Genomic DNA, 57671 nt, shown 5'->3' on the forward strand with positions numbered 1-57671 from the left:
ACGGTTGATGGTCGTGCCGGCAACGCTGTGCGGATAATCCGCCAGCAGGGTCGCCATATGCGCCACGTTGCGGTTATCCTCGCCCGCCTGGTTGGCGCAACCGAAGATCACATCGTCAATAGCGCTGGGATCCAGGCGTGGGTTGCGGTTGAGTAATTCACGCAACGGGATGGCCGCCAGATCGTCGGCACGCACGCCTGCCAGCGCCCCGCCGTAGCGACCAATCGGGGTACGAATACCGTCACAAATAAATGCGTCACGCATTAGACTTCTCCTGTAATCGTGCCACCGATGCGGTGAGATTTGCCGCGAAACAGAGCCACGGTTTTGTGTTGCTGATTGACAATTTCAATGTCGTAAACGCCAGTGAGTTTGCCTTGCTGCTTAACCCGCGCGGTGGCGGTCAGTTTGTCACCTGCAAAGGCCGGACGCAGAAAGTCGATACTGGCTGCTGAGGCTACTGCTGCCAGTCCCTGACTGTTGCAGGCGTAAGCAAAGGCAGTATCCGCCAGCGAAAACAGTTGCCCGCCGTGACAGGTCTGATGGCCATTCAGCTGCGACGGCGACACGGTCATGGTCATCTGCGAATAACCGTCGTCCATCTCAATAATTTCAATCCCCAGCGCCTGCGCGCAGGTGTCTTTCACATACATGGCGCGGGCGTTGCGCCAGGCTTCATTACTCATGACGCATCTCCATCAGCGCTTTCTGGCGCAGCAGCGCACTCGGGCGATAGCGTTCTTCGCCGTAGTGCTGTTGTAGATTTTCCAGCAGACGCAGCACACGTCCCCAGCCGAGCGATTCGCCCCAGGCCAGCGGCCCGTGCGGGTAGTTGACCCCCAAGCGCATGGCGGTATCGATATCCTCGGCGCTGGCGACTCCTTTTTGCAGCGCATCCAGCGCTTCGTTCGCCAGCATCGCTACCGTGCGCCATACCAGCAGCCCTGGGTAGTCGGCAATACGCAGCACTTTTTTGCCCTGCTGCTGGAAGTAGTACACCGCTTTGTCGGTGGCTGAATCCGGGTTGGTTGGTGCGCTTGCCAGCACGACGGTGTCGCCCGCAGCATGGTCATACACCACCACCGGGCGCTGGTGCTGCACGCTTAAGGCCAGCGCGGTTTCACCAGTAGTTTCAAGGAGCAGCACATCATCCAGTTCAGTGACAACGTCACGCTTGATATTTTTTGCTGCATTTTCAGGCGCTACCGCTGCAACAGCCAGTTCAGGCGATACCTCAGCAGGCCAGCAATAGACGCCGTGGCCGCTCTTCTTGCCCAGACGCCCCGCCAGAGCGAGCTCCTGTTGCAGCAAAGACGGTAGAAAACGGCGGTCCTGCCAGAAGGCGTTAAACACCGAACAGGTCACGGCAAAATTGACGTCCTGACCAATCAAGTCGGTCAGCGCCAGCGGTCCCATCGGGAAGCCGCCGCCGTCACGCAGCGCCGCATCAATCACTTCCGCTGACGCAACCTGTTCTTCCAGCGCGCGCCAGGCTTCAGCGTAGTACGGACGCGCCACGCGGTTGACGATAAAACCCGGCGTTGAGCGGCAGCGCACCGGCTGCTTGCCCCAGGCGATTACGCACTGGCAAAGCAGCTCGACTACCTCAGTTGAGGTGGCAAGGCCGCTCACCACTTCCACCAGTTTCATCACCGGTGCCGGGTTAAAGAAGTGCAGCCCCGCCACACGTTCCGGATGCTTCACTCCCGCCGCAATTGCGGTAATTGAGATCGACGAGGTATTACTGGTCAGCAGCGTTGACGGCAAACAGATCTCCGCCAACTGACTGAACAGCGCTTTTTTAATTTCCAGCCGCTCGGAAGCGGCTTCAATCACCAGTTGTGCATCGGCAAGCTGATTCAGTTCAGTCGCGGGTACGATTCGTGCCAGCAGCTCACTGGCCTGTTCCGCACTAATTTTTCCACGACCAACACGAACGTCGAGTCGCTGGCGAATACCCTCAATGGCGCGAGTAATCGCCTCAGCGGAAATGTCATACAGCAGGACCGAATGCCCGGCGCTGGCAGCCACCTCGGCAATGCCTGCACCCATTGTTCCGCCGCCGATCACGGCAACGCGGTGAAGTGTTTTCATCATGGCTTATTTCCCGCTGAACTGTGGTGGGCGTTTGCCGAGAAAGGCGCTGACCCCTTCGCGATAGTCGTCGCTGCGACCGGCCATGCGCTGGTAGTCGCGCTCAAGCTCAAGCTGCTGATCCAGCGTGTTGGTTTCGGAAAGCTGCAAGGCTTTCTTAATCAGCCCCAGGCCATAGGTCGGCTGCGTCGCGAAACGGCGTGCCATGGTCAACGCGGTATCTTTCAACTCGGCATCGTCGACCACTTGCCAGATCATGCCCCACTGCGCGGCCTGTTCGGCGCTGAGGTTATCGCCAAGCATCAGTAAGCCGACGGCGCGAGCGCGACCGGCTACGCGCGGCAGCACCCAGCTTCCGCCGCAGTCCGGCACCAGGCCGAGCTTGCTGAAGGCCATGACAAACTTCGCCGAGCGCGCGGCGAGGACGATGTCGCAGCCCATGGCCAGCGTGGCACCGGCACCAGCGGCAACGCCGTTGACGGCACAGATAACCGGCTTCGGCAGCGCGGCTAAGCGGCGCACCAGCGGGTTGTAGAAGCGTTCCACCGACATGCCCAGATCCGGCGCGAGGCCGCTCGGGTCAACGTTACGGTCGTTCAGATCCTGTCCGGCGCAAAACCCGCGTCCGGCACCGGTGATCAGCAGGCAACGAATGGCGTCGTCGCGCTCGGCCTGTTTCAGGCAGTCGGCGAGTTGCTGGTGCATCACGTCGTTAAAGCTGTTGAGTCGGTCCGGGCGGTTCAGGGTGATAGTCATCACGCCCTGCTCCACTTCGCTGAGAATAAATGCGTCCACGATTAGCGTCCTTTAAATTCCGGTGTGCGTTTGTCTAAAAAGGCGCTGACGCCTTCACGACGATCTTCGGTGCCGCTCAGCAGCGTAAACAGCTGACGTTCCTGCACCAGACCGGCCTGGAGACCCACTTCTTGCGCAGCGCGTAGAGACTGTTTTGCCGCCCGCAGCGCCAGCGGTGAGTGACGGGCGATGGTCGCCGCCAGCTTGAGCGCGTATTCATCGGAGAGGTTCGCCGGGTGAATGTCACTCACCAGCCCGGCCCGTTGTGCTCGTTCGGCATCAATGCTTTCACCGCTCAGCACCATTCGGCTGGCCAGCGCTTTGCCAACACAACGGATAAGCCGCTGCGTACCGCCCGCCCCTGGCATGGTGCCGAGAGTAATCTCCGGCAGACCAAAGCGCGCGTTATCCCCGGCAATCACCAGGTCGCACAGCAGCGCCAGCTCGCAGCCCGCGCCCAGTGCGTAACCGTTAACCACCGCGATCAACGGCTTGTTGAAGGCATCAATACGTGCCCACAGGTGTGGGCGAATATCGTCGAAAGTGGCGGGCAGATCTTTTTCCGCCATTTCATTGAGATCGGCCCCGGCGGCGAAATAGCGCGTGTTGCCGCTAATCACGCAAACGCTGATGCTGGCGTCCGCCGCCGCGCTTTCCAGCGCGTCAGCAATCTGCGTTAGCAGCGCATTGTTCAGGGCGTTACGCGCCTGCGGACGGTTCAGAGTCAGTTGCAGTACACGGTCGTGACGGGAAATCAGCAGTTCGCTCATGCCATCCCCCGCGCATCGAAGTCGACCACTACGTCACCGCTGGTTGGCAGCGCCTGGCAGCTCAGCACATAGCCCGCCGCCAGTTCATCGGCTTCAAGGCTGTAGTTGGCGGCCATCGCCACCTCGCCACTGACCACCTTGCATTTGCAGGTGGCGCACACGCCGCCTTTACAGGCGAACGGCAGGTCAGCGCCCTGGCGCAGCGCGGCGTCGAGAATGCTGTCATCTTCCGCATTCAGTGAAATCAGGCGATCGCGCCCATCCTGACGAAGGGTGACCGTGCGGCCTTCCGCCTGGATGCCGGTGGCGCGTTTCACGCTGGTCCCCGGCGTATTAAAACGCTCAAGGTGAATGGATTTTTCCGCTATACCCAGTTCACGCAGTGCCACTTCGGCTTCATCCATCATCGCCGATGGGCCACAGATAAAGGCGTCATCAAAGCGGCTGAAATCGAGCAAGTTTTTGCCCAGCGCACGCAGTTTGTCGCCGTCAATACGACCCTGTAGCAGATCGCTGTCCATCGACTCCTGACTGAACAGGTGCACCACCTGTAAACGCTGCGGATAGCGGTCTTTCAGATCGGCCAGCGCCTGACGGAACATCATGCTGTGGCTGCTGCGGTTGCCGTAGATCAGCGTGAACTGGCTGGCCGGTTCGGTCGTCAGCGTCGCTTCAATAATCGCCATCATCGGCGTAATGCCGGACCCGGCGGCTATCGCCAGATATTCAGCTTCGCGCTCGGCCTGCGGCTGGTAGCCAAAATGGCCTTGCGGCACCATCACTTCCAGCGTCATACCCTGCTGGATATCCTGCTGGGCATAGCGGGAGAAACGCCCACCGTCGATAGCTTTAACCGCGACGCTAATTTCCGACGGCGAGCGGCTGCGACAAATGGAGTAACAACGACGCAGCTCTTCTCCACCGAGGTGAGCTTTCAGCGTCAAATGCTGGCCCGGTCGAAAGGCGTAGTCATTACGCAGCGCGTCAGGAATGGTGAAAGTGATGGTCACCGCATCGCGCGTTTCCGCTTCGACGTTGGCCACGGTAAGCGAATGAAATGTTGTCATCGCAACCTCAAATACATTTAAAGTAATCAAAGGGTTCACGGCAGCTGTCGCAGCGATATAACGCTTTACAGGCCGTGGAACCGAATTCGCTAATCAGCGAGGTATGGGTGCTGGCGCAGCGCGGGCACTGTACGTCAGTTGGCATTTCGGCATGACAGGCGTGGGCCTGCGGCGGGCTGATACCATACTGGCGCAGGCGTTCGCGGGCGTCCGGGCTCATCCAGTCAGTGGTCCACGGTGGGTCAAGCTGCAGGACGATATGTACTGGCGTATAGCCGTGCTCCGCCATCACCGCGCGAATTTCACCCAGTAGATGCTCGGTGGCCGGGCAGCCGGAGTACGTCGGCGTAAAGCCGATTACCCAGCCGTCGCCGCAGCGCTCAACGCTGCGTACCATGCCGAGATCGGTGATGGTCAGCACCGGCACTTCCGGATCGGAAATCGCACTTAACAGCCCCCAAACGGTGTGCACCTCTGGCGGTGCGATCGCGGTAAGACGTTGCATAGCCCCCCCTGCTACCACTGCTGACCAGGATACGCACGCTGCAAGTACTGCATCTCCGCCAACATCGGCCCGAGATGTTCGCTGTGTAGCCCCTGCTTGCCGCCGTTGCGAAACGCCGCCTCTTGCGGAACGTGTAAACCAGAATCAATCAGCGCAGTGTGTACCGTCGTCTGCCATTCGGTTTGCAGTTCGCGTGGATCGACGGCAATGCCCTGCCTGGCCAGACCAATTTCCAGTTCGTCGGCGAGGAACAATTCGCCGGTGTAACGCCACAGATTGTCCACCGCCTTCTGCATCAGTTGCGCGGAGTAGTCAGTACCATTCCCCAGTCGCTCCAGCCAGCCGCGGCTGAAGCGCTGGTGATAACGCACCTCTTTCAGTCCTTTGGCGGCGATAGCCGCAATCTGCTTATCGCGGCTGTTAACCAAACGAGTGAACAGCGCCACGTGCCAGACGTCGATAAAGAACTGGCGAGCGATCGTGTCGGCAAAGTTGCCGTTAGGCTGTTCCACCAGCAACAGATTGCGGAACTGACGCTCATCACGACCAAAAGCCAGCGTGTCTTCGTCGCCGCTACCCGCCAGTTCGGCTGCGTAGCTGAGGAAGTTGCGCGCCTGCCCCAGCAGGTCGAGGCCGATATTAGCCAGCGCCAGATCAATCTCCAGCTCCGGCGCATGGCCGCACCAGGCACCCAGACGCTGAGCCAGCACCAGGCCGTTATCGCCCAGACGCAGGGCATAGGTTGCAACGGGATTCAGGTTATTCATCGTTGCCTCACATATGTTCCATGCCGTCCGGCACGGTGTAGAACGTGGGATGGCGATAGACTTTGCTCTCCGCCGGGTCGAAAAATTCACCGCGTTCTTCCGGCTGCGACGCAACAATTTCGCTGGCTTTCACCACCCAGAGGGAGCAGCCTTCGCTGCGGCGAGTGTAGGCGTCGCGGGCATTTTCCAGCGCCATCTGGTCATCGGCGGCATGCAGACTGCCAACGTGACGGTGCGATAACCCCTGTTTGCTGCGGACAAAAACTTCGTATAACGGCCAGTATGTTTTGCTCATGACTCTCTCCTTACGCCGCGTCGCGGGCCTGTTGCTTTTCGGCGTGCGCCAGTGCGGCCTCGCGCACCCATGCCCCTTCTTCCCAGGCCTTACGCTTTGCGCCCAGACGTTCGTGGTTGCAGACACCACGACCGTTGATGACCTCATTAAATTCCTGCCAGTCGATCTCACCGAATCGATATTTCCCCGTCGCTTCATCAAGCTTTAGGTCGGCGTCCGGCACGGTCATACCGAGGATTTCTACCTGCGGGACCGTGTTATCAACAAAGCGCTGACGCAGTTCGTCGTTGGAGTGCAGTTTGATTTTCCACGCCATGCTGCGGGCGCTGTTCGGTGAGTTGTCGTCGTTCGGGCCAAACATCATCAGCGCAGGCCACCAGAAACGGTTGATGGCGTCCTGCAGCATCTGACGCTGTTCCTCGCTACCGGTAGCCAGCGCCATACACGCTTCGAAGCCCTGACGCTGATGGAAGCTCTCTTCTTTGCAGATTTTGACCATCGCCCTGGCATACGGGCCGTAGGAGGTACGACACAGCGCCACCTGGTTAACAATCGCCGCGCCATCGACAAGCCAGCCGATCACACCGATATCCGCCCAGCTCAGAGTTGGGTAGTTGAAGATGGAGGAGTATTTCATCTGGCCGTCGAGCATCTTCTGGTACAGATCTTCACGCGCGCAGCCCAGTGTTTCCGCCGCGCTGTAGAGGTACAGACCGTGTCCGGCCTCGTCCTGTACTTTTGCCAGCAGAATGGCCTTACGCCGCAGCGTGGGTGCGCGGGTTATCCAGTTGCCTTCCGGTAACATGCCGACAATTTCCGAGTGCGCATGCTGGCCAATCTGGCGGATCAGCGTCTTACGGTATGCGTCCGGCATCCAGTCCTGCGGCTCGATGGCCGTTTCCTGCGCGATGCGCTGGTCAAAGCGTTGTTCTTCTGTCACGTCATCACCTTATGATTCCGATAATTTCAACAAATCAATATTTGTGAATCACTTTGTTTTATAAAAGTTACATCTTGGTTAAATAAAACCACAAATTTTGTTTGCTGGTTTTGCGATGCTTGTCGCAAATGGTTTTTGTTTATCCATTAATAACAGATAGATAACCAATGAAGGTAAGGTGTTCGCGATCTCATTGTTAATAAATTATTAAAATCTCGCTTGCATTTTGTGATTCATAAAAGAACTATTTAAAGAGATATTACGGAACACATCTGGAGATTAACGATGCAGCAGTTAGCCAGTTATTTATCCGGTGCCTGGCAGACAGGCCGGGGCCGCACCCGCACCATCCACCACGCCCTTACCGGTGAAGCGCTTTGGGAAGTGACAAGCGTTGGACTGGATATGGCGCAGGCGCGCCGCTTTGCTATTGAGCACGGCGGCAAAGCGTTACAGGCAATGAGTTTTATTGAGCGCAGCGCGATGCTAAAAGCGGTGGCGAAGCATTTAATGGAACTGAAAGCCGATTTCTATGCCATATCTGCGCAAACCGGAGCAACGCGCGGTGACAGCTGGGTCGATATCGAAGGCGGCATTGGCACGCTTTTCACTTATGCCAGTCTCGGTGGCCGCGAGCTGCCGGACGATACACTGTGGCCGGAAGACGAACTGATCCCGCTGTCCAAACAGGGCGGTTTTGCCGCACGCCACGTGCTGACCTCCAAATCCGGTGTTGCGGTGCATATCAACGCCTTTAACTTCCCCTGCTGGGGTATGCTGGAGAAGCTGGCGCCAACCTGGCTTGCCGGGATGCCAGCCATTATCAAACCTGCAACCGCCACCGCGCAGCTCACTCAGGCAATGGTGAAAGCGATTATCGACAGTGGCCTGGTACCGAACGGCGCAATTAGCCTTATCTGTGGCGGCGCGGGTGACCTGCTCGATCACCTCGACAGCCAGGATGTGGTGACCTTTACCGGTTCTGCTCATACCGGGCAGCAGTTGCGCGTGCACCCCAACCTGGTGGCTAAATCGGTTCCATTCACCATGGAAGCGGATTCACTCAACTGCTGTGTGCTTGGTGATGACGTCACCCCAGAACAGCCTGAGTTTGCATTGTTTGTACGTGAAGTCGTGCGCGAGATGACGACCAAAGCCGGGCAGAAATGTACCGCTATCCGCCGCATTATCGTGCCACAGGCGCAGGTGAAAGCAGTCAGCGAGGCGCTGATTACCCGTCTGCAAAAAGTGGTAGTGGGCGATCCGGCGCAGGAAGGCGTGAAGATGGGGTCGCTGGTGAATAACGATCAGCGTCAGGACGTGCAGGATAATGTGAATCGTCTGGTTGAAGCCGGGTGTGAGGTGCTGCTGGGCGGAAAAGCAGATCTGAGCACGGCTGGGGCTTTCTTCCCGCCAACGCTGCTGTTTTGTCCGCAGCCGGATGAAATTGCCGCGGTACATGCAATTGAAGCCTTTGGTCCGGTCGCCACGCTGATGCCGTATCAAAATACCGGGCATGCCATGACGCTGGCGCGCGCCGGTGAAGGCAGTCTGGCAGGAACGCTGGTGACGGCGAGCGGCGAACTGGCGCGAGAGTTTATCCTCGGTGCGGCCCGCGCCCACGGGCGTATTCAGGTGCTGAACGAAGAGTCCTCGGCGGAATCGACCGGTCACGGCTCTCCGCTGCCACAGCTGGTCCACGGCGGGCCTGGACGTGCAGGCGGCGGTGAAGAGCTGGGCGGTCTGCGTGCGGTGAAACACTACATGCAACGCACCGCCATTCAGGGCAGCCCAACCATGCTCGCGGCGGTAAGCCAACAGTGGGTGCGTGGCGCTCGGGTAGAGGAAGATCGTATTCACCCGTTTCGTAAATACTTCGAAGAGATCCAGCCGGGCGACAGCCTGCTGACGCCACGTCGTACACTGACCGAAGCGGATATCGTTAACTTTGCCTGCCTCAGCGGTGACCACTTCTACGCCCATATGGACAAGATTGCAGCAGCCGATTCCATTTTCGGCGAGCGCGTGGTGCACGGTTACTTCCTGATTTCCGCCGCAGCCGGTCTGTTTGTTGACGCGGGCGTCGGTCCGGTGATTGCCAACTATGGCATGGAAAACCTGCGCTTTATCGAGCCGGTTAAGCCGGGCGACACTATCCAGGTGCGTTTAACCTGCAAACGCAAAACGGTGAAACGTCAGCGCAATGCCGAAGAAAAAGCGACCGGCGTGGTGGAGTGGTCGGTGGAGATCTTTAATCAGCACCAGCAGGCGGTGGCGCTGTATTCCATTCTGACGTTGGTTGCACGTCAGCATGGGGATTTCCCGGCGTAAGATTCCGGTGTAGCTTCACTCGACCAGACTTGAAACAAAAAGCAAAAAAAACCTGCTCAGTTTCCTGAGCAGGCTTCTTAAATATGGCTCCTCTGACTGGACTCGAACCAGTGACATACGGATTAACAGTCCGCCGTTCTACCGACTGAACTACAGAGGAATCGTTGTGGAGGCTTATCTTAGCGGCGAAAAAAATTTTGTCAAACCCCATTTCCTCGAATGCGAATCAATTGATGCTTCTCTCGACAGTTTGTTGCATTTACAGACATTTTAAATAGAAAAAACTTTGCAGCTTTTTTGATTCTCCCTCATCATTTGAAATGAGGTTTCAACTTTCTTCGTTAAGGTCCACTTTGAACGTCTCCGCTGCCTTACGCCAGGTCGCTTCCCGCACGCCCTGGTATGCCAAACGCAAGAGTTATAAGGTTCTCTTTTGGCGCGAAATCACTCCGCTGGCTGTCCCCATTTTTCTGGAAAACACCTGTGTGCTATTGATGGGTGTTCTCAGTACCTTCCTGGTCAGCTGGTTGGGAAAAGAAGCGATGGCCGGTGTCGGACTCGCCGACAGCTTTAATATGGTCATCATGGCATTTTTCGCCGCCATCGATCTGGGCACCACCGTGGTTGTAGCATTTAGCCTCGGAAAACGAGATCGTCGACGGGCCAGAGCCGCGGCCAGACAATCACTGGTGATCATGACAATTTTTGCTACCGTTCTGGCAGCTGTCATTCACTATTTTGGTCAACAGATTATTGACGTTGTGGCAGGTGAAGCAACGCCAGACGTTAAAGCTTTGGCACTCACCTATCTGGAGCTGACGGTGCTCAGCTACCCGGCGGCAGCCATTGCGCTGATCGGTAGTGGCGCACTACGTGGAGCCGGAAATACAAAAATACCGTTGTTGATTAACGGCGGCATGAACATCCTGAATATCATCATCAGTAGCATCCTGATTTACGGGATCTTTTCCTGGCAAGGTCTGGGATTTGTGGGAGCAGGCCTGGGACTGACCATTTCGCGCTACATCGGGGCGATTGCCATCATCTGGGTACTGATGATTGGTTTTAACCCCGCGCTGCGAATTCCCTTCAAAAGCTATTTTAAGCCACTCAATCTCGCCATTATCTGGGAGGTGATGGGGATCGGCATTCCGGCAAGTATCGAGTCAGTGCTGTTCAATGGCGGTAAACTTTTGACGCAGATGTTTGTTTCAGGCATGGGAACCAGCGTTATCGCCGGGAATTTTATTGCATTTTCTATCGCCGCGCTTATCAACTTACCGGGGAATGCTTTAGGTTCCGCGTCGACAATCATTACCGGCAGGCGTCTGGGAAATGGTCAGATTGCCCAGGCTGAAATCCAGCTGCGGCATGTATTCTGGCTGTCGACGATCGGCCTGACGGCAATTGCCTGGCTAACCGCTCCTTTCGCCGGAGTGATGGCCTCATTTTATACCCACGATCAGGATGTAAAAGAGGTCATAGTCATCCTGATTTGGCTCAACGCAGCATTTATGCCGATATGGGCTGCATCCTGGGTGTTACCAGCAGGCTTTAAAGGTGCGCGAGATGCACGTTTTGCTATGTGGGTATCGATGCTGGGCATGTGGGGCTGCCGTGTAGTCGCGGGTTACACCCTGGGTATCGTATTAGGATGGGGCGTTGTCGGCGTTTGGTTAGGTATGTTCTTCGACTGGGCCGTACGCGCCGCGTTATTTTACTGGCGTATGGTTACCGGCCGCTGGTTGTGGAAATACCCGCGCCCCGAACGCGAAAAGTGCATAAAACAACCGGTTGCGTCTGAATAAGCGGCGAAATGGGGAATATTTCAGCAAACGATCGCATTTATCCATTCAGGCTTTGACAACGCTGAGCGGCATCGCTAATATTCGCCTCGTTCAAACGATTCCTCTGTAGTTCAGTCGGTAGAACGGCGGACTGTTAATCCGTATGTCACTGGTTCGAGTCCAGTCAGAGGAGCCATATTTAAGAAGCCTGCTCAGGAAACTAAGCAGGCTTTTTGCTTTTCTGCGATCCCATTTGCCGGGTAAAGCACTTCACTCCACATCCAGGCTTTTCCATACTGACGACGGGAGAATGTCCGTCTGCTTATGCAAAATGTCTCTATGATCCAATTCGTTAACGTCATGGTTAAGTATCTTATCGTGCAACGACATCAAAATGAGCCCCATACTTGCCCATGCCGATACTGCTGAAAGCAGCGCTAACCGCTTTATTAGTAATTCCACTTAGTACAATAGCCGGTGAGAAAGTCACGCTACGTTGCCCGGACAGAGGCTGGGCGGAGGTGACATTTCATCTGTTCCAACACGTTAGCGAGCTGTGGGAAAACAATAGTTTTTATGTTTCCGATGCCCGGCGTAGTCAGAGTAATAAATTCTATATGTTTACCAATCGAGATGTTCTTTCGGTGAAGAATGGATTTCAGTTTATTTATGCGGATTCGGGACGAGCGGTGTCTTGTTCGATATTGTCGCGGGTACCGACGCAGGATCTGAGGCTGGAGACTTTGAGGTAACGCAGCTTTCTACCCGCCATTCAGCGACGTCAGGGAAGCCCGTTTACTCACGGGCTTTTGTAGTTAAATCTGATAATCAATCACCGCCTCATCTGGCTCCATCGCCTGGCGCTTAATTTCATCGACGGATAACCCTGCATTGCATAGCTCGATGAATCGCCAGACGTAGTTGCGCTGCAACTGTCCGCGTTTAAGCCCTAGCCAAACGGTATTTGCATCAAACAAATGCCGGGTATCAAGACGGGTTAAGGTCCCCTCTTCCTGCTCGCCGCTGGATTGCTCTGCCACCAGCCCAATCCCCAACCCCAGCGACACGTAAGTTTTAATCACATCCGAGTCCTGGGCGCTGAGAACAATATCCGGTATCAGCCCTTTGCGAGCAAATGCTTCATCGATGCGGGAACGCCCTGTAATCCCCTGACGATAGGTAATTAACGGCCAGTGAGCGATAGACTCCAGCGTGAGTGGAGAAGCTTTCACTAATGGATGGTCGTGAGGAACAAGCAGGCTGTGGTGCCAACGAAACCAGGGAAAAGCCACCAACAATGGATCGCTGCTCAGCCGCTCACTGGCAATTCCGATATCTGCCCCGCCATTTTGTAGCAGGACATCAATCTCCTGTGGCGTACCCTGAATAAGTTCCAGACGCACCTCAGGGAACAGCTCACGAAAGGCTTTTATCACCGCAGGCAAGCTATAGCGTGCCTGGGTATGCGTGGTGGCAATCGTCAGAACGCCGGACGTGTCATTGGTAAACAGATCCGCCAGTCGACGAACATTACTGGCCTCATTCAGAATACGCTCGGCAATAATCAGCAAGGCTTTACCCGGTTCGGTCATGCCCAACAGGCGTTTACCGCGACGGATAAAAATCTCGATGCCAAGTTCATCTTCAAGTTCACGAATGTGTCGGCTGACACCCGACTGCGAGGTGTACAGTATATTCGCGACCTCTGTCAGGTTGTAATCCTGACGGGCCGCCTCGCGGATTATTTTAAGTTGCTGGAAATTCACGTTTCGCTCCGGGCACATCAGACATTACGCTATTGTTAAAGTCTGATGCCCGGCATAACAAATAATAAAAACCTGCATCTTATTCCTTGTGGGAATAAGGTTTAGCTGACCAGCTGCAGCTCGCGATTTTCCAGCGCCGGACGGCTGACCAGCGACAACAGGATCTCCTTCACGGCCTGCGCCTGGGGCGATAAGCTCCCTCTGGCTGATACGTTCAACGATAATGGCAGATTCATCGATGGTGTTGTGATGCGTGCCATCCAGCCGTTAGCCGCATTGCATAATGAACGGGCGGCCGACTCAGGCAACACTGTGACACCCATACCACTGGCAATGGCGGCCGTTAGGGTGGAGATAGACTCAATTTCGCCAATCACTTTAGCCGTTAAGCGACGTAGCGAAAAAGCTTCATCCACGCGCAGGCGAACCGCGCTGTAATCCCGTGGCAGGAACAAATTCATCTGCGCCACTGCGGCTAAATCGACGCTTTGGCCAGGACACTCACGCGTGCCGACCAGGTAGAGATCCTCTTTAAGCAACGGTTGACTGCTGATGCCCGCCACAGGTGAACGCTCATAGAGCACTGCCATATCTAATTGCCCGCTGAGCAGCTTGTCATTCAGCACTGCCCCACTGTCTTCATGCAAATAGACCAGCACATCAGGCAGTTCGGCACGTAGCGTCTGTAATAACGGCATGGTAATGGATGACGCGACTGTCCCCGGCGCAAGGCCGATAGAGACCTGTCCACTCAAGGTCTGGCCCACGTTATTAACCGCAAGTTGCGCCTGTTCGCACTGACGTAAAATCGTCCGGGCGTGGGTATATAGCACTTTTCCTGCTTCCGTCGGCGTGACGCCACGCTTGGTACGAATCAGCAATTGCTGATCGAGCTCACCTTCCAGCGTAGCGACCTGCTGGCTCAGCGCGGGTTGCGCAATGTGCAACACTTCCGCTGCCTGGGTCAGGCTACCAATATCGACGATTTTCACGAAATATTTCAGTCGTCTGAAGTTCATTTTGCCTCCTGTCGGAATACCAGAACCCGTGCTGGCAGTCATTAAATTCAGGACTGCAAGATGCTTGCCACTTTCGTCTAAAACGGTGTTTTACGGTTAAAGCCGCGTAAAGTCAGGAGTAAAAGCGGAGAAAGATCATTCTGCACACCTAAGTATCTCATTCAGTCTGCCCTGGAAGAGGTAGACACGCACCAGAATGGGGCAAAAGCATAAAAAGACGGAAAGATCGCCGCTTTGCTGATTTTGTCAGCAAACGAACACACAAATGTATTTACCCCTTTGACAAGCCTCACCACCCTCGCTAATATGCGCCTCGTTCAAACGATTCCTCTGTAGTTCAGTCGGTAGAACGGCGGACTGTTAATCCGTATGTCACTGGTTCGAGTCCAGTCAGAGGAGCCATATTTAAGAAGCCTGCTCAGGAAACTAAGCAGGCTTTTTGCTTTTATGCCATTGCTCATTGCGCATATCAAAGCCTCAACTTAGTCTGGCCAACACTTCATTCATAATAGCCGCAGGTATTTGTTCCAGACGCTTGCCGTTCCGGGCTTTCATATCAATAGACAGGAACACCAATGAGTTGAGATGTCCGCTCTTCGCTCACTGCAGACTTTAAACTCACCCAGTACCTCCGCTCTGTGCCAGCAGAGGGCTTTTCTATCGCCGCTGATATATTAATCCATGGAGAGCAGGCCATATTTATAATATAAATTGACGGGTACGCTGAATTTTACAGGAACATCTCCAATGAATATTGCCGCCTCAATTGCCCTTTTGGGCGCTTGCCCATTTGTGAGTCTGGCGGCAGTACCGGTGACCTTTTCCGAAACTGTCCTGGATGCCGCAGGGCCAAAAGGCCCTTTGAAAGGCACGTTACTCACCCCGAATTCAAAACCAACAGCCGTTGTTCTTATCATTCCTGGCTCCGGGCCAACCGATCGGGATGGAAACAACCCGCTTGGTGTGAATGCATCGCCTTACCGACTTCTTGCTGAAGGCCTTGCTGCCAAAGGCTTTGCGACGCTTCGTATCGACAAACGTGGAATGTTCGCTAGCGCAATGGCCGTAGAGGATGCCAATGCGGTGACGATTGCTGACTATGTTGACGACGTTCGATCCTGGGTAGACGTGCTTAGACGTCACATGCACACCCCCTGTATTTGGGTTTTAGGGCACAGTGAAGGGGGCGTAGTCGCACTTGCCTCGGCTCAAGAAGAGAATGTGTGCGGTGTGATTCTTATCGCAACGCCCGGGAGGCCGATGGGCGAGGTGTTGAGGGGGCAACTTAACGCTAATCCGGAAAATGAAATTCTATTAAAGCAGGCACTGCCGATAATTGATGCTCTGGAGCATCGGCGGCGAGTCGATATTACGAATATTCACCCAGCACTGCAAAGTATCTTTAATCCTGCTGTTCAGGGGTTTTTGATCAATGCATTTTCATATAATCCGGGTCATCTCATTTCGAGTATTTCCAAACCCGTGTTAGTGCTACAAGGGCAACGCGATCTCCAGGTGGAAGAAACGGATGCAAGACTGCTTAAGGCCGCGAATCCTCAAGCGTCCCTGGTTATACTGCCCAATATGAACCATGTTATGAAAGAGGTGACTTCGGACGATCGCAAAGCGAATATCGCGACATACGCTGAACCCGCGCTCCCCTTAGCTCCCGGTTTAATCGACTCGATTGAGCATTTCCTGATCCGCAACTCACCTTTTCCCGAAAAGTAACAGCTGCTCTGCTCTCGGTGTCCTCCCAAAAACGGTTTACTTTTAAAGAGTTCAGCATGCTTTAAAGCATTCGTCTGCTCCATGCTCACAGCAGACATGGTCAGATGTCATTCCAACCGTCACATGCCAAAAGCAGACTCCCCCTTCCCCATCCGATATCCACCTCATAACATTTTTATAAATAACAAAGCATTAAGAAGTTCAACGTAATACAATTATATTTCCAATTGTAATGATAACCATTCTCATATTACTATAATCGTGTGATTATTAACTTTTGATACACTTCGCATGTCTGACCACGCCACTACCACTGCCTCCTTTACGCTCGAGTCGCTTTATGGCGCACATCACGGCTGGCTGAAAAGCTGGCTGACGCGCAAACTCCAGTCCGCCTTTGATGCAGATGACATTGCCCAGGACACTTTTCTACGGGTAATGGGCAGCGACTCGCTCTCGACGATCCGCGATCCGCGCTCCTTTCTGTGCACTCTCGCCAAACGGGTGATGGTCGACCTGTTTCGCCGAAACGCGCTGGAAAAAGCCTATCTGGAGATGTTGGCGCTTATGCCGGAGGCGCTCGCGCCTTCCCCCGAGGAACGCGAGAGCCAGCTCGAAACCCTGCAACTCATCGACAGCATGCTTGACGGGCTGAACGGAAAAGCACGAGAAGCGTTTCTGCTTTCGCAACTGGATGGTCTGACATACAGCGAGATCGCGCTAAAGCTCGGTATCTCCGTCAGCTCGGTGAAAAAGTATATGGCAAAGGCTATCGAACATTGTCTGCTGTTTCGTCTGGAGCACGGCCTGTGAACGCTTCTATCACTGATTCTCGCCGCCAGGCATTGCGCTCGGCATCGCACTGGTATGCTGTATTGAGCGGCGAGCGTGTCAGCCCACAGCAAGAAGCGCGCTGGCAACAATGGTACGAAGAGGACAAAGATCATCAGTGGGCCTGGCAACAGGTTGAAAACCTGCGCAGCCAGCTCAGCCGCGTACCGGGCGATGTCGCCAGCCGGGCGCTGCACGATACGCGCCTTACCCGTCGTCATGTCATGAAAGGGCTACTGCTGCTACTTGGCGTAGGCGGCGGCTGGCAGCTCTGGCAATCTGAAGCCGGTGAAGGTCTGCGCGCGGATTACCGCACCGCCAAAGGCGCGGTCAGCCATCAGCGGCTGGAAGATGGCTCGCTGCTGACGCTCAACACACAAAGCGCCGCGGACGTTCGTTTTGATACGCGTCAACGCGCTGTCCATCTCTGGTACGGCGAAATTGCTATTACTACTGCAAAAGACGCGCAGCAGAGACCTTTCCGCGTTGTGACCCGCCAGGGCCAGCTCACCGCATTAGGCACAGAATTTACCGTCTACCAGCAGGACAACGTCACACGCGTTGTCGTTCAACAACACGCTGTTGAAGTCTTACTGGCAAATCGTCCGCAGGAAAAACGCATCGTCAGCGCTGGCGAGAGCCTGCAGTTTAGCGCGTCTGAATTTGGTGCAATAGCCTCAGCGGATGATGAAAGCGCCACCTGGACGCAGGGTATTCTGAGCTTCAGCGATAAACCTTTGGGTGAAGTGATTGCCACGCTGAGCCGTTATCGCAACGGCGTGCTGCGCTGCGATCCGGCTGTGGCCGGGTTACGCCTGAGTGGCACTTTCCCGCTGAAAAATACCGATGCAATCCTGGATGTTATTGCCAAGACTCTTCCAGTGAAAATTCAGTCAGTTACGCGATACTGGGTAAATATTTCTGCATTGTAAGAAAAATAATTCTCATTTCGATTGTCCTTTTTCCCCTTCTCATTCGACTCATAGATGAACACAACAAAAATGATGATGGAGAAGGTATGACGCCTTTACGCGTTTTTCGCAAAACAACACCTTTGGTTAACGTCGTTCGCCTGAGCCTGCTGCCGCTGGCCGGGCTGTCGTTATCCGCCTTCGCAGCGCAGGTTGATATCGCACCGGGTTCGCTCGACAAAGCCCTTAATCAGTATGCCGCGCTCAGCGGAATTACCCTGTCGGTTGACGCCAGCCTGACGCGCGGCAAACAGAGTAACGGTCTTCACGGTGACTACGACGTCGAAACCGGCCTGCAACACCTGCTGAACGGTAGTGGCCTGCAGGTGAAACCGCTGGGTAATAACAGCTGGACGCTGGAGCCCGCACCAACACCGCAAGAAGATGCCCTGACCGTGGTGGGCGACTGGCTGGGGGATGCGCGCGAAAACGACGTATTCGAGCATGCCGGCGCACGTGACGTTATCCGCCGTGAGGATTTCGCCAAAACCGGCGCAACATCCATGCGCGAGGTACTGAACCGCATTCCTGGCGTTACCGCCCCAGAAAACAACGGCACCGGTAGCCACGATCTGGCGATGAACTTTGGTATTCGCGGCCTGAACCCGCGCCTGGCCAGTCGTTCAACGGTACTGATGGACGGTATTCCCGTGCCGTTTGCCCCTTACGGCCAGCCGCAGCTTTCACTGGCGCCTGTCTCACTCGGAAATATGGACGCCATCGATGTGGTTCGCGGCGGTGGCGCGGTGCGTTACGGGCCACAGAGCGTGGGCGGTGTGGTGAACTTTGTTACCCGCGCTATTCCGCAAGACTTCGGCATGGAAGCCGGCGTGGAAGGCCAGCTCAGCCCAACATCTTCACAAAATAACCCAAAAGAAACGCACAACCTGATGGTGGGCGGCACGGCGGATAACGGTTTTGGTACCGCCCTGCTTTACTCCGGCACACGTGGAAGCGACTGGCGCGAACACAGCGCGACCCGCATCGACGACCTGATGCTGAAAAGCAAATATGCGCCAAACGAAGTGCATACCTTCAACAGTCTTTTGCAATACTACGACGGTGAAGCTGACATGCCCGGCGGCCTGTCTCGCGCGGATTACGACGCCGACCGCTGGCAATCCACGCGCCCTTACGATCGCTTCTGGGGGCGCCGCAAGCTGGCGAGCCTCGGCTACCAGTTCCAGCCGGACAGCCAGCATAAATTCAATATTCAGGGCTTCTACACTGAAACTCTGCGCAGCGGCTACCTGGAACAGGGAAAACGCCTCACCCTTTCACCGCGTAACTACTGGGTACGCGGCATTGAACCACGCTACAGTCAGAGCTTTATGGTGGGTCCTTCTGCGCATGAAGTGGGCGTGGGATACCGCTATGTGAGCGAGTCGACGCATGAAATGCGTTACTACACGGCCACCAGCAGTGGACAACTGCCGTCCAGCGCCAGCCCTTACGATCGCGACACTCGTTCGGGTACCGAAGCGCACGCCTGGTATCTGGATGACAAAATCGACATTGGCAACTGGACTATCACACCGGGTATGCGCTTTGAACATATCGAGTCATACCAGAACAACGCCATCAAAGGCTCACATGAGGAAGTAAGCTACAACGCCCCACTTCCGGCGCTAAACGTGCTTTACCACCTGACTGATAGCTGGAATCTCTATGCAAACACTGAAGGCTCATTCGGCACCGTACAGTACAGCCAAATTGGCAAGGCTGTGCAAAGCGGCAATGTGGAACCGGAAAAAGCGCGAACCTGGGAGCTCGGAACCCGATACGACGATGGCGCGCTGACGGCGGAAATGGGGCTGTTCCTGATTAACTTTAATAATCAGTACGACTCCAACCAAACCAACGACACCGTTACGGCACGCGGTAAAACACGCCATACCGGGCTGGAAACCCAGGCTCGCTATGATCTCGGCACTTTGACGCCAACGCTCGACAACGTTTCGGTCTACGCAAGCTATGCGTATGTGAACGCTGAGATCCGCGAGAAAGGCGATACCTACGGCAATCAGGTGCCGTTCTCGCCAAAACACAAAGGCACGTTGGGCGTGGACTATAAGCCGGGTAGCTGGACCTTCAACCTGAACAGCGATTTCCAGTCCAGCCAGTTTGCGGATAACGCCAACACTGTTAAAGAGAGCGCTGACGGCAGTACCGGTCGCATCCCTGGCTTTATGCTCTGGGGCGCACGCGTAGCCTATGACTTTGGTCCGCAGATGGCAGACCTGAACCTGGCGTTCGGCGTGAAAAATATCTTCGACCAAGAGTATTTCACCCGCTCTTACGACGACAACAACAAAGGCATCTACGCAGGCCAGCCGCGCACGCTGTATATGCAGGGTTCGTTGAAGTTCTAAACCCCGTTTAGCCGGCCTGCATGCTGTTTTTGTAGGTCGGCCAAACGAAACGCCACCCGACGCAGGCAATTTACATGTTCACACCATTACGCACCCTATTCGCCACTCTGCTGCTGCTCACCGGCCATGCTTTTGCCGCCACGGTTCATGACGAACATGGCACCTTTACGCTTGATAAAACGCCACAACGGATAGTGGTGCTGGAACTGTCGTTCGCGGACGCACTGGCTGCTGTCGATGTCAGTCCGGTCGGCATTGCCGACGATAACGATGCCATGCGCATTCTTCCAGAAGTTCGTGCCCATCTTAAACCCTGGCAGTCCGTCGGCACGCGTGCGCAGCCGAGTTTAGAAGCCATCAGCGCGCTGAAACCGGATCTGATCATTGCCGACAGCAGCCGCCATGCGGGTATTCACAGCGCCTTACAGCAAATCGCACCGGTGCTGCTGCTCAAGTCCCGCAATGAAACCTACGCTGAAAATCTTCAGTCTGCGGCCATCATTGGTGAAATCGTGGGTAAAAAGGCACAGATGCAGTCACGCCTGGCGCAACACCAACAACAGATGTCAGAGTGGGCCAGCCAACTGCCAAAAGACACGATGGTGGTGTTTGGTACGTCCCGAGAGCAGCAGTTCAACCTGCACACGCAGGAGACCTGGACCGGGGGCGTCCTGACCTCTCTGGGGCTGACGGTGCCTGCGGCTATGGCGGGTTCGTCTATGCCTTCCATCGGTCTGGAACAGCTGCTGGCGCTCAATCCGGCATGGCTGCTGGTCGCGCACTATCGTGAAGAGAGCATCGTGAAACGCTGGCAACAAGACCCGCTGTGGCAGATGTTAACTGCGGCGCAGAAGCAGCAGACGGCGTCGGTCGACAGTAACGCCTGGGCGCGGATGCGCGGCATTTTCGCAGCCGAACGCATTGCCAGCGACACGGTAAAAATCTTTCACCACCAGCCTTTATCCGATGTGAAATGACAGTTTTCAAACATCCAGCGCTACAGTGGGGGATTCCCCTTGTCGCGCTTATCGCTATCTTCTGGCTGAGTCTGTTTTGCTACTCGGCCATTCCTGTTTCTGGCGTTGATGCCATTCACGCCCTGCTGCCAGGCCATACGCCGACGCTTCCACAAGCGCTGGTGCAAAACCTTCGTTTGCCGAGAAGCCTGGTCGCCATTTTGATCGGCGCAAGCCTGGCTCTGGCGGGAACGCTGCTGCAGACCCTGACGCATAATGCAATGGCCTCCCCTTCACTACTCGGTATTAACAGTGGCGCAGCGCTGGCGATGGCGCTTACCAGCGCTATCAGCCCTGCGCCCGTTACGGGTTACTCCATCGCCTTTATCGCCGCCTGCGGTGGCGGCGTAAGCTGGCTGATGGTGATGACCGCAGGTGGTGGATTTCGTCACACCCAGGACAGAAACAAACTGATCCTCGCGGGCATCGCGTTCTCGGCTTTCTGTATGGCCCTTACCCGCATCACCCTGCTGCTGACGGAAGATCACGCCTACGGCATTTTTTACTGGCTTGCGGGAGGCGTATCCCACGCTCGTTGGCAGGAGTTCTGGCAGCTTTTCCCAATGGTGGCGGTTGCTGTACCGGTGGTATTGCTGCTGGCTAATCAACTGAACCTGCTTAACGTCAGTGACAGCACCGCCCGCACGCTGGGGGTGAATCTGCCGAAGCTCCGTTTGATCATCAATATTCTGGTGCTGCTTCTGGTCGGTACCTGCGTCAGCGTGGCAGGCCCGGTGGCGTTTATCGGTCTCCTGATGCCGCATTTGGCTCGCTTCTGGGTGGGATTCGATCAGCGCAAAGTCCTGCCGATGAGCATGCTGATGGGCGCCACGCTGCTGCTGCTGGCTGATGTTCTGGCCCGAGCGCTGGCCTTCCCCGGCGAATTGCCCGCGGGGGCAGTAGTGGCGCTGATTGGTGCGCCCTGTTTTGTCTGGCTGGTCAGGAGGCGTGGATGAAAATTGCGATAGTCATTCTCATCGCCCTCACGCTGGCAGGATTTTCGGTTCTGTCGTTACAAATGGGGGTGATCGCCGTTCCCTGGCGTGCCCTGCTGACCGACTGGCAGACCGGGCGCGAATATCATTACGTGTTAACGGCCTACCGCCTGCCGCGGCTACTGCTAGCGTTGCTTGTCGGTGCAGCCCTCGCGGTGGCAGGCGTGCTGGTACAAGGGATCGTGCGTAACCCTCTGGCATCGCCGGATATTCTCGGCGTAAACCATGCCGCCAGCCTTGCCTCTGTAGGCGCACTGTTTCTCTTACCGTCACTACCGGTGATTGCTCTGCCGCTGCTGGCCTTTGCCGGAGGCATAACGGGCCTGATCCTGCTGAGATTGCTGGCGAACACCAGCCAGCCGATGAAGCTCGCTCTCACGGGTGTTGCGCTTTCTGCCTGCTGGGCCAGTCTGACGGATTATCTGATGCTTTCGCGTCCGCAGGATGTGAACAGCGCCCTGCTGTGGCTGACCGGCAGCTTATGGGGGCGTGACTGGAGCTTTGTGAAAATAGCCGCCCCGCTGCTGATTTTGTTTCTGCCGCTGAGTCTGCGTTTTTGCCGCGATCTCGACCTCCTGGCATTGGGCGATGCGCGCGCCACCACGCTCGGTGTGTCGGTGCCGCGTATCCGGCTCCAGGCTTTGCTACTGGCCGTCGCCATGACATCGACCGGCGTGGCAGTCTGCGGCCCAATTAGCTTTATTGGTCTCGTGGTGCCGCATATGGTGCGCAGCATTACCGGTGGACGTCACCGCTGGCTGCTGCCCATTTCGGCCATGACAGGTGCGTTGCTACTGGTGATTGCCGACCTGCTGGCACGAATTATTCATCCCCCGCTGGAGCTTCCGGCTGGCGTGCTGACCGCCATTATCGGTGCACCATGGTTTGTCTGGCTGCTTGTGAGAATGCGATAAATGACATTACGAACTGAAAATCTGACGGTCTGTTACGGTACAAACAAGGTGCTTGATGGTGTTTCACTCGCCCTACCAGCAGGGAAGACAACCGCCCTGCTCGGCCCCAACGGCTGCGGGAAATCAACGCTGTTAAACTGTTTTTCACGACTGTTAACGCCGCAGTCCGGTGGCGTATTTCTCGGCGATAATGCCATCAACACGCTCTCATCACGCCAGCTAGCACGCAGGCTGGCGCTGCTGCCCCAGCACCATTTAACTCCCGAGGGGATCACCGTCCAGGAGCTTGTTTCGTACGGTCGCAACCCGTGGTTGTCACTCTGGGGGCGTCTCTGCGTTGATGACAATGCGCGGGTCCATGACGCTATGAGCCAGACCCGGATCCTACATCTTGCCGACCGACGGCTAACCGATCTCTCAGGCGGTCAGCGACAGCGCGCATTTCTGGCGATGGTGCTGGCGCAGGATACGCCCGTTGTACTTCTCGATGAGCCAACCACCTATCTCGATATCAATCACCAGGTAGAACTGATGCGGCTGATGGGCGAACTCCGGGCTCAGGGGAAAACGGTAGTCGCCGTGCTGCACGACCTTAATCAGGCCAGCCGGTACTGCGACCATCTGGTGGTCATGGCGAACGGACATGTTATGGCCCAAGGCACACCAGAAGAGGTGATGAACCCTGTATTGCTGAGAACCGTATTCAGCGTGGATACGGAGATACACCCCGAACCGGTATCTGGCAGGCCGATGTGTGTAGTGAGGTAGATGATACAGTCTGTAATGGTACCATGGCTTCAACAGGTCGCCAGTTATATCACTCGTGCTACGATGACTTCAGTCCGCCCAGGTAACATTTCAACGGTTCTGGGCTGGATCATGTTGCAGCGTTCTGTCATCAACCATCATGCGTTTAGAACCAGTCAAAACCATATGAATCATCGGTTCATAAACCGCAGACAACGGTGTTCAGGGATTACTCTCTGCACCATAGCAACCCGTGAAATGCAGTTTACCGAGTGATAACACGTCGCTGTATGCACAGCAACAAAGGCAGGATTAAGTAAAACGCGAAGAGGATGACGAAACGGGGAGACACGCTAATTCATCTTTCCGCTTAATATTAACGGGCGCTGGGTTGCTTCATACCGACGTCCGCGGTGTGCCAATAGCCGACGTTGTTAAGCTTATGCAAAGAACAACGTTATATTTTGTCCTGATTGACACGGGATGAAAGCTCCTGATGGTTCTCTTTTCGTTCGCTGTAACGATCCGCAAGATAGCCGGTTTGCCCCTTAAGCAGCAGAGTGATTTTAAACAGCTCTTCGGCTACATCGACAATGCGGTCATACCATGACGAAGGTTTCATTCGTCCGTTTTCGTCGAACTCTTGCCATGCCTTGGCTACAGAGGACTGGTTAGGGATCGTAAACATCCGCATCCACCGGCCCAGAATACGCATCTGGTTCACTGCATTGAAGGACTGTGAACCTCCGCAAACCTGCATTACCGCAAGTGTTTTGCCCTGCGAAGGACGAACTGCGCCTTCACTTAATGGTATCCAGTCAATCTGCGCCTTCATAACTGCGCTCATAGCCCCGTGCCGTTCCGGAGAACTCCACACCATCCCGTCACACCATCTGACCAGACCGCGCAGCTCGGCGACTTTAGGATGTGTATCTGGCGCATCATCCGGCAGGGGTAAACCTGAGGGATTAAATAGTTTTACCTCCGCGCCCATCGCTGCCAGCAGGCGAACAGCTTCTTCCGCAGCAAAGCGGCTGTAGGAGCGCTCTCTAACTGAGCCATATAGGATCAGAATCCGCGGCGGCTCGTGCAGGTGCAGGCGCTCGGCGATGTGTTGATCAAAGCATTCACTATTCAGTGCTGGAAATTGTTCCATTTTTCTACTCCGGAGAGATCAGATGATTTCAAATTTAACACATATGATTTACCATATGTATATTCTAAAGGGAACGGAGTGAAAAATGCTACAACCTGTTCAGCTTTTCAAAATCCTGTCGGATGAAACCCGGCTCGCCATCGTCATGATTCTCCGGGAGTCAGGAGAACTGTGCGTCTGTGATATCTGCGCAACCATTTCCGAATCACAGCCCAAAGTCTCGCGACATATGGCTATTCTTCGCGAGGCTGGGTTGGTTCTGGATCGTCGTGAAGGCAAATGGATCCATTATCGTCTGTCACCCCACATACCGGCATGGGCAGCTGAGACAATCACAACGTCCTGGCAGTGTATGCGAGAGGATGTGCGTGAATGGCTGGATAAATCAGCCTGCACCTCCTGTTGAGAAATGAAAACACATTTACATAATCATATATAACGGAGTCTGAGATGCTTTTGGCAGGGAGTATATTTTTACTGACGCTGATACTGGTGATCTGGCAACCCAGAGGCTTGAGCATTGGCTGGAGTGCGAGTATCGGGGCTGTGCTGGCGCTGGTAACCGGTGTCATCCATATCAATGATATTCCCGTTGTCTGGAATATCGTCTGGAACGCGACAGCGGCATTTATTGCGGTCATCATCATCAGTCTGCTACTCGATGAGGCCGGTTTCTTTGAGTGGACCGCACTGCACGTCTCCCGCTGGGGTAACGGGCGTGGTCGCCTGCTGTTTTCCTGGATAGTGTTGCTCGGTGCCGCTGTCGCTGCTTTGTTCGCCAATGACGGCGCCGCGCTGATTCTGACACCAATTGTGATTGCGATGCTGCTTGCAATGGGATTCAGCAAGGGCACAACACTGGCCTTTGTGATGGCCGCAGGATTTATAGCAGATACGGCCAGCCTGCCGCTCATTGTTTCTAACCTGGTGAATATCGTCTCGGCGGACTTTTTCGGTCTGGGCTTTACGCAGTATGCCTCCGTTATGATCCCCGTAGATGTGGCAGCGATTGCGGCCACGCTAGTCATGCTGCATCTCTTCTTCCGCAGGGACATTCCGGCGACGTATGACGTTTCGCTGCTGAAGACTCCTGCCAGTGTGATAAAAGATCCGGCAACGTTCAGGGTGGGCTGGATTGTCCTGTTATTGCTGCTTGTCGGTTTCTTTGTTTTGGAGCCTATGGGGATCCCGGTCAGTGCGATAGCGGCTACTGGCGCAGCAGTACTGTTTATAGTGGCGAAAAGAGGTCATGCCATCAACACCGGAAAAGTCCTGCGCGGTGCGCCATGGCAGATCGTTATTTTTTCGCTGGGCATGTACCTGGTTGTCTATGGCCTCCGCAATGCAGGGTTAACGGAGTATCTGTCTGGCGTGCTAAACCTGCTGGCAGAAAAGGGATTATGGGCAGCAACGTTTGGCACCGGCTTTCTGACCGCGTTCCTGTCGTCGGTGATGAACAATATGCCGACAGTGCTGATTGGCGCGCTGTCGATTGATGGGAGTACGGCGACTGGCGTCGTCAAAGAGGCAATGATTTATGCCAACGTGATCGGCTGCGATTTAGGCCCGAAAATCACCCCGATTGGCAGTCTGGCAACCCTGCTTTGGCTGCATGTGCTTGCCCAGAAAAATATAACGATTACATGGGGATATTACTTCCGCACCGGCATTATCATGACTCTGCCCGTGCTGTTTATCACTCTGGCCGCGCTGGCGTTGCGGCTCTCCATCACTTTGTAATGAGATACAGATATGAGCAACATTACCATCTATCACAATCCAGCCTGTGGCACCTCACGTAACACGCTGGAGATGATCCGTAACAGCGGTAACGAACCAACCATTATTTATTATCTCGATACTCCCCCGACTCGTGATGAACTTAGCAAACTGATTTCAGATATGGGCATTTCAGTACGTACATTGCTGCGTAAGAACGTCGAACCTTATGAGCAGTTGGGTCTTGATGAAGACAAGTTTTCTGATGAGCAGTTGATTGATTTTATGCTTCAGCATCCGATCCTGATTAATCGGCCGATTGTAGTGACACCGATCGGCACACGTCTTTGTCGTCCCTCCGAAATGGTGCTGGATATTCTACCGGAAGGTCAGAAAGGAGTGTTTACCAAAGAGGATGGTGAGAAGGTCATTGACGAAACGGGTAAACGAGTTAAGTAATCTGCCCACTTCAAAATATCGGACGCCTGTTAACGCTATGCGGGCGTCCGCTTTTCGCTCACAGCGGAACTTCAGCTCAGTCAGCAATGTCCGCTCCGTGCTGTGAGTTCAACGGGTCGATGCAACGCTAATGAGAGCCAGACTTACGAACTACTTTATTCGACCAGCTACCCCTGACGATATCAACAAAATCATCGAATTCACCACTCAGGAAGCACAAGAATCTGAAGGTTCAGTGATTGACCTTGTTGCTGTGGAGCGTGGCGTTTCCTCGGCGTTTTGTGAAAACCCACGTTCAAAATATTGGGCCATGGAAGATTCTTCAGGAACAGTGATCGCCAATACCTCTGTCGTAAAAGAATGGAGTGCTTTTCATGGAAATGACTACTGGTGGATCCAAAGCTTTTATATCGCCCCGGAGCATCGTGGAATGGGATTAGCTGATGAGCTCATCAAACATCTTACAAAAGAAGCTAAATCAGAAAAGGCACTGGAGCTTCGCTTATATGTCCACGGAGATAACGGGCGTGCGATTCGTGCTTATGAGCGATGTGGTTTCACCGAATCTCCGTATACCATTATGAAAGTGGGTTTATAACTTCCCCAAATACAGCGATCCTAATGCTCCGCCTGAAATCAGAACACTCCTGACAGGCCACGATTCCACCAGGTTCAGATTTCTCATTCATCTTATTTTTCATGTTGCCATCAGATGAGGGAGATAATCGTTTTCACTTCTCGTCTGTCGCGGTAATCTCATAACGGTCGTTAATATTGCGACTGCAATGTGTGTAACCCAACTCAAATACTAATAACTAAAAAACAGTACAGACAGGATAACTATGGATTCCTCCCTCACCTCCACGGGTCCCCAACAGGACGCCTCTTCGCTTAACCGCGCCCGACGCGCTGCGCTTGGTAGCTTCGCGGGTGCCGTGGTCGACTGGTATGATTTTCTGCTTTACGGCATCACTGCCGCACTGGTCTTTAACCGCGAGTTCTTCCCGCAAGTCAGCCCGGCGATGGGGACACTTGCCGCATTTGCTACCTTTGGCGTCGGATTTTTGTTCCGCCCGTTAGGCGGGGTGATCTTCGGCCACTTCGGCGATCGCCTGGGGCGTAAACGTATGCTGATGCTCACCGTCTGGATGATGGGGATCGCCACTGCACTGATAGGGATCATTCCTTCCTTTGACGCCATTGGCTGGTGGGCTCCCGTTCTGCTGGTGACGCTGCGTGCTATTCAGGGATTCGCCGTTGGCGGTGAATGGGGTGGCGCGGCGTTGCTCTCCGTCGAAAGCGCGCCGAAAAATAAAAAAGCCTTCTACAGCAGCGGCGTTCAGGTCGGTTATGGCGTCGGGCTACTGCTTTCTACCGGTCTGGTCTCGCTGATTAGCTCGCAAACCACCGATGAGCAGTTCCTGAGTTGGGGCTGGCGTATTCCATTTCTGTTCAGCATCGTACTGGTATTGGGCGCGTTGTGGATGCGTAACCGAATGGATGAATCAGCCGAATTCGAACTGCAGCAGCAGGCACCGCAACCAGAGAAAAAGAGACTACCGGTAGTCGAGGCGTTAATCCGTCATCCCGGTGCCTTTTTGAAAATTATCGCTCTGCGCCTGTGTGAACTGCTGACGATGTATATCGTCACCGCGTTTGCCCTAAATTACTCCACGCAGAATCTGGGCTTACCCCGTGAACTGTTTCTGAATATCGGCTTGTTGGTGGGTGGGCTGAGCTGTCTGACCATCCCCTGCTTCGCCTGGCTCGCCGACCGTTTTGGTCGCCGGCGCGTTTACATTACCGGCGCACTGGTCGGGACGCTCAGCGCATTCCCGTTCTTTATGGCGTTAGAAGCGCAATCCATTTTCTGGATCGTGTTCTTCGCGATTATGTTGGCCAACATTGCACACGATATGGTGGTCTGCGTGCAGCAACCTATGTTTACCGGTTTGTTTGGCGCAAGCTATCGCTACAGCGGCGCGGGCGTTGGCTATCAGGTAGCAAGTGTGGTTGGCGGCGGTTTTACCCCCTTCATTGCTGCTGCACTGGTGACATTTTCCGGCGGAGACTGGCACAGTGTGGCCATTTATCTGATGGCGGGTTGTCTTATTTCCGCCACTACAGCATTGCTGATGCGGGATAAGCAGCACGGTTAAGCCTGAGTGCGGAGGCCGTCCGGTCTTCGCACAATCTTCCTCAACGTCTGACTTTTGTTTCACATTCCTGTGACATACTATCGGGAGAGCAGTACATCTGTGGAACAAGGAGACAGACATGAACAATAAGGGCTCCAGCCTGACCCCGGCTCAGGCACTGGATAAACTGGACGCGCTGTACGAGCAGTCGGTTAAAGCACTGCGTAGCGCCATTGGTAAGTATATTGAAACAGGGACGCTCCCTGATGTAATCGCCCGCCATAACGGTCTTTTTGTTTACCCATCACTGTGTGTCACCTGGGATGGCAGCGCCACCAATCCCCCGAAAACCCGCGCCTATGGTCGTTTTACCCATGCGGGCAGCTACACCACTACGATTACCCGTCCGTCGCTTTTTCGTCCGTATCTTGAAGAACAGCTCACGCTGCTGTATCAGGATTATGATGCGCATATCTCCGTCGAGCCGTCGCAGCATGAAATCCCCTATCCGTATGTCATTGACGGTTCTGAACTGACGCTCGACCGCTCGATGAGCGCCGGATTAACGCGCCATTTCCCCACTACCGAGCTGTCACAGATTGGCGATGAAACAGCAGACGGTACCTATCATCCGGCGGAATTCTCCCCGTTGTCGCACTTCGACGCCCGACGAGTAGATTTTTCGCTGGCACGACTGCGTCATTACACGGGAACGCCGGTTGAACATTTTCAGCCGTTTGTGCTGTTCACTAACTACACCCGCTATGTCGATGAGTTTGTGCGCTGGGGTTGCAGCCAGATCCTCGACCCGGACAGCCCGTATATCGCGCTTTCTTGCGCGGGCGGGATTTGGATCACCGCTGAAACTGAAGCGCCTGAAGAAGCCATCTCCGATCTCGCCTGGAAGAAACACCAGATGCCCGCCTGGCATTTAATCACCGCCGACGGTCAGGGGATCACGCTGGTTAATATCGGCGTTGGCCCATCTAACGCCAAAACCATTTGCGATCATCTGGCCGTACTGCGTCCTGACGTCTGGCTGATGATTGGTCACTGTGGCGGGCTGCGTGAAAGTCAGGCGATTGGCGACTATGTTCTGGCCCACGCTTATCTGCGCGACGACCACGTGCTGGATGCCGTACTGCCGCCAGATATTCCAATTCCGAGCATCGCGGAAGTTCAACGCGCACTGTATGACGCGACCAAAGAAGTCAGCGGTATGCCCGGTGAAGAGGTTAAACAGCGCCTGCGTACCGGTACCGTCGTCACCACCGACGATCGTAACTGGGAGCTACGCTATTCCGCTTCTGCGCTGCGTTTCAACCTCAGCCGCGCAGTGGCTATCGATATGGAAAGCGCCACCATCGCCGCTCAGGGGTATCGTTTCCGCGTTCCGTACGGCACGCTGTTGTGCGTTTCCGACAAGCCGCTGCACGGTGAGATCAAACTGCCTGGTCAGGCTAACCGTTTTTATGAAGGTGCCATTTCTGAGCATCTGCAAATAGGTATCCGGGCTATCGATCGTCTGCGTGCTGAAGGCGACCGACTGCACTCCCGTAAATTACGTACATTCAACGAACCGCCGTTCCGTTAAGACCTGAAGGTAACTATGCACAACTCAACTCCTCTTTCCGCCCTGCGCAACCTGCTGATAGCGCAGGGGCTGGATGGCATGATTGTTCCGCGCGCCGATGCTCATCAAAGTGAAGATTGTACGCCGCATGACAATAAACTGGCCTGGCTGACCGGTTTTAGCGGCTCTGCCGGCCTCGCGTTGGTCCTTCGGGATCGCGCGTTAATGTTTGTCGATGGACGCTATCAGGTCCAGGTACGCAATGAAGTCTCGCTGGATGATTTTGAAATTCATCATTTACACGATGAGCCGCTGGCCGACTATTTGCAGTCTCACGTTGCAGCGGGTACACGTATCGGCTTTGAACCAATGCTGATGGTCAACAGCCAGTTTGAAGCCTTGTCGGCAACACATTGCAAGCTGGTGCCTCTTGAGCAAGATCCTTTTGACCAGGTATGGCTAGACCGACCGGCAGCCCCCTGCGGCATCATTCGTGAAATGCCCATTGAAATCAGCGGGGAAAGCAGCACGCAAAAGCGTGCCCGCGTCGTGGAACAACTCGCTCAACACCAGGCTGACGTGCTGGCAATTACCCTGCCGGATAACATTGCATGGTTATTGAATGTACGCGGTTCGGATCTGGCCATGGTGCCAGTGCCGTTTTCGTTTGCCCTGCTCCATCCCAGCGGTGAGCTGGAATGGTTTGTGGATAGCAATAAAACGCAACAGCTTCCCGCATCACTGCTGGATACGCTTACTCTTGCCCCGCAAGAGAATTTTCTGACTCGCTGCCAGCAGTTAGCTAATGGGAAGCGTTTCCTGGTCGATAAAGACTACGCCCCGGTCGCGTTGCGTTTTGCCATTGAAAAACACGGTGGCAACGTTCTTTGGGCGCCCGATCCCATCACTCTGATGAAATCCAACAAAAATGACGTTGAACTGGCAGGCTATCGGGAATGCCATGAACAAGATGGCGCAGCCTGGGTAAACTTCCTTGCCTGGCTGGCCCATGAAGTTCCTTTGCGCGAAGCGGCAGGCAATCCGGTCACCGAGCTGGAAGCGCAGGCCAAGCAACTGGAATTTCGCCAGCAGCAGCCGGGATTTATCGAGCAAAGTTTCAGCACGATTTCGGCCTCTGCCAGCAATGCCGCAATGTGCCATTACCACTCCAGTGAAAAGACCAATACGCCAATTACCTCGCAGGCCATGTATCTGAATGATTCCGGTGGCCAGTACCACAATGGTACGACGGATACGACGCGTACCCTCGCATTTGGCCCACAGGATCCGCAACGTCGCCTACATTACACAGCCGTGTTGAAAGGCTTTTTGTCGCTTATTTCGCTGCAGTTTCCCAGTGGGACTCAGGGCCATCAACTGGATGCCTTTAGCCGCCGGGCGTTGTGGGAGCTGGGACTGGATTTTGATCATGGCACGGGACACGGCGTGGGTCACCAGTTGCTTATTCATGAGCAACCCCATCGCATCGCCAAAAAAGTAAACCCGTGGCCACTGGTCGCAGGCAATATCATCACCATCGAGCCGGGTTATTATCTGGCCGGACAGTATGGGATCCGTATTGAGAATCAGGTGGAGATTATCAACAGTCGTCCTGGTTTTTGTCGTTTCTCAACGCTGACGCTAGTACCGATTGATTTGAATCTGGTTGAACTGCATCTGCTGAGTGATGCTGAGAAACAGTGGATTGATGATTACCACCAGCAGGTCAGAGAGACGTTATCCCCGCGCGTGAACGCAGAGGCACGTCCATGGCTGTTCGCTGCCACCGCACCGATTCGCGTTCAGGCTAATTAATGCAATAAAAAAGGCAGCCCGCAGGCTGCCTTAGTTCTCCCCAACTTCTTACTGCTTAGCTGTTACGGATGTACTCATCCATTTCAGTTTTCAGGTTATCGGACTTAGTCCCGAAGATAGCCTGAACACCGGAACCAGCTACCACAACGCCTGCCGCACCCAGTTTCTTCAGGCCAGCCTGATCCACTTTGGCAACGTCAGCCACGCTGACACGCAGACGGGTGATGCACGCATCAAGGTTAGTGATGTTTTCTTTACCGCCGAATGCCGCAACCAGAGCCGGAGCCATTTCGCCGGACGCACCTGCTTTGCTGTCTTCGGTAGCATCTTCACGACCCGGAGTTTTCAGGTCCAGCGCTTTGATCAGCACACGGAAGATGGTGTAGTAAACAATCGCATAACCGATTCCGACAATCGGGAACAGCCACAGTTTGCTGCTGTTACCGGACAGAACGATAAAGTCGATCAGACCGTGGGAGAACGACGTACCGTCGCGCATACCCAGCAGGATACAGATCGGGAATGCCAGACCAGCCAGAATCGCGTGGATGATGTACAGGATCGGCGCCACGAACATGAAGGAGAACTCGATCGGCTCGGTAATACCGGTCAGGAACGAGGTCAGCGCCGCGGAGATCATGATACCGCCCACTTTCGCGCGGTTTTCTGGTTTAGCAGAGTGCCAGATAGCGATAGCGGCAGCCGGCAGACCGTACATTTTGAACAGGAAGCCACCGGACAGTTTGCCCGCAGTCGGGTCACCCGCCATGTAGCGAGGAATATCACCGTGGAACACCTGACCCGCAGCGTTAGTGTACTCACCGATCTGCATCTGGAATGGAACGTTCCAGATATGGTGCAGACCAAACGGTACCAGGCAGCGTTCAATGAAGCCATAGATACCGAACGCCACGACCGGGTTCTGGTATGCAGCCCACTGGGAGAACGTCTGAATAGCAGTACCGATCGGTGGCCAAATGAAGGACAGAACCACACCTGTGAAGATGGCAGCCAGACCAGAAATGATAGGAACGAAGCGCTTACCCGCAAAGAAGCCAAGATACTCAGGCAATTTGATACGGTAGAAACGGTTGAACATATACGCTGCAATCGCACCGGAGATAATCCCCCCGAGAACACCCGTATCAGCAAGGTGTTTAGCGGCGATCTCTTCAGCAGGTAAATGCAGAACCAGCGGCGCAACAACAGCCATGGTCTTAACCATGATGCCGTAAGCAACAACGGATGCCAGTGCAGATACACCGTCATTATTAGTGAAGCCTAACGCAACACCGATAGCAAAAATCAGCGGCATGTTCGCAAAAACAGAACCGCCTGCTTCTGCCATTACGTGCGATACAACGGCTGGCAGCCAGCTGAAGTTAGCGGAACCGACGCCCAGCAGGATACCTGCAATCGGGAGTACGGATACCGGCAGCATCAGCGATTTACCGACCTTTTGCAGGTTAGCAAATGCATTCTTAAACATAATTAGGAGTGCTCCTGAGTATTTGTGCTTATACACTTCATCCTTCAAACCGCCTCAGGGTGGGCTGCGCTCGTTCATCCCAGTCACTTACTCTGGTAAGCTCCTGCAATTCACTCACTTGCCGCCTTGATGCAGCTTGATTGACTTTGTGTATTCTACGTTCTCACGCATTGGCGAGGGGGGAGAACCTCGCCGTGTACAGGGCATCTAAGTACCCTTTATTTATTACACAGAGTAAAATAATTCAGTTTGTTTTTGTTTGACGGCTATCACAGTTCAGTCGTGAATGGCCGCAAAATCCGCACATTCCGATAAAATGAGTTTCTGAATGTGTCAAACTGATTATTCACCGCCCATTTTGTGGCGGTGAACTTTACTCGCATTAGTGATTAATTACGAGCTTTAAAAAAAGTCAGTTAACGAACAGATTGCAGGCGAGAAGCGTCGATGTGAAACAGGCGGGCAAAGTTATCAGTGGTTGCCTGCGCCAGTTCTTCAACGGCAACACCTTTCACTACGGCCATGTACTCTGCAACGTCACGAGTCATGGCGGGCTGGTTCTCTTTTCCACGATGCGGTACAGGCGCAAGGTAGGGAGAATCCGTCTCGACCAATAACCGGTCCAGAGGAACATAGCGGGCGGCATCACGGAGCTGCTCTGCATTTCGGAACGTGACGATGCCGGAAAACGAGATATAGAATCCAAGGTCCAGTAATTTGCCCGCCGTTTCTCTGTCCTCTGTAAAACAGTGTAGTACGCCGCCACAATCCGTCACTTTTTCTTCGCGCAGAATAGACAGCGTATCGGCTCGCGCATCGCGGGTATGCACGATAACCGGCTTCTGTAACTCACGGCCGATCTGAATATGGTGGATAAAAGATTCCTGCTGGCGCACCTTTGTTTCCGGCGTGTAAAAATAGTCCAGCCCGGTTTCTCCCATCGCCACAACCCCCTCTTCGGCGGCAAAACGGCGCAGGTCCTCAACATCATAGGTTTCATCCTGATTTAACGGGTGCACGCCGCAGGAAAAAACCACATTGTCACGCTCACCGACCAGTTCGCGCATACTGCGGTATCCTGGCAGAGTGGTCGCAACGGCAAGACAGAATTTCACATCGCGTGCGGCCGCTTTCGCCAGCACGTCGTCCACGTCCTTATGCAGAGATTGATAATCCAGGCCATCAAGATGGCAGTGTGAGTCGACTAAAAACATAATGTCTCTCTCAAAGATGGGGAACAGGCAGTACGGAGCCTGGTTGCAGGTAATGCTCAATACGAAGAATAAGATCGGTTAACACCAGCTCACGGTTTACGCCCGTCACGTTCAGCAGTTGCTGACGACAATGACAAACGTCACCGAGTATCGCCTGTATCTGGGCAACGGATAACCGTTCTGCGATAGAAGATATCAGGTCCAGCGCATCAGGATTCGTTAAATGGGAAACGCCATACGGACGTTTCAACGCATCGGTCAACAACGTTGCCAGCCAGTGTAAACGGGCGGCAGCCTGATCGTGGTTTAACGCCGCGAGCAGTATATACCAGTCGCCTGTGTTTAATGTGTTCACCAGTGCCGCACAAAAATCTGTGCGGTGCGCCCAGCTTTCAGCCTGTAACAACGTAAGTGCCGCGCCTGGCGAACCTGCACTCAGGCGTAACGCGCTCAGCAGCGCTTCTGACGACGCAGTCACTTCACGAGCAAGCCAGGAAATCGCATACGACTCCGGCGGTGGTGCAAGATGATGTAACCGACAACGGCTGCGTAATGTCGCCAGCAAGCGAGCTGGCTCTGTGCTGGCGAGGAAAAACCAGGTTTGTGCCGGGGGTTCTTCCAGCGTTTTCAGCAAGGCGTTGGCGGCGGCATCAGTTAACTGGGCAGCATCCGGGATCCACACGACCTTCGCGCCGCCGAGACGCGAATGCTCGTACAGCTTTTCACTGACTTCGCGTACCGCATCAACCCCCAGCGTGCTTTTGCCTTTTTCCGGCAGCAGCGAATAGTAGTCAGGGTGCGTCCCCGCCTGCATTAGCTGACAGCCGCGGCACTGTCCACAGCTTTTATGCTCTTCCGGCTGCTGGCACATTAAATAGCGGCTGAGGGCGTAAATCAGCGCGTCGTCGCCCATTCCGGGTAACGCCTGAATCAGTAACGCATGGTGACCACGACCCGTCTGGTAGCTGGCTACCAGTTTTTCAAAATCCGGTCGTAACCATGGGTACCATTTCATGCGCCCTGCTCCTTCACCCATTGGGTGATGGTATGACGGATATCAGCCATCACAGCCTCCAACGGCTGCGTAGCGTCTATAGTACGAATGCTGGCGTCTTTGGCAGCCAGCTCAAGATAACGCGCGCGAGTACGATTAAAGAAGTCGAAAGATTCCTGCTCAATACGATCCAGCTCGCCGCGGGCACGGGCACGCTTCAACCCGACTTCTGGCGTCACATCCAGATAGATCGTCAGGTCCGGACGAAAATCACCAAGCACCGCATCACGCAGGGTTGCCAGCATGTTTTGATCGATACCGCGTCCGCCGCCCTGATACGCCTGGGTCGACAGATCGTGACGATCGCCAATTACCCACGCGCCTTTCGCCAGTGCAGGTTTAATAACGGTTTCGACCAACTGCACACGCGCCGCGTAAAACATCAGAACTTCGGCTTTATCGGTAATGACCTCGTCACCGACCGATTTAATATCCAGCACCAGACTTCTTAGTTTCTCAGCCAGCTGCGTTCCACCAGGTTCGCGGGTGAAAACCATGTCACGAATACCGAGTTGCTCAAGTGTCTCTACCACTACGTCACGTGCGGTGGTTTTTCCGGCGCCTTCCAGGCCCTCGATGACGATATAGTTACTGCCCATTTTTTTCCTTAAGCACTTTCAGGTAATCCTGCACGGACCGGTTGTGGCTGGCAAGATTGGTGTTAAACGTGTGGCCACCTTTACCGTCAGCCACAAAATAAAGATACGGCGTTTTTGCCGGATGTGCCGCGGCCTGCAACGATGCCTCTCCCGGCATGGCAATCGGGCCTGGCGGCAGCCCCGTAATGGTATAGGTGTTATAGGCGGTCGGGGTGTCTAAATCCACACGCGACAATTTGCCATTATACCGTGTACCCATCCCGTAAATCACGGTCGGATCGGTTTGTAAACGCATACCGATGCGTAAACGGTTAATAAAGACCGAAGCCACCTGGTCGCGCTCGCTGGCGACCGCAGTTTCTTTTTCAATAATAGAAGCCATGGTTACCAGCTGATTTTTGTCCTGATAAGGCAGGCCATCAGCGCGCCCCTCCCAGACAGTATCCACCGCTTTAACCATTTTCTGATGCGCGCGTTTTAGCAACGCTACGTCAGTAGTATTGGCGGTATACATCCAGGTATCTGGCCAGAACCAGCCTTCTACCCATTGCGAGTTTTCCAGCTTAAGTGCCTCGGCCACGGTCTCATAGCTATCGTCGCTTAACGTATGTTTGATATACGGGGCATCACGCAGCTGTTTGAGGTAATCGCTCAGGCGCATCCCTTCAACCAGACGTAACGGGAACTGCGCCTCTTTGCCGCTTTCCAGTAGTTGCAGCATGTCCCGCACCGTCATGTCAGGCGTGAAGCGATATGTTCCGGCCTTAAAATGCGACAGCTCGGGCTCCACACGCAGCAGCCACTGGAACACGCGCGGACGATTGATAACTTTGTCTGCATACAGCTGTTCGCCGAGAGCCAGACGGCCCGTCCCCGCTTTCAGCGTAAAAATCGTTTCTTCTTTAATCAATAATTTGCTGTCCGCCAGATGGCGAACTTTCCACATTCCCACTCCAGCGGCAATGCCCAGCACAACCAGCAATAACAGGACAACAAGTAACAGTTTTTTCATGACTAATTCGGGTGCTCACAAAGTGGGGCTAAATAATCGAATAACAAACGTGAAGACAACAACGTGTCGCCACAGGCACGCACGGGAATAATGGGCATTAACGCGTTACAGACGACGATTTCATCAGCCTGCATTACCTCCTCCAACCCGGCATACACTTCGACAATACTGAATGGCGATTGTGCCAGCATCCGGATACAGAATTGTCGCATAATACCGTTCACTCCGGCCTGGTCCAGCCGGGGCGTGTAAACCACATCGCCTTTACGCCAGAACAAATTAGCCGCACAGCATTCCGTAACCCATCCCTCGCTGTCAAGAACCAGCGCTTCATCGGCGTCCGTCTGTTCAAGATGAGAGCGAATCAACACCTGCTCCAGTCGATTCAGGTGTTTAAGCCCGGCAAGCAGTGGATTACGTCCCAGCCGCACTGGGCTTAGCGCCAGCGTAATACCTTCTTGCCGCCAACGATCGTAATGATCGGGCCAGGCTGAAACGGAGAGGATGCGTGTGGCACTATGACAATTTTTGCCACTGTAACCCCGGCCTCCACTGCCACGGCTGATAATCACTTTCAACACACCGCGTACGTGCCCTTTCGCCAGCATTTTCATTTCATTTTGCAGCTCGGACCAATCTTCAAAAGAGATCAGCAGTTTTTGGCAAGCGTCTTGTAAACGCTCAAGATGCGCTGCAAAGAGAGGGATTTCACCGTCGATAATACAGGCAGTGGTAAAACAGCCATCACCAAATTGGGCCGCTCGATCGCTTGCGGCCAGCATATCTTGCTCGCAGCCATTAATTAAGAACATGGTGGCTCCTTATTTCTGGTCCGCTAGTTTGGCAGGATGAGGTACACAGGACAAGGGCGGAAAACCGAATAAAAAAAGGCCCGACAAGCGGACCTTTTCAATTTGCTATCGATGCTAGCGCATCACCTGACAGACTTAAATCTTTTTAAAGATCAAAGATCCGTTGGTACCACCGAAGCCAAAGGAGTTACACAGCGCATACTCCAGACCACTAACCTGACGCGCTTCGTGAGGTACGAAGTCCAGGTCACAACCTTCATCCGGATTATCCAGGTTGATGGTTGGCGGAATAGCCTGATCGCGCAGCGCCAGGATAGAGAAGATAGACTCTACCGCGCCCGCCGCACCCAACAGGTGTCCGGTCATGGATTTGGTGGAGCTTACCATCACACGGCTTGCCGCATCGCCAAAGACAGATTTCACTGCCTGGGTTTCAGCTTTATCGCCTGCAGGCGTAGACGTACCATGTGCGTTGACATAGCCGATCTGACCCGCTTCAATAGCCGCATCGCGCAGTGCGTTGACCATTGCCAGCGCAGCGCCTGCACCGTTTTCCGGTGGCGACGTCATGTGGTATGCATCGCTGCTCATACCGAAGCCAACGACTTCAGCATAGATTTTTGCACCACGCGCTTTTGCATGCTCGTACTCTTCCAGTACCACCATGCCAGCGCCGTCGCCCAGCACAAAGCCGTCACGCTCTTTGTCCCACGGGCGGCTTGCCGCTTGCGGGTTATCATTACGCGTAGACAGTGCACGTGCCGCGCCAAAGCCACCCACACCCAACGGCGTACTGGCTTTTTCAGCACCACCCGCAACCATCGCGTCTGCATCGCCGTATGCAATGATACGTGCGGCATGACCGATGTTATGCACGCCTGAAGTACAGGCGGTCGCGATGGAGATGCTTGGCCCTTGCAGGCCGTACATGATGGTCAGGTGACCAGCCACCATGTTAACAATCGTCGACGGAACGAAGAACGGGCTGATCTTACGCGGTCCACCGTTTACCAGTGAGGTATGGTTTTCTTCGATAAGACCGAGACCGCCAATACCAGAGCCGATAGCGGCGCCAATACGATGAGCGTTCTCTTCCGTAATTTCGAGGCCAGAATCCTGCATGGCCTGAACGCCAGCGACAATTCCATATTGAATGAAGGCATCCATCTTGCGCTGTTCTTTGCGCGAGATAATGTCTTCACAGTTAAAATCCTTTACTAAGCCAGCAAATTTCGTTGCATAGGCGCTAGTATCGAAATGGTCGATCAGGCTGATGCCACTCTGACCGGCAAGGAGAGCTTTCCAGGTAGACTCTACGGTATTGCCGACAGGAGACAACATGCCCAGTCCGGTCACAACTACACGACGCTTAGACACGGTTGTCCTCCAGGGAGGGAAAATAATTCAAGTGGGATAAAAAGATAAAACTCAGGCGGTCGAATGACCGCCTGGAGATGTTCACTTACGCCTGGTGGCCGTTGATGTAATCAATGGCAGCCTGAACGGTAGTGATTTTCTCAGCTTCTTCGTCCGGAATCTCAGTATCAAACTCTTCTTCCAGAGCCATTACCAGCTCAACGGTGTCAAGAGAATCTGCGCCCAGGTCTTCAACGAAGGAAGCATTGTTGGTTACTTCTTCCTGCTTAACGCCCAGCTGTTCGCCGATAATTTTCTTAACGCGTTCTTCGATAGTGCTCATACTCTTAAATTTCCTATCAAAACTCGCTTTCGCGATGGTTTTCGTAGTGTATAAAATGTTGAAAAATTTGCAACTAAATCCCGGCAGGTCTTACCACGATTTTACGTTATTTTGAGGCCAAGACCTACAATAACGCAAATATTTTTCATCGTGGTTAAACCATGTACATCCCGCCGTTGACGTGCAAAGTCTCACCTGTGATGTAACTTGCTTCGTCAGAAGCTAAAAATGCAACCGCACTGGCGATTTCCTGAGCGCCGCCGAGGCGACCCGCAGGAACCTGCGCCAGAATACCCGCACGCTGATCATCAGACAGCGCACGCGTCATGTCCGTTTCAATAAAGCCCGGAGCAACAACGTTTACAGTAATGCCACGAGACGCAACTTCGCGCGCCAGTGATTTACTGAAGCCGATCAGACCCGCTTTCGCCGCAGCGTAGTTAGCCTGACCCGCATTTCCCATGGTACCAACCACAGAACCGATAGTGATAATACGCCCATGACGCTTTTTCATCATAGCTCGCATTACCGCTTTTGACAGACGGAAAACAGATGACAGGTTGGTTTCGATGATATCGTTCCACTCGTCATCTTTCATGCGCATTAACAGGTTATCACGAGTAATCCCGGCATTATTGACCAGGATATCGACTTCACCAAATTCTGCGCGAATATTTTCCAGAACAGATTCGATAGATGCCGGATCGGTCACATTCAACATCAGACCTTTACCATTTGCACCTAAGTAATCGCTAATGGCCTGCGCGCCGCTTTCGCTGGTAGCAGTACCGATAACTTTCGCGCCACGGGCAACGAGTGTCTCAGCAATTGCGCGGCCAATGCCACGGCTTGCACCGGTAACCAGCGCGATTTTTCCTTCAAAACTCATGGTCTTCCTCTTTTATTGCTCTAGCGCCGCAGACAGTGCCGCCGGCTCATTCAGTGCCGAAGCAGTCAGGGTATCAACAATACGTTTCGTCAGACCGGTCAGAACTTTACCCGGACCGACTTCATACAGGTGCTCTACGCCCTGGGATGCCATAAATTCAACGGTTTTAGTCCACTGAACCGGGCTATACAGCTGACGAACCAGCGCATCGCGAATTGCGTCTGCCGTAGTTTCACACTTCACATCAACGTTGTTCACAACCGGAACAGTCGGTGCGTTAAAGGTGATTTTCTGCAGCTCAACGGCCAGTTTCTCAGCAGCTGGCTTCATCAGCGCGCAGTGAGAAGGAACGCTGACCGGCAGCGGCAGCGCACGCTTAGCGCCCGCGGCTTTACAGGCAACACCAGCACGTTCTACGGCTTCTTTATGCCCGGCAATAACCACCTGACCCGGTGAGTTAAAGTTTACCGGTGAAACCACCTGGCCTTCGGCAGACTCTTCGCACGCTTTAGCGATAGCGGCATCGTCCAGACCGATAATAGCAGACATGCCGCCAGTGCCTTCCGGAACCGCTTCCTGCATGAATTTGCCACGCAGTTCAACCAGACGTACGGCATCGGCAAAACCGATAACACCCGCACATACCAGCGCAGAATATTCGCCCAGGCTGTGACCCGCCATCAGCGCAGGTGTTTTACCCCCCTGCTGCTGCCATACGCGATAAAGCGCAACGGATGCGGTCAACAGCGCGGGCTGCGTCTGCCAGGTTTTATTCAGTTCTTCAGCCGGACCTTGCTGAGTCAACGCCCACAGATCATAGCCCAGTGCAGCTGATGCTTCAGCAAATGTTTCTTCAACAATTGGGTAGGTTGCTGCCATTTCAGACAACATCCCAACGGTCTGGGAACCCTGCCCCGGAAACACAAATGCAAATTGCGTCATGTTTAAATCCTTATACTAGAAACGAACCAGCGCGGAGCCCCAGGTGAATCCACCCCCGAAGGCTTCAAGCAATATCAACTGCCCAGCTTTAATACGCCCGTCGCGGACGGCTTCGTCCAGCGCGCACGGTACGGAGGCAGCAGAGGTATTACCATGTCTGTCGAGCGTCACGACAACATTATCCATCGACATACCCAGCTTTTTAGCTGTCGCGCTGATAATGCGCAGGTTAGCCTGATGCGGCACCAGCCAGTCCAGCGCAGAACGGTCGAGATTATTGGCTTCCAGCGTTTCATCAACGATGTGCGCAAGCTCGGTCACCGCGACTTTAAATACTTCGTTACCCGCCATCGTCAGGTGGATCGGGTTTTCCGGGTTCACGCGATCGGCGTTAGGCAGCGTCAACAGTTCGCCGTAGCGACCGTCAGCGTGCAGATGCGTGGAGAGAATGCCTGGCTCTTCTGATGCGCTCAGTACAACCGCACCAGCCCCATCACCGAAAATGATGATCGTTCCGCGATCGGTTGGATCGCAGGTACGGGCCAGGACATCGGAGCCAACGACCAGAGCATGCTTAACTGCGCCAGATTTAACGTACTGGTCGGCAACGCTCAGGGCGTAAGTGAAGCCAGCACAAGCGGCTGCAACGTCAAACGCCGGACAGCCTTTGATCCCCAGCATACTTTGGATCTGGCACGCCGCGCTTGGAAATGCGTGAGTGGATGATGTGGTAGCAACCACAATCAGACCAATTTGTTCTTTGTCGATGCCCGCCATTTCAATCGCACGGTTTGCGGCGACAAAGCCCATCGTCGCAACTGTTTCATTTGGCGCTGCAATATGGCGTTCACGGATACCTGTACGAGTGACGATCCACTCATCAGATGTCTCAACCATTTTTTCCAAATCGGCGTTAGTACGCACTTGTTCAGGCAGATAGCTGCCAGTACCAATAATCTTCGTATACATGTACGCTCAGTCACTTTTTGGTTATATACCGCTACGAGCAAATCGCTGATACGTTGGCCACATTCACAAACGCACCGTTATCTGTGTGCTCGTGATTTTGCGCTTTCGCCACCGTCCAGCAGTTCGAATCCAGCTGGGTATACAGATTCCAGGCGAGCGGCAATTCGCTGAGGAACTTGTCGCTGCACCGCCTGCACTGCCTGTTCAATCGCGACTTCAAATGCTCGCTGATTGGCCGCACCATGACTCTTAATCACCGTGCCGCGCAATCCTAACAGACAGGCGCCATTATACTGGTCGGGGTTGAGGTGACTAAATCGCCTTGTCAGGCTTTTTTGTAACCAACGTTTTAATAACAGAAGCCACCACGACCGTTTTTTGCCCTCACCCTGAGATTTCAGCAGTGAAAGGAACATTCTGACAACACCTTCCATCGTCTTTAATGTGACATTACCTGTAAAACCGTCACAGACCAACACATCGGTTTTGCCAGTCAGTAACTCATTGGCTTCAAGATAGCCGATATAATTAATGGAAGGGATTGTTTTTAGCACAGCTGAAGCATCTCGAATACTGTCGAGACCTTTCGTTTCTTCTTCGCCGATGTTGAGTAACGCTACGCGAGGATTGGCAATGCCAACAACCTCTTCTGCCAGCACGGAACCCATGACGGCAAATTGCACCAACATCGTGCTATCACAATCTACGTTGGCGCCCAAATCCAGAACCACCGTTTTGCCCTTTTGCTGATGGGGTAACACCGTCACCAACGCAGGACGCTCAATCCCCTCAAGAGGTTTGAGCAATAACTTCGCAAGTCCCATGAGTGCGCCCGTATTACCGGCGCTGACACAAGCTTGTGCCTGACCTTCTTTCACGAGCTCCAGGGCAACACGCATTGAGCTTCCACGACTGGCGCGAATAGCTTGCGAGGGCCGGGCATCACTGGCAATAACTGACTGAGCAGGGATAATCTGCAGACGCGAACGTTGTTCGAAGTCAGCTTTGGCAAGTAATGGCGTGATTGTATCGGGATCCCCGACTAAAAGAAGTGTGAGTTGCGAATTAGAATTCAGTGCCTGCAATGCTGCAGGCACTGTCACGGTAGGGCCAAAATCTCCCCCCATGACATCTAACGCCAAGGTTAGACGTGTCAAGGTATCGTCGCTGCCCGGTTAGGTGTTTCCCCAGTTACCCGGGGAAAGCCTCACTAAGCTTCATCACGCGTTCACTCTTTGTCTTTCTCACCAGAAGTGGGAAAACCATTGAGTCATGCGTGATTACTTAGCGATTACCTTACGGCCACGGTAGAAACCGTCGGCAGTGATGTGGTGACGCAGGTGTTGTTCACCAGAAGTTTTGTCTACAGACAGGCTGGTGACTGCGGTCAGAGCGTCATGAGAACGACGCATGCCACGTTTGGAACGGGTTGGTTTATTCTGTTGTACGGCCATGGACCTTACTCCTCAATTACTTACGCTTTAAGCTGGCTAATACGGCAAATGGGTTTGGTTTTTGCGCTTCATCAGGCAATTCGCCAAAGACCATGTCCGCCTCGGACACTTCACAGTGTTCAGAATCATGCACCGGAACTACCGGCAAGGAGAGGATAATCTCATCTTCAACCATTGCAAGCAGATCGATTTCACCGAATTCGTTAACCTCAATCGGCTCATACGCTTCCGGGAGTGCTTCAGCCTGCTCGTCAGAACGGACAGGACTAAAACAATATGTTGTGTGAACATGAAGTGGGAACGGTTTCCCGCAACGCTGGCATTCGAGCGTAACCGATACCTTCGCATCACCGGTTATAACGGCGAGACGCTGGTTATCGATAGCGAACGACATGGAGCATTCCACATCACTGTCCACACTGACTACAGAATCGGCGACGCGCTCAACCAGATCAGAAGTATAGATACCTTCATAATCGAGGCGTTTTTGAGCCGTACGAACCGGATCAAGAGTCAGGGGTAATTTTACCTTTTGCATAGGGCGCGCATATTAACTTTGTAACGTCATATAGTCAAAGAAAAAGGCAGCCTGTGGTTGCCTTTTGCCAATAATTCGCACACATTGCGGGTCATCGACTTAAAATCGCTCAAGACAAGCCACTACAGCCAGCTTGTAGGTCGAAGTCCATAGTTTAAAATGGCTCTCATCAATACGCTATATGCGAGGGAAAAAATATGCCTCAACTTATTCTTGCTTCTACCTCCCCCTGGCGTCGCGCTTTACTCGAAAAACTGGCAATCCCGTTTGAATGCGCTGCGCCAGAGGTTGATGAAACGCCGTTGCCCGGCGAAGCACCACGCCATTTAGTCTTGCGACTGGCGCAGAAAAAAGCGCAATCTCTCGCCCACCGTTACCCATCGCATCTGATTATTGGCTCCGATCAAATTTGTGTTCTTGATGGTGAAATAACCGGCAAACCATTAACTGAAGAAAATGCGCGCCAACAATTACTCAAAGCCCGTGGCAATATTGTGACGTTTTACACTGGACTGGCGCTGTATAATTCTGCGACCGGACATTTACAAACTGAAGTAGAACCTTTTGACGTCCATTTCCGTCATTTAAGCGAGGCGGAAATTGATGATTATCTGCGCAAAGAGCGTCCGCTCCATTGTGCAGGTAGTTTCAAAAGTGAAGGGTTAGGTATTGCACTCTTTGAACGCCTGGAGGGTCGTGACCCAAATACCTTGATCGGTTTGCCGCTTATCGCGTTGTGTCAAATGCTGCGGCGGGAAGAGATGAACCCGTTGAATGCCTGATTGATCTGCCTGATGGCGACGCGATGCGTCTTATCAGGCCTACTGTGCATCACACGATTGTAGGCCTGATAAGCAACGCGCATCAGGCTTTACTGCGTAAAACCTCGAGGCAGCGCTTCAATTGCTTATCCATCGGCGCTTCAATACGCATCACTTCCCCCGTTCCCGGATGGGTAAATTTCAACGCTGCGGCGTGCAGGAAAAGCCGATTCAACCCCGTATCCGCCAGTTGCTTATCGAACTCACGGTCACCGTAGCGATCGTCAAAAGCAATTGGATGACCGGCATACTGGGTATGCACACGAATCTGGTGCGTACGTCCGGTCACCGGGCTACAGCGCACAAGCGTAGCAAACGCATAGCGCTCTTCCACTTTAAAACGTGTTTCTGACGGTTTGCCTTCCTGGTTCACCCGCACGATACGCTCGCCGCTTTGCAGAATGTTCTTTAACAGCGGCGCCTGCACGGTTTTGACATGCGACTGCCATTGGCCTCGAACCAGCGCGAGATAGTCTTTCTGCATGCCTTTTTCACGCAGTTGTTCATGCAATGAACGCAAGGCTGAGCGTTTTTTAGCCACCAGCAAAACGCCGGAGGTATCCCGGTCGAGGCGATGCACCAGTTCAAGGAAACGCGCTTCCGGTCGCAACGCACGTAATCCTTCAATGACGCCAAAGCTTAACCCGCTTCCGCCATGTACGGCCGTACCTGAAGGTTTGTTAAGCACCAGAATGTGGTCATCTTCATATAAAATGACGTCGGTCAGCGCCGCGACCTTCTGCAGGTTTGGCGAAATGGCCTCTTCTTCACGTTCAGCGACACGCACAGGTGGAATACGCACAATATCCCCGTCTTCGAGTTTGTACTCGGGTTTAATGCGTTTTTTGTTCACCCGCACTTCGCCTTTACGCAAAATGCGATAAATCATACTTTTTGGCACGCCCTTAAGCTGGGTGCGCAAAAAGTTGTCGATGCGTTGCCCTGCTTCGTCTGCAGTAATGGCAACTGTTTTTACGGCTGGAGTCTCTGTTTTCATGGGGGCCGATTTTAAATAGCCATCAAGATTCGCGCCACACATTTTTCTATGCTTATATTAACTGCTATACCTTATTACTTAAGTTTGACATAGCCGATTTGGTGGTTATTAAAGCAATCACTACGCGGAAGTGAAAAAACTGTGAGTAACCGGGTGATAAATGGCAAAAGTCATCTTGCTATAACAAGGTTAGCAGTGGAATAATGAGGTTGTTTCCGTGTTGAATCTTGTTAAAACAAGAACTTTTCCGGAATGACCCAATTTTGCCCGACCGATCATCAACGCAGCAATGGCGTAAGACGTATTGATCTTTCAGGCAGTTAGCGGGCTGCGGGTTGCAGTCCTTACCGGTAATATGGAAGCTTTTCTGGAGAGTAACACCCAGACTGTTCCCCTGATAATTGCGCTGTGTTTCCGTATGAAATGCAGGCAACCGACACTCTGCGCCTCTTTGAGCTGACGATAACCGTGAGGTTGGCGACGCGAATAGACACGAGGCCATCGGTTCACACCCGGAAAGGCATTACTCTGCCCGCAGCTTAGTCGTCAATGTAAGAATAATGAGTAAGTTACGATGAAAAGAATGTTAATTAACGCAACTCAGCAGGAAGAGTTGCGTGTCGCCCTTGTAGATGGGCAACGTCTGTACGATCTGGATATCGAAAGTCCTGGACACGAACAGAAAAAAGCCAACATCTATAAAGGCAAAATTACCCGTATTGAACCGAGTCTGGAAGCTGCTTTTGTTGATTACGGCGCTGAACGTCACGGTTTCCTCCCGTTAAAAGAAATTGCCCGCGAATACTTCCCCGCTAACTACAACTCCCATGGTCGTCCCAACATTAAAGACGTGTTGCGCGAAGGTCAGGAAGTCATCGTTCAGATCGATAAAGAAGAACGCGGCAATAAAGGCGCTGCGCTGACTACCTTTATCAGCCTGGCGGGTAGTTATCTGGTTCTGATGCCGAACAACCCACGCGCGGGCGGTATCTCCCGTCGCATTGAAGGCGACGACCGTACCGAATTAAAAGAAGCGCTGGCAAGCCTGGAACTGCCTGATGGCATGGGGCTTATCGTGCGTACCGCAGGGGTCGGCAAATCCGCCGAAGCACTGCAGTGGGACCTGAGCTTCCGCCTGAAGCACTGGGAAGCGATTCAAAAAGCCGCTGACAGCCGCCCTGCTCCATTCCTGATCCACCAGGAAAGCAACGTTATCGTTCGCGCTTTCCGTGACTACTTACGTCAGGACATCGGCGAAATCCTTATCGATAACCCGAAAGTGATGGAGATGGCGCGTCAGCACATCGCCGCACTGGGTCGTCCGGATTTCAGCAGCAAAATCAAACTGTACACCGGTGAAATCCCGCTGTTCAGCCACTATCAGATCGAGTCTCAGATTGAATCCGCGTTCCAGCGCGAAGTACGTCTGCCGTCCGGCGGCTCAATCGTTATTGACAGCACAGAGGCACTGACCGCTATCGATATCAACTCCGCACGCGCAACTCGCGGCGGCGACATCGAAGAAACAGCGTTCAACACTAACCTTGAAGCAGCCGATGAAATTGCCCGTCAGCTGCGTCTGCGCGACCTCGGCGGTCTGATTGTAATCGACTTCATTGATATGACGCCGGTTCGCCACCAGCGCGCGGTTGAAAACCGTCTGCGCGAGGCCGTACGCCAGGACAGAGCGCGTATTCAGATCAGTCATATTTCTCGCTTCGGTCTGCTGGAGATGTCTCGTCAGCGTCTGAGCCCGTCTCTGGGTGAATCCAGCCATCACGTGTGCCCGCGTTGTTCCGGCACCGGTACCGTACGTGATAACGAATCACTGTCGCTGTCTATTCTGCGTCTGATCGAAGAAGAAGCACTGAAAGAAAATACGCAAGAAGTTCACGCTATTGTTCCTGTGCCGATCGCCTCTTACCTGCTCAACGAAAAACGTACCGCGGTAAATGCTATCGAAACGCGTCAGAATGGCGTGCGCTGTGTGATCGTGCCAAACGATCAGATGGAAACCCCGCACTATTCTGTGCTGCGCGTACGTAAAGGGGAAGAAACACCGACCCTGAGCTATCTGCTGCCGAAACTGCATGAAGAGGCAATGGCATTGCCGACGGAAGAAGAGTACGTCGAGCGTAAACAGCCTGAGCAACCGGCACTGGCCACCTTCGCCATGCCAGACGTTCCGCCAGCCCCTGCTCTGCAGGAACCTGCCGCGAAAGCCGCCGCGCCTAAAGCTGCTGCAGCAACCGCAGCCGTTGCCGCACAGCCCGGTTTGATTAGCCGTTTCTTTGGCGCCCTGAAGTCCATCTTCGGTGGTAGCGAAGAAGTGAAACCGGTTGAACAACCTGCGCCGAAAGCTGAAGAGAAAACCGAACGCCAGCAGGATCGTCGTAAACCGCGTCAGAACAATCGTCGCGACCGTAACGATCGTCGTGATAATCGCGGTGACCGTGACAACCGTAGCGAACGTTCAGAAAACGGCGAAAACCGTGAAGATAACCGCCGTAACCGTCGTCAGTCCCAGCAGCAAAATGCGGAAGCTCGCGATAACCGCCAGCAAACCACTGATGTTGCAGACAAAGCGAAATCCGGTGATGAACAGCAGGCGCCGCGTCGCGAACGCAACCGCCGTCGTAACGATGACAAGCGTCAGGCTCAGCAGGAAGTTAAAGAGCTGAACCAGGCTGAACAACCTGTGCAAGATACCGAGCAGGAAGAGCGCGTACGTCAGCCTCAAACCCGCCGCAAACAGCGTCAGTTGACTCAGAAAGTTCGTTTCACTGACAGCCCGGCGGTTGAAGCCGAAGTGGCAGCTGCCGCAGTAGTCGCTGAAACTGCTGTCGCTCAACCAACAGAACAGCCGGTACCAGCACAGCGCACCGAACTGGCGAAAGTTGATCTGCCAGCCGTCGTTGCGACTGAGCAGGAAGACAACAGCGAAGCTCGTGACTCCAACGGTATGCCGCGTCGTTCTCGCCGCTCTCCTCGCCATCTGCGCGTCAGTGGACAGCGTCGTCGTCGTTACCGTGACGAGCGTTATCCGGTTCAGTCGCCGATGCCGTTAACGGTCGCCTGCGCATCTCCAGAATTAGCGTCCGGTAAAGTTTGGATCCGCTACCCTGTTGCACGTCCTCAGGATCAGCAGGTTGAAGAACAGCGCGAACAGGAAATGGTCCAGCAGCAAGCTGCACCTGTCGCCGTAGAGCCTCAGGTTGCTGCCGCTGCCGTTGAACACATTGTGGATGCCCCTGCGCCGGTTGAAGCCGTGCGACCAGAGGTTGTCGTAGCTGAGCCTCAGGCCGCCGTTGTTGAAACCACACAGGTTGAAACCACGCATCCGGAAGTGATTGCGACCCCTGTCGAGGAACAACCGCAAATTATCGCTGCATCTGATGCGCCCGTAGCAGAAGAAATCGCCGCTGAAGCCGAACCTGTGGCTGACGTTGTGACTGCACCGGTTGCTGAAGAGCCTGCAGAGGTTGTTATTCCCCAGCCAGAAGTGGTTGAAGAGATTGCTGAAGTTGTGGAAACAGCGCCAGTTGTTGAAGAGGTTGCAGCGCCGAGAGACGTTGTTGCCGCGCCTGTCGTCGAAACTGAAGTCGTTAAGGCTGAAGTTGTCGCAGCAAGCGCTGATGCTGAACACCTGCACAGCCATGCAACCGCGCCAATGACCCGCGCTCCTGCACCGGAATATGTGCCAGAAGCGCCGCGTCACAGCGACTGGCAGCGTCCGGCATTCGCCTTTGAAGGCAAAGGTGCCGCAGGTGGACACAGCGCAACGCATCAAGCGACTGCGCCAGCAACACGTCCACAGCCTGTTGAGTAAGCCATAATCAATATCAAAGCCGGCCTTCGGGTCGGCTTTTTTTATATCTGATCTACGCCTTTCATCCCCGTCAGCTGCGGCATAACATCCTTCATTAGGGCCAGAAACTTGCGTAAGCGGGTCGGATAGTAACGCGCCCATGGATAAACCAAATGAACAGGCAACGGCGCCGCATGCCACTCAGGTAGCAACGCAACCAGACGTCCATTGGCAATATCCTCCGCCACCATCCAGCTTGAAATAATAGTCACTCCCAACCCCGCCAGCGCGGCATTTCTGGCGACATAAATACTGTCGGTACTTAATCTGGGTGAAATATTCAACGTGACTGGCTCATTACGCAATTGGTGCAACAACGAAACGCTATGCTGAAAAAACGTGTTCACGGCAATCCAGGGCAGCGCTGATAACTGCTCAGGATGAGAAAGCTCGCCATATTGCTCCAGCAGTCCTGGACTCGCTACCATACTACGGGGAACTTCAGCCAGTAAAACGGAAACCGTGGCCGGATCCACCTCAGCACCAACCCTGATCGCGCAGTCAATATTATCGCTCAGAAAATCAACGGTTTTATCGTTGAGCATCCACTCGACTGCCAACTGGGGATAGCGCGAAAGAAACTGCAAAAGCGGCTCAAGTAGTTGTTGTTGCCCGAACGCATGCGGTGCGCGGACTCGCAACGTCCCCACCGGTTCATCTTCTGTGACATTAAGTCCATCTTCCAGCGCCAGCCAGGCATCAATAATCTTCTTAGCATGCTGATAGCCTCTTTCACCATCGTCGGTCAATTTCATCGCATGCGTGGTACGCATAAGCAGTTTCACACCCAGCAGCGTTTCCAGCGATTGCAGCCGTCTGCTAACGGTCGCCTGCGTCGTCCCTATCTGTTTTGCCGCTGCCGAAAGCGATCCTGCTTCGACAATACGTACAAACGTACGCATCAGCTCCACCCTGTCTATACGCTCATTTTTTATCATTTTCAGTTTCATCATACGTCTGACGTATAACTGTTTTACCACTGCGCTCGCTACCGCGCCACTCGCTGAAGGTTAAAAATAACCGCACATCCTGTGATTGAGGAATCATTTGTGAACACACATACCGCACTTTCCCGTTGGGTCATTTTTGTTCTGGCAATGGGCGCCGGATTCAGCGTGGCCGCTATCTACTACGCCCAGCCTCTTCTGCCTTTAATGGGTCAGGATCTGGCCTTAAGTCTCACCGGTATGGGGTTGGTCCCGACGCTGACCCAGGCGGGATATGCGTTAGGTATATTGTTTTTATTGCCATTAGGCGATCGTTATGACCGCCGGACATTAATCCTGCTGAAAAGCATCTCTCTTGCCGCGCTGCTGCTGGCCTGTAGCTTTACCGGTCAGTTGCATTCGCTATTACTGGTGAGCCTGCTGATGGGAATGGCGGCAACCATGGCACAAGATATTGTGCCTGCGGCGGCAATACTGGCGCCCGAAGGCAAGCAGGGAAAAACGGTGGGCACCGTGATGACGGGCCTTCTGTTGGGGATTTTACTCTCACGTACCGTCAGTGGACTTGTGGGCGAAGCGTTTGGCTGGCGCGAGATGTACCAACTCGCTGCCGTCAGCATTGCCGTAATTACCGCGATTATGTGGAAAGTACTGCCTCGCTTTACGGTCCATTCCACGTTGAGCTATCCATCATTAATGCTCTCAATGGCGCAACTTTGGCAACGATATTCCACCTTGCGCCGCGCAGCACTGGCACAAGGCTTTCTGTCCATTGCTTTTAGCGCCTTCTGGTCTACGCTGGCGGTGATGTTATCTGAGCATTACCACATGGGTAGCGCTATAGCGGGTGCTTTTGGTATCGCGGGAGCAGCCGGAGCGCTTGCCGCACCGATGGCGGGCCATCTTGCCGATAAAGTGGGTGCGGCAAAAGTGACGAAAATGGGTGCTTTGCTGGTAACGGTATCTTTCGCACTGATGTTTTTGTTACCCGCCCTGCCCGTTCAGGGGCAGTGGCTGCTCATCGCCCTTTCGGCTGTAGGTTTTGATCTCGGATTGCAATCCAGCCTGGTTGCCCACCAGAATCTGGTCTATAGCCTGGAGCCTCTGGCACGAGGACGACTGAACGCTCTGCTGTTTACGATGGTGTTTATCGGTATGGCGCTGGGTTCAGTTCTCGGAAGTCAGGTCTACGCCCTGGCAAATTGGGAAGGTGTCGTTGTGTTGGCTACCTTCAGCAGTGCAATTGCGTTGGTCATAAGACTGACGGGGAACCCGTCGCTTAGTAAGACGTCGGTTGCCTAAAAAAATGCCCGCTCCGGGGTGTTAAAGGAGCGGGCAGACAAACATACCCAGTTTCAAGATATGTTTCAAAACGAGGCGTTAACGATTGAGCTGGAACAACGACATTCCCTGCATATCGGTGAACGCTTTATAGGATGCCTGTAGCGCAGCCTGCTGCATGACATAAGACGAGATCGCGGCGTTCCAGTCAACATCCACCAGATTACTCATCTGCTGAGTTTGGCCTAATGCACGATCGGCGCCCAGTGAATCCAGCGAGCTTAGTTCACTCAGCTGCGTACCTAATTCTGCACGGACGCTCAAAACATTATTGAGTGAATTCTTTAAACCACGGTTGGTTTTATCAATGGCAGCAGCGGCGGTAGCTTTTGCAACGTCATCACCCGCAATAGGGGTTTTGAGCGCATCAATAGCGGTATCCAGCATTTTAAACAGGTTCTTTTCCTGAGTGCCGCCACCAGGTTCCGGTACAGCGTTGCTGGTCAGGTTGGCGAATACTTTATCGCCAGTATGACCAATCACCATGGTTCGGGAGGCATCGACCTGTTGGGTAACGTTTGTTGTACCGCCGCTGTAAGCGCCATCTGCCTGGGCAAACGGTGCGGATTCTGTTTTATATCCACCGAAAATATAGCGACCATTACCGTCGGTACTGTTTGCCAGGTTCATCAGCTGATCGCGGATCCCCTGTAGGTCGGTGGCCAGCGATGCACGGTCGTCATCACTTAACGTTCCGTTCCCGGCATAAACGATTTTTTCCTGTGCAGCCTGAATTGCCGTCGTCACCTGGCTCAGAACATTCTCTTCCAGCGACACCTTTTGCGTCGCGAATGAGCGTGCCAGCGTATATTGGCTGTTCTGCGCCTGAGCCTGAGAAAGTACCACGGCCTGCGAGGCGGCAATCGGATCGTCTGATGGGTTGATCACGCGTTTGCCCGTTGACATCTGCTCACCAAACTTCATCCATTCAGCCTGAGAGTTAGTGATGCCACGCATATTCTGCTGGTACATCATCTGGGTGCTGATACGCATTGTGTCCCTCTCCCTTAGCGGATATTAATCAGTGCATCAAACAACGCATTCGCGGTCTGCAGCACTTGAGCGTTAGCCAGGTAATACTGCTGAAAACGCTGTAAATTACCGTACTCTTCGTCGAGGTTAACGCCGGAAATAGACTGTTGCTGCCGGTAAAGCTGTGTCACCACGTTGTTCTGGGTGGTGGCGCTGGTTTTCAGCGTAGCGGTTTTGTTCCCAACATCGCTTACCAGCGTGGCATATGCATCGTTGAAGGTCTTATTGCCGACAGTCGCTTTGGTTTGCAGATCTAACAGTTTCTGACCGTTACGGTTGTCGCTCTTGCCTTTATCGATGGTGGGGTCCGTATCATTTTTAGACACTTGAGCCATGGCGATTTTCGACTCATCGGTCACCATAACTTTCATATCAACGATAGCGTTACTCACGGGTTTTACAGTAAAACTGTCATTAGCTTTCGCGCCAGCATTAACGGTGATTTCCATCCCGTCAAAGGACATTTTTCCACCGGTAACGGTGGCTTTGAAACTGGTATTATCCGCCAGGCGAGTAACCTGCCAGTCCTTCCCATCAAAAACGATTTTATAATCTGTCGCCTGCACGGCGGAGCTGTCAGTGATCTTAGCGCTTAACGATCCTGTACCCGTATTTTTCGCGTTGTTGAAGACTTCCGGGCTGCCGATAGCAAAGAAATCCTTACCCTGATCGCCGTTGGCATCAAAACCTTCTTTATGCTGGGTGTTAAACGCATCGGCAAATGCAAGCGCCAGTTGACCGAGGGTATTACGCGTCTGATCCAGCTCCTGAGAACGGAAGGTGAGCAGTCCGCCCAGTGAACCGGTATTCAGCAGTTTCTCCGGAATTTCAACAGCTCCGGCAACGCCATCAACGTAGGCCACAGTTGTACGATTAGGATCATCGCTGGAAGGCACTGCCGCCAGTTGGCGTGCATTGCTACCCTGTACCAGCGAATAACCGTTCGCCATGGTCAGGTTGTAAGTGCCACCATCCTGAACGCTGACTTCAACACCGACAATCTGATTCAATTCACTGACCAGTTGATCGCGCTGGTCAAGCAGGTCGTTAGGAGACGCACCTGCGCCGACGCCTGTCATACGAGAAATCTGGTCGTTGAGGCTGGCAATTTGTTTCGAATAGTTGTTGATCTGATCAACGCTGGCTTTAATCGCGGTATTGACCTGCTTATCCTGATCGCGAAGATACTGGTCGGTCGTTTTAAACTGATTTACCAACCCATCAGCTTTACCGATTAGCGCCTGGCGTGCCGCCGGATCTTCGGCGTTGCTGACCAGCGTTTGCAGGCTGGTAAAAAAGTCCTGCATGGAGGTCGAAATAGAACTGGTTTTGCTGGAGAGCAGATTGTCGATTTTTGACATTTGCTCATATCGTGTCGTCAGACCGCTGCTCTGGTTCTGCGCTGCTCGCAACTGGTTAGTGATAAAGGAGTCATATTCACGTTGTACACCAGAAACATAGACACCATTGCCTACCCAGCCCCCCGCACCCAGCGTGCTGTTCGCTTGCGCCATAATTGTCGTCTGTCGGGTATATCCGGCAACGTTATAGCTGGAGATGTTGTTACTGGCAGTATTCAACGCGGCCTGCGCTGCGCTGAGTCCACTCATCGCGTTATTAATCAAGCTGGACATGGAGGTTCCTTGTAATCCTTCAATACTCGTTATTATCGGCAGCAGGTCGGTAGACTTGAGCTATTTAAAAGAGATTATCGATGTTCGTGCTGTAGGTTTTGCTCACTTTTTCACTCATCGATTTCAACTGCTGGATCATGCTGGTTAATTTTCGCGCATAGTTAGGGTCCGTGGCGTAACCCGCATTTTGCAATGCCTGCGCCCCTTGCTCGGCGGTCGCGGCAGCGGTCACTGCCGCATAGCGCGGGTTACGTGATATCAGACCGACATAATCCGACAACGCCTCAAGGTAAGAGCTATAGACGCGGAATCTGGCTTTCACCTTTTTCGCCTCACCGTTCTCATATTCAGTCGTGGTGATTTCAGTGGTTGGACCTTTCCAGCTTCCCGAAGCCTTCACGCCAAAAATGTTAAAGCTCGGCTCACCGTTCTCACGGCGAATTTGTCGCTGCCCCCATCCGGATTCCAGCGCCGCCTGTGCCAGAATAAGATGATGCGGGACCCCGCTTTGCTGGCTGGCCAGCTTAGCCGGCAGCGATAGCTGGGCGAGGAAATCTTTGCTGTCACCTGACAGTGGCTCATCATTGCTTTCTGTCGCCCGAGGGATGGCTTTGCGGACCAGTTGCGTTAGTGCCTGATTTTGATAGCTGGTCACCGTTTCCAGTGAAAACTTCATCGGCACCTGCGGCGCGTCATCCGCAGGTTGCGCTTGCCCTTCAGTCATCTGCTTGACCATCATTTCAGCCAGCCCCAGACCTTTGCCTGCGGTCATTTGCTGCGCAATTTGTTGGTCATACATACTGGTATACAAGCGCGTTGAATCGCTACTAAAGACGCCATCTTTCGGCAGCGCTTCACGCATGCTTTTCAGCATCATCTGCACGAACATCCCTTCAACCTGACGGGCGACCGGACGGATATTCGCCGCCGGGTCCTGACCCGCTTTCGCTTTAAGTTCGTTCAGTGATTGCGCATCCCAGGCAGCGCTGGTCAGCAGTTTGCTGTCACCAATCATTAGATGATTTCCAGTTTGGCGCGTAAGCAACCCGCGCTCTGCATCGATTGCAGAATGGACATCAGATCCATCGGCGTTGCCCCCAGCGCATTCAGCGCACGCACCACATTGTTCAGGTTGGCGCTGGAACGCACGCTTTGCAGTGAACCACCGCTTTGGCGCAGGTCAATCTGGGTTTGTGGCGTCACCACGGTTTGTCCACCGCCAAACGGTGTGTCCGGTTGGCTGACGTTCGCCTGGCGGTTCACCGTAATCGACAAGTTGCCTTGTGCCACGGCACAGCTATCCAGCGTCACTTCGCGGTTCATGACAACAGATCCGGTGCGCGAGTTGATAATCACTTTCGCATCCTGCGGCGTGACGTTCACCTCAATATTCTGGATATCAGCGAGGAAACGCACCTGCGAGCTGTTGCCGCTTGGCACACGCACCTGAATGGTTCGGGCATCCAACGCTGTTGCGCTACCAAAGCCACGCGAGCGGTTGATGGTGTCGGTAATCTGCTGCGCCATCGTGAAATCTTCATTATTGAGCTGCAGATTAATGGTGTTACCACCGCCGAACTGGCTGGGTAATTCACGTTCGATAATCGCACCGTTGGTAATGCGTCCACCATTGAGCTGGTTAACCTGTACGCTACTACCACCTGCAGCCGCGCCCGCACCACCCACCAAAATATTCCCCTGAGCCAGCGCATATACCTGACTATCGACCCCTTTTAACGGGGTCATCAGCAGCGTACCGCCGCGCAGGCTTTTGGCATTCCCCATAG

The 57671-nt window shown here is 53.8% G+C and carries 54 protein-coding genes, 3 tRNA genes and 2 pseudogenes (2 of these 59 cut by a window edge); 23 read left to right on the forward strand and 36 right to left on the reverse strand.

Annotation, left to right across the window (positions count from 1 at the left end; translation table 11 throughout):
• The 10 genes and pseudogenes from pcaF to paaA form a co-directional block, all read right to left on the reverse strand.
• Positions 1–264 (reverse strand): annotated as a pseudogene (pcaF, locus tag OGY18_RS09390) (3-oxoadipyl-CoA thiolase); it reaches 941 nt to the left of the window's first position.
• Positions 264–686 (reverse strand): hydroxyphenylacetyl-CoA thioesterase PaaI, encoded by a 423-nt coding sequence (gene paaI / locus OGY18_RS09395; protein ID WP_003832239.1) that lies wholly within the window; start codon positions 684–686, stop codon positions 264–266. Before paaI ends, pcaF begins: the two are co-directional and overlap by 1 nt.
• Positions 679–2097 carry a 3-hydroxyacyl-CoA dehydrogenase gene (locus OGY18_RS09400; protein ID WP_286552779.1) on the reverse strand — a complete coding sequence of 473 codons (1419 nt, stop codon included), beginning with the start codon at positions 2095–2097 and terminating at the stop codon, positions 679–681. Before OGY18_RS09400 ends, paaI begins: the two co-directional genes overlap by 8 nt.
• 3 nt (positions 2098–2100) lie before the next feature.
• The gene (gene paaG / locus OGY18_RS09405; RefSeq protein ID WP_286552781.1) at positions 2101–2889 is read right to left on the reverse strand and encodes a 2-(1,2-epoxy-1,2-dihydrophenyl)acetyl-CoA isomerase PaaG; all 789 of its coding nucleotides are present in this window, start codon (positions 2887–2889) and stop codon (positions 2101–2103) included.
• A gap of 2 nt (positions 2890–2891) precedes the next feature.
• Entirely contained in the window at positions 2892–3659 is a 768-nt protein-coding gene (gene paaF / locus OGY18_RS09410; protein ID WP_286552782.1) for a 2,3-dehydroadipyl-CoA hydratase PaaF, read from the reverse strand.
• Positions 3656–4726, reverse strand: a complete 1071-nt coding sequence (gene paaE, locus OGY18_RS09415; protein ID WP_063941443.1) for a 1,2-phenylacetyl-CoA epoxidase subunit PaaE — start codon at positions 4724–4726, stop codon at positions 3656–3658. Before paaE ends, paaF begins: the two co-directional genes overlap by 4 nt.
• Positions 4727–4733: 7 nt before the next feature.
• On the reverse strand, positions 4734–5231 hold the full coding sequence (gene paaD / locus OGY18_RS09420; protein ID WP_126318451.1) for a 1,2-phenylacetyl-CoA epoxidase subunit PaaD: 498 nt from the start codon (positions 5229–5231) through the stop codon (positions 4734–4736).
• 11 nt (positions 5232–5242) lie between these two features.
• On the reverse strand, positions 5243–5998 hold the full coding sequence (paaC, locus tag OGY18_RS09425; protein WP_206159987.1) for a 1,2-phenylacetyl-CoA epoxidase subunit PaaC: 756 nt from the start codon (positions 5996–5998) through the stop codon (positions 5243–5245).
• A 7-nt stretch (positions 5999–6005) separates the two neighbouring features.
• A complete protein-coding gene (paaB, locus tag OGY18_RS09430; RefSeq protein WP_003832229.1) occupies positions 6006–6293 on the reverse strand; it encodes a 1,2-phenylacetyl-CoA epoxidase subunit PaaB in 288 nt (95 codons plus the stop codon).
• A gap of 10 nt (positions 6294–6303) precedes the next feature.
• Entirely contained in the window at positions 6304–7233 is a 930-nt protein-coding gene (gene paaA, locus OGY18_RS09435; protein ID WP_048214437.1) for a 1,2-phenylacetyl-CoA epoxidase subunit PaaA, read from the reverse strand.
• A gap of 285 nt (positions 7234–7518) precedes the next feature.
• On the opposite strand from paaA, the gene paaZ reads away from it, so the two are divergent.
• A complete protein-coding gene (gene paaZ, locus OGY18_RS09440; protein WP_126956023.1) occupies positions 7519–9564 on the forward strand; it encodes a phenylacetic acid degradation bifunctional protein PaaZ in 2046 nt (681 codons plus the stop codon).
• A gap of 84 nt (positions 9565–9648) precedes the next feature.
• Here the strand turns inward: paaZ and OGY18_RS09445 are convergent.
• Positions 9649–9724: transfer RNA gene (locus OGY18_RS09445), tRNA-Asn, on the reverse strand.
• A gap of 6 nt (positions 9725–9730) precedes the next feature.
• Between OGY18_RS09445 and OGY18_RS27325 the strand changes: the two genes are divergently transcribed.
• The 3 genes from OGY18_RS27325 to OGY18_RS09455 all read left to right on the forward strand — a co-directional run bounded on the left by OGY18_RS27325 (position 9731) and on the right by OGY18_RS09455 (position 11547).
• On the forward strand, positions 9731–9838 hold the full coding sequence (locus OGY18_RS27325; protein ID WP_219987838.1) for a DUF5951 family protein: 108 nt from the start codon (positions 9731–9733) through the stop codon (positions 9836–9838).
• Positions 9839–9884: 46 nt separating this feature from the next.
• The gene (locus OGY18_RS09450) at positions 9885–11372 is read left to right on the forward strand and encodes an EmmdR/YeeO family multidrug/toxin efflux MATE transporter (RefSeq protein ID WP_003846749.1); all 1488 of its coding nucleotides are present in this window, start codon (positions 9885–9887) and stop codon (positions 11370–11372) included.
• A 99-nt stretch (positions 11373–11471) separates the two neighbouring features.
• Positions 11472–11547, forward strand: a tRNA-Asn gene (locus OGY18_RS09455).
• 619 nt (positions 11548–12166) lie between these two features.
• Here OGY18_RS09455 and cbl read toward each other — a convergent pair.
• A complete protein-coding gene (gene cbl / locus OGY18_RS09460) occupies positions 12167–13117 on the reverse strand; it encodes an HTH-type transcriptional regulator Cbl (RefSeq protein WP_126956003.1) in 951 nt (316 codons plus the stop codon).
• 101 nt (positions 13118–13218) lie between these two features.
• Entirely contained in the window at positions 13219–14136 is a 918-nt protein-coding gene (gene nac / locus OGY18_RS09465) for a nitrogen assimilation transcriptional regulator NAC (RefSeq protein WP_286552791.1), read from the reverse strand.
• 326 nt (positions 14137–14462) lie between these two features.
• Between nac and OGY18_RS09470 the strand changes: the two genes are divergently transcribed.
• Positions 14463–14538 (forward strand) — tRNA-Asn (locus OGY18_RS09470).
• 75 nt (positions 14539–14613) lie between these two features.
• On the opposite strand, the pseudogene OGY18_RS09475 reads toward OGY18_RS09470, so the two are convergent.
• A pseudogene (locus tag OGY18_RS09475) lies at positions 14614–14700 on the reverse strand (type II toxin-antitoxin system PemK/MazF family toxin); the annotation flags it as partial.
• 183 nt (positions 14701–14883) lie between these two features.
• Between OGY18_RS09475 and OGY18_RS09480 the strand changes: the two are divergent.
• The 8 genes from OGY18_RS09480 to fecE all read left to right on the forward strand — a co-directional run bounded on the left by OGY18_RS09480 (position 14884) and on the right by fecE (position 23734).
• Positions 14884–15867, forward strand: coding sequence for an alpha/beta hydrolase (locus OGY18_RS09480; protein ID WP_286552793.1), 984 nt, complete (start codon positions 14884–14886; stop codon positions 15865–15867).
• Between the two features lie 291 nt (positions 15868–16158).
• Complete coding sequence (gene fecI / locus OGY18_RS09485; RefSeq protein ID WP_148362113.1) at positions 16159–16680, forward strand: ferric citrate uptake sigma factor FecI; 522 nt, start codon at positions 16159–16161, stop codon at positions 16678–16680.
• Entirely contained in the window at positions 16677–17630 is a 954-nt protein-coding gene (gene fecR / locus OGY18_RS09490; RefSeq protein WP_128317709.1) for a ferric citrate uptake sigma factor regulator FecR, read from the forward strand. Before fecI ends, fecR begins: the two co-directional genes overlap by 4 nt.
• 86 nt (positions 17631–17716) lie before the next feature.
• Positions 17717–20041, forward strand: a complete 2325-nt coding sequence (gene fecA / locus OGY18_RS09495; protein WP_286552799.1) for a TonB-dependent Fe(3+) dicitrate receptor FecA — start codon at positions 17717–17719, stop codon at positions 20039–20041.
• A gap of 74 nt (positions 20042–20115) precedes the next feature.
• A complete protein-coding gene (locus tag OGY18_RS09500; RefSeq protein WP_286552801.1) occupies positions 20116–21018 on the forward strand; it encodes a Fe(3+) dicitrate ABC transporter substrate-binding protein FecB in 903 nt (300 codons plus the stop codon).
• The gene (gene fecC, locus OGY18_RS09505) at positions 21015–22013 is read left to right on the forward strand and encodes an iron-dicitrate ABC transporter permease FecC (RefSeq protein ID WP_264957232.1); all 999 of its coding nucleotides are present in this window, start codon (positions 21015–21017) and stop codon (positions 22011–22013) included. Before OGY18_RS09500 ends, fecC begins: the two co-directional genes overlap by 4 nt.
• Complete coding sequence (gene fecD / locus OGY18_RS09510; RefSeq protein WP_286552803.1) at positions 22010–22966, forward strand: Fe(3+) dicitrate ABC transporter permease subunit FecD; 957 nt, start codon at positions 22010–22012, stop codon at positions 22964–22966. Before fecC ends, fecD begins: the two co-directional genes overlap by 4 nt.
• On the forward strand, positions 22967–23734 hold the full coding sequence (gene fecE / locus OGY18_RS09515) for a Fe(3+) dicitrate ABC transporter ATP-binding protein FecE (protein WP_286552805.1): 768 nt from the start codon (positions 22967–22969) through the stop codon (positions 23732–23734).
• 90 nt (positions 23735–23824) lie between these two features.
• Here fecE and OGY18_RS27330 read toward each other — a convergent pair whose 3' ends face one another.
• Both OGY18_RS27330 and arsH read right to left on the reverse strand, forming a co-directional pair.
• Positions 23825–23908: a hypothetical protein gene (locus OGY18_RS27330; protein WP_348652543.1), complete on the reverse strand. Its 84-nt coding sequence runs from the start codon at positions 23906–23908 to the stop codon at positions 23825–23827.
• Between the two features lie 262 nt (positions 23909–24170).
• Positions 24171–24869, reverse strand: coding sequence for an arsenical resistance protein ArsH (gene arsH, locus OGY18_RS09520; protein WP_286552807.1), 699 nt, complete (start codon positions 24867–24869; stop codon positions 24171–24173).
• Between the two features lie 85 nt (positions 24870–24954).
• On the opposite strand from arsH, the gene OGY18_RS09525 reads away from it, so the two are divergent.
• The 7 genes from OGY18_RS09525 to OGY18_RS09555 all read left to right on the forward strand — a co-directional run bounded on the left by OGY18_RS09525 (position 24955) and on the right by OGY18_RS09555 (position 32573).
• Positions 24955–25275 (forward strand): transcriptional regulator, encoded by a 321-nt coding sequence (locus OGY18_RS09525; protein WP_047041444.1) that lies wholly within the window; start codon positions 24955–24957, stop codon positions 25273–25275.
• A gap of 44 nt (positions 25276–25319) precedes the next feature.
• The gene (locus tag OGY18_RS09530; RefSeq protein ID WP_148362118.1) at positions 25320–26609 is read left to right on the forward strand and encodes an arsenic transporter; all 1290 of its coding nucleotides are present in this window, start codon (positions 25320–25322) and stop codon (positions 26607–26609) included.
• Positions 26610–26621: 12 nt separating this feature from the next.
• Positions 26622–27047, forward strand: coding sequence for a glutaredoxin-dependent arsenate reductase (gene arsC, locus OGY18_RS09535; RefSeq protein WP_148362119.1), 426 nt, complete (start codon positions 26622–26624; stop codon positions 27045–27047).
• Between the two features lie 130 nt (positions 27048–27177).
• A complete protein-coding gene (locus tag OGY18_RS09540; protein WP_149385028.1) occupies positions 27178–27645 on the forward strand; it encodes a GNAT family N-acetyltransferase in 468 nt (155 codons plus the stop codon).
• 244 nt (positions 27646–27889) lie between these two features.
• Positions 27890–29206, forward strand: a complete 1317-nt coding sequence (gene shiA / locus OGY18_RS09545) for a shikimate transporter (protein ID WP_286548377.1) — start codon at positions 27890–27892, stop codon at positions 29204–29206.
• A 118-nt stretch (positions 29207–29324) separates the two neighbouring features.
• Positions 29325–30779 (forward strand): AMP nucleosidase, encoded by a 1455-nt coding sequence (locus OGY18_RS09550; protein ID WP_126318479.1) that lies wholly within the window; start codon positions 29325–29327, stop codon positions 30777–30779.
• A gap of 15 nt (positions 30780–30794) precedes the next feature.
• Complete coding sequence (locus OGY18_RS09555; RefSeq protein WP_286552810.1) at positions 30795–32573, forward strand: aminopeptidase P family protein; 1779 nt, start codon at positions 30795–30797, stop codon at positions 32571–32573.
• A gap of 55 nt (positions 32574–32628) precedes the next feature.
• On the opposite strand, the gene ptsG is transcribed toward OGY18_RS09555, so the two are convergent.
• The 14 genes from ptsG to yceD all read right to left on the reverse strand — a co-directional run bounded on the left by ptsG (position 32629) and on the right by yceD (position 45244).
• Entirely contained in the window at positions 32629–34062 is a 1434-nt protein-coding gene (gene ptsG / locus OGY18_RS09560) for a PTS glucose transporter subunit IIBC (protein ID WP_003036277.1), read from the reverse strand.
• Between the two features lie 416 nt (positions 34063–34478).
• Complete coding sequence (locus OGY18_RS09565; RefSeq protein ID WP_020996495.1) at positions 34479–35276, reverse strand: metal-dependent hydrolase; 798 nt, start codon at positions 35274–35276, stop codon at positions 34479–34481.
• A 10-nt stretch (positions 35277–35286) separates the two neighbouring features.
• A complete protein-coding gene (gene holB / locus OGY18_RS09570; RefSeq protein WP_286552815.1) occupies positions 35287–36291 on the reverse strand; it encodes a DNA polymerase III subunit delta' in 1005 nt (334 codons plus the stop codon).
• Positions 36288–36929: a dTMP kinase gene (tmk, locus tag OGY18_RS09575; protein WP_284968818.1), complete on the reverse strand. Its 642-nt coding sequence runs from the start codon at positions 36927–36929 to the stop codon at positions 36288–36290. The genes holB and tmk overlap by 4 nt, the downstream gene beginning before the upstream one ends.
• Positions 36919–37941, reverse strand: a complete 1023-nt coding sequence (yceG, locus tag OGY18_RS09580) for a cell division protein YceG (RefSeq protein ID WP_003832187.1) — start codon at positions 37939–37941, stop codon at positions 36919–36921. The genes tmk and yceG overlap by 11 nt, the downstream gene beginning before the upstream one ends.
• A gap of 2 nt (positions 37942–37943) precedes the next feature.
• A complete protein-coding gene (pabC, locus tag OGY18_RS09585; protein ID WP_063941429.1) occupies positions 37944–38753 on the reverse strand; it encodes an aminodeoxychorismate lyase in 810 nt (269 codons plus the stop codon).
• A 135-nt stretch (positions 38754–38888) separates the two neighbouring features.
• The gene (gene fabF, locus OGY18_RS09590; protein ID WP_003036260.1) at positions 38889–40130 is read right to left on the reverse strand and encodes a beta-ketoacyl-ACP synthase II; all 1242 of its coding nucleotides are present in this window, start codon (positions 40128–40130) and stop codon (positions 38889–38891) included.
• An 85-nt stretch (positions 40131–40215) separates the two neighbouring features.
• The gene (acpP, locus tag OGY18_RS09595) at positions 40216–40452 is read right to left on the reverse strand and encodes an acyl carrier protein (RefSeq protein ID WP_000103754.1); all 237 of its coding nucleotides are present in this window, start codon (positions 40450–40452) and stop codon (positions 40216–40218) included.
• 154 nt (positions 40453–40606) lie between these two features.
• On the reverse strand, positions 40607–41341 hold the full coding sequence (fabG, locus tag OGY18_RS09600; RefSeq protein WP_003036255.1) for a 3-oxoacyl-ACP reductase FabG: 735 nt from the start codon (positions 41339–41341) through the stop codon (positions 40607–40609).
• 12 nt (positions 41342–41353) lie between these two features.
• Entirely contained in the window at positions 41354–42283 is a 930-nt protein-coding gene (gene fabD, locus OGY18_RS09605) for an ACP S-malonyltransferase (protein ID WP_126318487.1), read from the reverse strand.
• 15 nt (positions 42284–42298) lie between these two features.
• Positions 42299–43252: a beta-ketoacyl-ACP synthase III gene (fabH, locus tag OGY18_RS09610; RefSeq protein ID WP_286552820.1), complete on the reverse strand. Its 954-nt coding sequence runs from the start codon at positions 43250–43252 to the stop codon at positions 42299–42301.
• Positions 43253–43329: 77 nt separating this feature from the next.
• Positions 43330–44409, reverse strand: coding sequence for a phosphate acyltransferase PlsX (gene plsX, locus OGY18_RS09615; RefSeq protein ID WP_071846967.1), 1080 nt, complete (start codon positions 44407–44409; stop codon positions 43330–43332).
• Positions 44410–44532: 123 nt separating this feature from the next.
• Positions 44533–44706, reverse strand: coding sequence for a 50S ribosomal protein L32 (gene rpmF, locus OGY18_RS09620; RefSeq protein ID WP_003036242.1), 174 nt, complete (start codon positions 44704–44706; stop codon positions 44533–44535).
• A gap of 16 nt (positions 44707–44722) precedes the next feature.
• A complete protein-coding gene (gene yceD / locus OGY18_RS09625) occupies positions 44723–45244 on the reverse strand; it encodes a 23S rRNA accumulation protein YceD (protein ID WP_003036239.1) in 522 nt (173 codons plus the stop codon).
• A 197-nt stretch (positions 45245–45441) separates the two neighbouring features.
• Here yceD and OGY18_RS09630 point away from each other — a divergent pair, with 197 nt between their 5' ends.
• Positions 45442–46026: a Maf family protein gene (locus OGY18_RS09630; protein WP_003832177.1), complete on the forward strand. Its 585-nt coding sequence runs from the start codon at positions 45442–45444 to the stop codon at positions 46024–46026.
• Between the two features lie 82 nt (positions 46027–46108).
• On the opposite strand, the gene rluC is transcribed toward OGY18_RS09630, so the two are convergent.
• Positions 46109–47062, reverse strand: a complete 954-nt coding sequence (rluC, locus tag OGY18_RS09635) for a 23S rRNA pseudouridine(955/2504/2580) synthase RluC (protein ID WP_003036228.1) — start codon at positions 47060–47062, stop codon at positions 46109–46111.
• 574 nt (positions 47063–47636) lie between these two features.
• On the opposite strand from rluC, the gene rne reads away from it, so the two are divergent.
• Positions 47637–50891, forward strand: a complete 3255-nt coding sequence (gene rne / locus OGY18_RS09640; protein ID WP_286552822.1) for a ribonuclease E — start codon at positions 47637–47639, stop codon at positions 50889–50891.
• 41 nt (positions 50892–50932) lie between these two features.
• On the opposite strand, the gene OGY18_RS09645 is transcribed toward rne, so the two are convergent.
• Positions 50933–51880, reverse strand: coding sequence for a LysR family transcriptional regulator (locus tag OGY18_RS09645; protein WP_435658664.1), 948 nt, complete (start codon positions 51878–51880; stop codon positions 50933–50935).
• A 99-nt stretch (positions 51881–51979) separates the two neighbouring features.
• On the opposite strand from OGY18_RS09645, the gene OGY18_RS09650 reads away from it, so the two are divergent.
• Positions 51980–53179 carry an MFS transporter gene (locus OGY18_RS09650; RefSeq protein WP_286552827.1) on the forward strand — a complete coding sequence of 400 codons (1200 nt, stop codon included), beginning with the start codon at positions 51980–51982 and terminating at the stop codon, positions 53177–53179.
• A gap of 78 nt (positions 53180–53257) precedes the next feature.
• Here the strand turns inward: OGY18_RS09650 and flgL are convergent, their stop codons facing one another.
• The 4 genes from flgL to OGY18_RS09670 all read right to left on the reverse strand — a co-directional run.
• Positions 53258–54211 (reverse strand): flagellar hook-associated protein FlgL, encoded by a 954-nt coding sequence (gene flgL, locus OGY18_RS09655; protein WP_032942958.1) that lies wholly within the window; start codon positions 54209–54211, stop codon positions 53258–53260.
• A 14-nt stretch (positions 54212–54225) separates the two neighbouring features.
• The gene (gene flgK, locus OGY18_RS09660) at positions 54226–55884 is read right to left on the reverse strand and encodes a flagellar hook-associated protein FlgK (RefSeq protein WP_003832167.1); all 1659 of its coding nucleotides are present in this window, start codon (positions 55882–55884) and stop codon (positions 54226–54228) included.
• Between the two features lie 64 nt (positions 55885–55948).
• Positions 55949–56899, reverse strand: coding sequence for a flagellar assembly peptidoglycan hydrolase FlgJ (gene flgJ / locus OGY18_RS09665; protein ID WP_016152632.1), 951 nt, complete (start codon positions 56897–56899; stop codon positions 55949–55951).
• Positions 56899–57671: the 3' portion of a flagellar basal body P-ring protein FlgI gene (locus OGY18_RS09670; protein WP_032934416.1), read on the reverse strand. Its footprint extends 304 nt past the window's final position; 773 of the gene's 1077 nt are visible here — the last part of the coding sequence; its start codon lies off the right edge, out of view; its stop codon occupies positions 56899–56901. Before OGY18_RS09670 ends, flgJ begins: the two co-directional genes overlap by 1 nt.

This window comes from Citrobacter sp. Cpo142 (assembly GCF_030332425.1).
Taxonomy (GTDB): Bacteria; Pseudomonadota; Gammaproteobacteria; order Enterobacterales; family Enterobacteriaceae; genus Citrobacter; species Citrobacter portucalensis.

Bases quoted from the DNA above. Each gene is read 5' to 3' on its own strand.
- paaI (WP_003832239.1), bottom strand. From the start codon at position 686: ATGAGTAATGAAGCCTGGCGCAACGCCCGCGCCATGTATGTGAAAGAC.
- OGY18_RS09400 (WP_286552779.1), bottom strand. From the start codon at position 2,097: ATGATGAAAACACTTCACCGCGTTGCCGTGATCGGCGGCGGAACAATG.
- paaF (WP_286552782.1), bottom strand. From the start codon at position 3,659: ATGAGCGAACTGCTGATTTCCCGTCACGACCGTGTACTGCAACTGACT.
- paaE (WP_063941443.1), bottom strand. From the start codon at position 4,726: ATGACAACATTTCATTCGCTTACCGTGGCCAACGTCGAAGCGGAAACG.
- paaD (WP_126318451.1), bottom strand. From the start codon at position 5,231: ATGCAACGTCTTACCGCGATCGCACCGCCAGAGGTGCACACCGTTTGG.
- paaC (WP_206159987.1), bottom strand. From the start codon at position 5,998: ATGAATAACCTGAATCCCGTTGCAACCTATGCCCTGCGTCTGGGCGAT.
- paaB (WP_003832229.1), bottom strand. From the start codon at position 6,293: ATGAGCAAAACATACTGGCCGTTATACGAAGTTTTTGTCCGCAGCAAA.
- paaZ (WP_126956023.1), top strand. From the start codon at position 7,519: ATGCAGCAGTTAGCCAGTTATTTATCCGGTGCCTGGCAGACAGGCCGG.
- OGY18_RS09450 (WP_003846749.1), top strand. From the start codon at position 9,885: ATGAGGTTTCAACTTTCTTCGTTAAGGTCCACTTTGAACGTCTCCGCT.
- nac (WP_286552791.1), bottom strand. From the start codon at position 14,136: ATGAACTTCAGACGACTGAAATATTTCGTGAAAATCGTCGATATTGGT.
- OGY18_RS09480 (WP_286552793.1), top strand. From the start codon at position 14,884: ATGAATATTGCCGCCTCAATTGCCCTTTTGGGCGCTTGCCCATTTGTG.
- fecI (WP_148362113.1), top strand. From the start codon at position 16,159: ATGTCTGACCACGCCACTACCACTGCCTCCTTTACGCTCGAGTCGCTT.
- fecA (WP_286552799.1), top strand. From the start codon at position 17,717: ATGACGCCTTTACGCGTTTTTCGCAAAACAACACCTTTGGTTAACGTC.
- OGY18_RS09500 (WP_286552801.1), top strand. From the start codon at position 20,116: ATGTTCACACCATTACGCACCCTATTCGCCACTCTGCTGCTGCTCACC.
- fecC (WP_264957232.1), top strand. From the start codon at position 21,015: ATGACAGTTTTCAAACATCCAGCGCTACAGTGGGGGATTCCCCTTGTC.
- fecD (WP_286552803.1), top strand. From the start codon at position 22,010: ATGAAAATTGCGATAGTCATTCTCATCGCCCTCACGCTGGCAGGATTT.
- fecE (WP_286552805.1), top strand. From the start codon at position 22,967: ATGACATTACGAACTGAAAATCTGACGGTCTGTTACGGTACAAACAAG.
- OGY18_RS27330 (WP_348652543.1), bottom strand. From the start codon at position 23,908: ATGATTCATATGGTTTTGACTGGTTCTAAACGCATGATGGTTGATGAC.
- arsH (WP_286552807.1), bottom strand. From the start codon at position 24,869: ATGGAACAATTTCCAGCACTGAATAGTGAATGCTTTGATCAACACATC.
- OGY18_RS09525 (WP_047041444.1), top strand. From the start codon at position 24,955: ATGCTACAACCTGTTCAGCTTTTCAAAATCCTGTCGGATGAAACCCGG.
- OGY18_RS09530 (WP_148362118.1), top strand. From the start codon at position 25,320: ATGCTTTTGGCAGGGAGTATATTTTTACTGACGCTGATACTGGTGATC.
- arsC (WP_148362119.1), top strand. From the start codon at position 26,622: ATGAGCAACATTACCATCTATCACAATCCAGCCTGTGGCACCTCACGT.
- OGY18_RS09540 (WP_149385028.1), top strand. From the start codon at position 27,178: ATGAGAGCCAGACTTACGAACTACTTTATTCGACCAGCTACCCCTGAC.
- shiA (WP_286548377.1), top strand. From the start codon at position 27,890: ATGGATTCCTCCCTCACCTCCACGGGTCCCCAACAGGACGCCTCTTCG.
- OGY18_RS09550 (WP_126318479.1), top strand. From the start codon at position 29,325: ATGAACAATAAGGGCTCCAGCCTGACCCCGGCTCAGGCACTGGATAAA.
- OGY18_RS09555 (WP_286552810.1), top strand. From the start codon at position 30,795: ATGCACAACTCAACTCCTCTTTCCGCCCTGCGCAACCTGCTGATAGCG.
- ptsG (WP_003036277.1), bottom strand. From the start codon at position 34,062: ATGTTTAAGAATGCATTTGCTAACCTGCAAAAGGTCGGTAAATCGCTG.
- OGY18_RS09565 (WP_020996495.1), bottom strand. From the start codon at position 35,276: ATGTTTTTAGTCGACTCACACTGCCATCTTGATGGCCTGGATTATCAA.
- holB (WP_286552815.1), bottom strand. From the start codon at position 36,291: ATGAAATGGTACCCATGGTTACGACCGGATTTTGAAAAACTGGTAGCC.
- tmk (WP_284968818.1), bottom strand. From the start codon at position 36,929: ATGGGCAGTAACTATATCGTCATCGAGGGCCTGGAAGGCGCCGGAAAA.
- yceG (WP_003832187.1), bottom strand. From the start codon at position 37,941: ATGAAAAAACTGTTACTTGTTGTCCTGTTATTGCTGGTTGTGCTGGGC.
- pabC (WP_063941429.1), bottom strand. From the start codon at position 38,753: ATGTTCTTAATTAATGGCTGCGAGCAAGATATGCTGGCCGCAAGCGAT.
- acpP (WP_000103754.1), bottom strand. From the start codon at position 40,452: ATGAGCACTATCGAAGAACGCGTTAAGAAAATTATCGGCGAACAGCTG.
- fabG (WP_003036255.1), bottom strand. From the start codon at position 41,341: ATGAGTTTTGAAGGAAAAATCGCGCTGGTTACCGGTGCAAGCCGTGGC.
- fabD (WP_126318487.1), bottom strand. From the start codon at position 42,283: ATGACGCAATTTGCATTTGTGTTTCCGGGGCAGGGTTCCCAGACCGTT.
- fabH (WP_286552820.1), bottom strand. From the start codon at position 43,252: ATGTATACGAAGATTATTGGTACTGGCAGCTATCTGCCTGAACAAGTG.
- rpmF (WP_003036242.1), bottom strand. From the start codon at position 44,706: ATGGCCGTACAACAGAATAAACCAACCCGTTCCAAACGTGGCATGCGT.
- yceD (WP_003036239.1), bottom strand. From the start codon at position 45,244: ATGCAAAAGGTAAAATTACCCCTGACTCTTGATCCGGTTCGTACGGCT.
- OGY18_RS09630 (WP_003832177.1), top strand. From the start codon at position 45,442: ATGCCTCAACTTATTCTTGCTTCTACCTCCCCCTGGCGTCGCGCTTTA.
- rluC (WP_003036228.1), bottom strand. From the start codon at position 47,062: ATGAAAACAGAGACTCCAGCCGTAAAAACAGTTGCCATTACTGCAGAC.
- rne (WP_286552822.1), top strand. From the start codon at position 47,637: ATGAAAAGAATGTTAATTAACGCAACTCAGCAGGAAGAGTTGCGTGTC.
- OGY18_RS09645 (WP_435658664.1), bottom strand. From the start codon at position 51,880: ATGAAACTGAAAATGATAAAAAATGAGCGTATAGACAGGGTGGAGCTG.
- flgL (WP_032942958.1), bottom strand. From the start codon at position 54,211: ATGCGTATCAGCACCCAGATGATGTACCAGCAGAATATGCGTGGCATC.
- flgK (WP_003832167.1), bottom strand. From the start codon at position 55,884: ATGTCCAGCTTGATTAATAACGCGATGAGTGGACTCAGCGCAGCGCAG.
- flgJ (WP_016152632.1), bottom strand. From the start codon at position 56,899: ATGATTGGTGACAGCAAACTGCTGACCAGCGCTGCCTGGGATGCGCAA.